This is a genomic window from Salinicola sp. CR57 (assembly GCF_003206585.1).
In the GTDB taxonomy this organism is placed as follows: domain Bacteria; phylum Pseudomonadota; class Gammaproteobacteria; order Pseudomonadales; family Halomonadaceae; genus Salinicola; species Salinicola lusitanus.
The window spans coordinates 415,839-473,509 of record NZ_PZJL01000005.1 but is presented as its reverse complement, the minus strand read 5'-3'; the positions used below and the strand labels follow the sequence as shown (position 1 = coordinate 473,509).

Genomic DNA, 57,671 nt, shown 5'->3' with positions numbered 1-57,671 from the left:
TTGATGTAGTGGGCGGTGGCACCGACCAGCTTCACGCCCTTCTCGTAGGCCTGATGGTAGGGCTTGGCCCCCTTGAAGCCGGGCAGCAGCGAGTGGTGGATATTGATCGCGCGACCGGCGAAGTGGTGGCACAGTTCGGGCGACAACACCTGCATGTAGCGCGCCAGGATCACCAGTTCCGCCCCGCTCTCCTCCACTACCCGGCGCACCTCGGCCTCCTGCTCCGCCTTGGTCTCCGGGGTGATCGGCAGATGGTGATAGGGCAACCCGTGCCACGCCGCCAGCGGCTCCAGATCCGGATGGTTGGAGACGATGGCGCGCACGTCGATCGCCAGTTGCCCGGTCCGATAGCGATAGAGCAGATCGTTGAGGCAATGGTCGGTCTTGGAGACCATGATCACCACCGGCAGACGGTAGCCCGGCGGAGTCAGCTCGAACTGCATGTCGAAGGCCGATGCCCGCGCGGTGAACTGCTCGCGGAAGTCGTCGCCATCGAAATCGGCCTGCTCCGGCAGGAAGGCCGCGCGGATGAAGAACTGCCCGCCACGGTAGTCGTCGAAGGAGTGCAGCTCGGTGATATAGCAGCCCTGCTCCTTGAGGAAGCGGGTCACCACGTCCACCGTACCCAGACGACTGGGGCACTGGGCGGACAGAATCCAGCTGTTGTTCTCAGAATGCATGTTGGCTCCAGCCAGGCCTGGCCCCCGTCAAGCAGGGGCTCTCGATGATCAGGGCGACGCGGATTCCACGCGCAGCCCATACTCGCGCCCGGCATCCCGCAGCCAGCGCACGCAGTAGTCGGCGAAGCTGCGCCGCACCACCAGCTCGAAGCGTTCTTCGCTGGGACGCCGCAGCACCACGCTGGTCTTGGCGAAGACGGTGCCTACCGCCTTGCCCACCGGCAGCCCATGCTCGTGGACATCGTAGGTGACCGACTTCATCAGCAGCTCACGCGCCTTCTCGCCGGAGAGCTCCAGCAGGGTCTGGCCGCCGCCGACGTTGACGATGGCGAAGTGAGCATCCCCCAGCCGCGCGCGCAGCCGATTCTCCAGCTCGAACTCCTCGCCAGCGGGCACGATCACCAGCCACTCGTCCGGCGAGACCCACTGCACCGAACGGCTGCCCTCGGCGTCGAGCACCAGCCCCAGCGGCTTACCCGGCAGGCTCACGCCGAGCTCGGCACGCACCGCCTCGTCGAGAGTGATGGCACCGCCACGCAGCACCAGATGGCCGAGGAATGGCCGTTCGACCACTCGGATCTGCTCGGCGGCGCCACCTTCCTCGGTGACGCGGCCCTGTACCCGGCTCCACTGCAGCGGCGACTCGGGGGTGACACCCGCGTCGGTGCCCGGATGCGTGTCGAAAGTGGCAGCGTTGCCGACACTGGCTTCGGAATGGGCTTCAGACATTCTGGCGCTCTCCCTTGGGATCGATGAAGACGGTACTCACGACTTCGGCCTGGTGGACAGTGCCGTCGGACATCGGCAGATAGACGGTCTCGCCCATCCGGTTGCGTCCGCCCTTGAGCACCGCCAGCGCGAAGCCGCTCTCCAGTACCGGGCTGTAGTAGCTCGAGGTGACGTGACCCATCATGGTCATGGGGATCTTCTGCTCGGGGTCGAGCACGATCTGCGCCCCCTCCTCAAGGACCACCTTGGGGTCCTTGGGCTTGAGCCCCACCAGTTGCTTGCGATCCTCGCGGGCGGTGTCCGGACGCGTCAGCGCACGCTGGCCGATCCACGAGAACGGCTTGTCGTAACCCACCGCCCAGTGCATGCCCAGATCCTCCGGGGTCACCGAGCCGTCGGTGTCCTGACCGGCGATGATCAGTCCCTTCTCGGCACGCAGCACGTGCATGGTCTCGGTGCCGTAGGGGGTGAGGTCGTACTTCTCGCCGTGGGCGAAGAGCGCCTTCCACACGTGCATGGCGTAGTTGGCCTGGACGTTGATCTCGAACGCCAGCTCACCGGTGAAGGAGATACGGAACACCCGCGCGGGGACGCCGGCGACCTTGCCCTCCTTCCAGTCCATGAACTTGAACTGCTCACGGTCGAGGTCGATATCGGTCACTTCCGACATCAGCTTGCGCGCGTCCGGACCGGTCACGGTCATGGTCGCCCAGTGATCGGTGACCGAGTTGAAGTAGACCTGCAGTTCCGGCCATTCCGTCTGATGCCACAGCTCCAGCCACTCCAGCACGCCGGCGGCGCCGCCAGTGGTGGTGGTCATCAGGAAGTGATTTTCGGCCAGGCAGCTGGTGGTACCGTCGTCCATCAGCATGCCGTCGTCTTTGCACATCAGCCCGTAGCGTACGCGCCCCGGTGCCAGCTTGGCCCATTTGTTGGTGTAGACCCGGCCCAGGAACTCACGCGCATCCGGCCCCTGGATGTCGATCTTGCCCAGGGTCGAGGCGTCGAGGATACCCACACCGCGGCGCACCGCGAGGCACTCGCGCGCCACCGCCTCATGCATCGTCTCCAGACGATCTTGACCGTCGGCGCGACGTTTCTGTGGAAAGTACCAGGGGCGCTTCCACTGGCCGACGTCCTCGAACTCGGCGCCGTTCTCCACGTGCCACTGATGCAGCGCGGTATAGCGCTCGGGATCGAACAGATCGCGGCAGTGGCGACCGACGATGGCACCGAAGCTGACCGGGGTGTAGTTGGGACGGAAGACCGTGGTCCCCACCTCGGGAATCGAACGATTGAGACAGCGCGCCGCGATCGCCATGCCGTTGATGTTGCCAAGCTTGCCCTGGTCGGTACCGAAACCCAGCGCGGTGTAGCGCTTGACGTGTTCGATCGACTCGAAGCCCTCGCGGGTCGCCAGCTCCACTGCTGCCGCGGTGACATCGTTCTGCAGATCGACGAACTGCTTGGGCGCGCGCAGCGGCGGCTTCTCGTGGGGCACCTGATAGAACGCGCTGGTCGGCGACTCGTGGCGCACCTCGACGTCGGGGACGGCGATCGCCGCCGCCGCTTCGAAGCCCGCCCTGCGGGCCGCCTCGGCACCGGCACCGGCACCGTCGGCCAGGGCCTCGCCGAGGGCGTAGATACCGTGGGCGCCGCCGGCGACATGCATCCCCTTGACCTCACCGGGCACGAAGCCGAGCAGGTCGTCGCGCCATTGCGGGCGCTTGCCGGTGTGCGATGCCAGGTGAACCACCGGGCTGTAACCGCCGGAGCTGGCGATGGTATCGCACTCGAGCGTCTCGACCTTGCCGGTCACCACGAAGCGTTCGGTGTCGATCGCCACCACCTTGGCACCGCTGACGCGCTGGTTGCCGGTGGCTTCCATCACGGCGCTGCCGGTGATGATACGGATACCGGCGTCGCGGGCCTGCTTGACCAGATCGCCGTCCGGCTTGGCGCGCGAATCGACCACCGCGGCGACCTCGCGGCCGGCCTCCTGCCAGTCCAGCGCCGCGCGGTAGGCGTGATCGTTGTTGGTGGAGAGGACCAGTCGCTGCCCCGGCACCACGCCAAAGCGACGGATATAGACGGAGACAGCCCCGGCCACCAGGTTGCCGGGCACGTCGTTGTTGGCATAGACCAGCGGGCGTTCGTGGCTGCCGCTGGCCAGCACTACGCGGCCGGCACGCACCCGGTGCAACCGCGCGCGCACTTCGCCCTCGCGCCCGGCAGCGGCGGCGGTATCGGCGAGGTGCTCGGTACGCCGCTCGTGCAGGGTGACGAAGTTGTGATCGTGATAGCCGTTGGCGGTGGTCCGCGGCAGCAGTGTGACGTTATCCAGGCCGGCGAGCTCGGCCACCACCTGTTCGGCCCAGGCGCTGGCAGGAGCGCCGTCGATCGATTCGCGGCTATCGAGCAGCGAACCGCCCATCTCTTCCTGTTCGTCGCACAGGATCACCCGCGCACCGGCTCGGGCGGCGGAGAGCGCGGCGGCAAGCCCCGCAGGGCCGGAACCGATCACCAGCACGTCGCAGTGCTGATTGAAGTGGTCGTAGATGTCCGGGTCGGCTTCGGCGGGCGCGCGGCCGAGGCCGGCCCCCTTGCGGATGAACTTCTCGTAGGTCATCCACATCGAGGCCGGGGCCATGAACGTCTTGTAGTAGAAGCCCGGCGGCATGAAGCCGCCACCCAGTTTGCCGACCCAGCCCATCACGTCGCGCTGCACGCTGGGCCAACCGTTGGTGCCCCGCGCCACCAGGCCGTCATACAGCGCCTGCTGGGTGGCACGCACGTTGGGCACCTGGGCGGCCTCGCTGGCGCCGAGCTGAACGATGGCGTTGGGCTCTTCCGGCCCGGCGGCGGTGATCCCGCGCGGACGCGAGTACTTGAAGCTGCGGTTGACGATATCCACCCCATTGGCCAGCAGCGCGGAAGCCAGGGTGTCCCCGGCGAAGCCCATGTATTGCTGGCCGTTGAAGGTGAACGACAGCCGCCGCGAGCGGTCGATGCGCCCGCCCTGATTGAGACGATTGGACTGGGTCATGACGGCGTCTCCTCGTTGAGCCGGCTATTCTCGGGACGCGCGCCCACGGTCTGCCAGCCGCCGTCGGCGGTCTGCACGCCCTGCTCGCGGCGGACCTCGGCGTTGGCGGCGGTGATGCTCGGCTGCTCGCCCATGCGATAGGTCTCGAGAATCTCGTAGCTCGCGGTGTCGCGAGTGATATTGAAGAACTTGCGACAGCCCAGCCGGTGCACCCACATCTCGTGGTGGATGCCGCGCGGGTTGTCACGGAAGAACAGGTAGTCCCCCCACTCGTCGTCGCTCACGCTGGCGGGGTCGGCCGGACGAACGAGGTGTGCCTGACCGCTGGGATGGAACTCCTCTTCCTCGCGGTACTCCTGGCAGTAGGGACAGAAGATATGAAACATGGTGTGCTCTCCTCAGTGCGCCACGCCAGCGGCGCCGTGTTCATCGATCAAGGCGCCGGTATTGAACCGGTCGATGGAGAACGGCGCCGCGATGGGGTGCATTTCCCCTTTTGCCAGACTGGCTGCGAAAACGTGTCCGGAGCCGGGGGTGGCCTTGAAGCCGCCGGTGCCCCAGCCGCAGTTGAAATAGAGTCCCTTGACCTGGGTCTTGGACAGGATCGGGCAGGCGTCGGGGCAGGTATCGACGATGCCGCCCCACTGCCGGTTCATGCGTACCCGCGAGAACATCGGGAACATCTCGACGATCGCCTGCAGGGTATGCTCGATGGTGGGGAAGCTGCCGCGCTGCCCGTAGCCGAGATAGCCGTCGATCCCCGCGCCGATCACCAGATCGCCCTTGTCGGACTGGCTGACATAGCCGTGCACGTGGTTGGACATGGTGACGGTGTTGAGAATCGGCTTGAGCGGCTCGGAGACCAGCGCCTGCAGTGGATGCGACTCCAGCGGCAGCTTGAGCCCGGCCATCTTGGCCAGCACGCCGGAGTTGCCCGCGGCCACGCAACCCACGGTATGCGCTTCGATATCGCCGCGGTTGGTATGCACGCCGTAGACCTGGCCGTCACGGATCTTGAAGCCGGTTACCTCGGTGTTCTGCAGCAGATCGACGCCCAGGGCATCGGCGCCGCGGGCGAAGCCCCAGGCCACGGCGTCGTGACGCGCGACCCCGGCACTTTTCTGCCACGACGCGCCCATGATCGGGTAACGCGCGCTCCTGGAGATGTCCAGCGCCGGCTCGATCTCCTTGATCTGTTCGGGCGTCACCACCTCGCTGTCGATGCCGTTGAGGCGGTTGGCGTTGACCCGGCGCTGCACGTCACGCATGTCCTGCAGGGTGTGCGCCAGGTTGAGCACGCCGCGCTGCGAGAACATCACGTTGTAGTTGAGATCCTGCGACAGCCCCTTCCACAGATCGAGGGAGTGGTTGTAGAGCTGCGCCGCCTCGTCCCACAGATAGTTGGAGCGCACGATGGTGGTGTTGCGCGCGGTATTGCCGCCGCCCAGCCAGCCCTTCTCGATCACCGCCACATTGGTGACGCCGAACTCCTTGGCGAGGTAGTAGGCCGTCGCCAGACCATGGCCGCCCCCGCCGACGATGATCACGTCGTAGCGCTTCTTGGGGGTGGGGTTACGCCAGTGGCGCTCCCAGTTCTCGTGATGACTGAGCGCGTGCTTGACCAGGCTGAAACCGGAATAACGTTGCATGGGGACCCTCTCTACGTCGCTCGTCGCCTTGGCGACACGCGGTCGGCGTGCGGTGATTTTCCGCGATGGTATCGTCCACCTAGAGGGGCATGATGCGCTGCGACGTCACGATTGGGCGTGTTTGCGACATGACATTGCGATTCGCGACAGAGCCCACCCCTCTCGCTCGGGAGGACGGCCGAACGACGTGACGTAGAGAGAGGAGATAGGGACTATCCGGCGACCCGGGCTTGCGCAGGGTCACCGACGATCTCCGGCATGACCTCCAGGCGGCTCGCCGGATCCTCGGGCGGGACGTCGATCCAGTCGAAGAGACGCGCGATCATCGTGGGAACGTCCTGGCGCATCATGATCAGGCGCGGGTGGAAGGCAGCCGCCAGCGGGTCCCAGTCGAAGCAGCCCATGATGATGTCGTTCACGTCATGCCCCCCCAGGCGCAACCAGCGGACGATACCTTCCAGCGAGATCGTGGAATTGACGAACATCGCGGCGGGCAACCGGCCCTCACGACCGACGTAAGCCTCGAGTGCTGCCTGGGCCTTCTCGGCGGCATAATCACAGGTGACGATATCCGTGGGCGCCGTGGCCAGACCGCGCCTCTCACGGGCCTGGCGGAAGCCTTCGATACGTTCCCGGGTGTTGTGATCCTCGGCTCGCCCCCCGATGAACAGCACGCGCGCCGCGTCGGCTCGCCGCGCTTCGAGCCGGTCGAGCAGCGCATCCGTCAGCCGGCACGCACCCTCGCGATTGGCGGAGATGACCGACGGCGCGGCCGTGCCGGGCAGGTCGAGGTTGAGGCTGGCGATCCCCGCAGCACCGCACATTTCGGCGATGGCGTCCGGGTCCGTTGCCCCGGTACAGATCAGATGTTCGACGCGGTAGGCCAGCATCATCCTGGCCGCCTCGCGCTCCTGCGCCGGATCGCGATTGGTGCAGGAAACGATGGTGAAAATGCCTCGCCGGCGCGCCTCCGCTTCGAATACCTGGGCAATCGAACTGAAATAGCGGTTGTCGTAGAGCGGCAGGATCATGCCGAGAATGCCGGAACGATCGCGGCGCAGCGCCCGCGCCTGCATGTTGGTCGAGTATCCCTCGCGCTCGGCCAACTCGAGGATTCGCTTGGCCAGCTTGCGGCTGATCCGACGCCGCTGCCACGTACCGTTCAAGACGGCGCTGACGGTACTCGGCGAGGAGTTCGCCAGTTTGGCGAGATCATAGATCGTCAACTTTCTGGATTGCTCGCTCGACACTTGGGCCCTCCCCTTCGGTAGATCAAAAGTCGCATTGACCCGGACGGTGCAGAAACGAATAGTTGCACAACCGATTGCGCATTCATAACCGACTTTGGTCAAGACCCCTCGACCGGGCTGCGCTATCGGACCACCAACGACGGGGAACCGATCATGAAACGCAACTTCTATCTCGCCGCGACCGTTATCGCGGGCGTCATCGGCAGTGCCAGCGTGGCGCAGGCTCAAGACAAACCCACCATTGCGGTCGTGGCCAAGGTCGGCGGGATTCCCTGGTTCAACGCCATGGAGCAAGGCATCGAGGAGATGGGCGACGAGCTCGGCGTCGATGCCTACATGATCGGCCCCACCAGCGCCGACCCCGCGCTGCAGGTGCGCGCGGTGGAGGATCTCATCGCTCGCGGCGTGGATGTCATCGGTGTGGTCCCCAATGATCGCGAAGTGCTGGAGCCGGTGCTCAAGAAGGCCCGCGACCAGGGCATCATCGTCCTAACGCATGAAAGTCCAGACTCCGAGAACATCGACTACGACTTCGAGATGATCTCCGCCCAGCAGTTGGGTGAAGAGCACGCCAAGCTGCTCGCCGACACCACCGGCTGCGAAGGTTCCTATGCCGTCTACGTCGGCGGACTCAACGTGCCGGCCCACAACGCCTGGGCCGATGCCGCCATTCAATGGCTCGATCAGAACTGTCCGGACATGAAGCAGGCCGCCGATCGCTTCGGTGTCGCCGAGAGCGTCGACGACAGCCGCAATACCACCCTGGATCTGATTCGCGCCCATCCGGACCTGGCCGGCATCATGTCCTTCGGCAGCCAGGGCACCATCGGTGCGGCACGAGCCGTCAAGGAGCGCGGCCTGGCCGGGGACATCAAGGTCATGGGCCTGTTCTCCCCCGGACAGGGGCGCCGCCTGGTCCACGAGGGCGTCATTACCGGCGGCTTCCAGTGGAGCCCGCTGGAAGCCGGCAAAGCCTTCGTCGCGCTCGGCGACAGACTCTACGAAGGTGGCGAGATCGCCGATGGCGACGACCTGCCGGTACTGGGCAAGGTGCGCCTCGACGGTCATACCCTGTTCGCCTCCAAGCCGCTGGAGCTGAACGAGGAGACGGTCGATCAACTGGCCGAACTCGGCCTTTGAAGCGCTTCGACCGCCATCGCCGCGCGATACCCGCGCGGCCTTTATTCATCTTGCCTTCCGGGAGAGACAGCGATGGATGACATCGCACTGCGGGCGGAGCGTGTCAGCAAGGTATTCGGCCAGAGTCGGGTACTCGATGACGTCTCCTTCGAGCTTCGTCGTGGCGAGGTGCTCTGCCTCGCCGGCGAGAACGGTTGCGGCAAGAGCACGCTGATCAAGATACTCAACGGCGTCTACACACCGGAAGCGGGGGCGACCTTCTCGTTCGGCAATGCCACCGCCGTGAGCCGTATCACCCCTCACGACGCCCGCGCGCTCGGGATCCATGTCATCTGGCAGGATCTGGCCCTGTTCCCGCACCTGAGCGTTGCCGAGAACATCGTCTTCGACGATTACGTGGCCAGCCCTTTTCGACCGCTCTCCCGCCGAGCCGCCCGCAGCGAGGCGCGTGAGGTGATCGAACGACTCGGGGTCCCCCTCGACCCCGATGCCCGGGTCGAGGATCTCTCCATCGCGCGACGTCAGTTGGTGGCGATCTGCCGGGTCCTGCGCGCCGGTGCTCGAATCGTGTTCATGGACGAGCCCACGGCTTCGCTGACCCGCAACGAAGTGCAGACCCTGCTGGAAATCACCCGCTCGCTCTCGGCGCAGGGAATCTCCATCGTCTTCGTCAGTCACCGGCTGTCGGAGGTGCTGGCGGTCTGCCAGCGAGTGACCGTGCTGCGCAACGGTGCCCTGGTCGGGACCTATTCCACCGAGGGCATGACCCAGACCCGGCTGTCGCAATTGATGACCGGCCGCGAGCTGACACTCACTCCGCGCCAAGCCGCCGGCGCGGGCGAGCCGGTACTCGAAGTGCGCAATCTGAGCCGCACCGGCGAGTTCGAGGAGGTTTCGCTGACGCTGCATCGCGGCGAGATACTGGGTCTCACCGGGCTGCTGGGTGCGGGACGGACGGAGCTGGCCCAAGTTCTGTTCGGTATGAATCGCCCCACCGGCGGCGAGCTGCTCAAGAACGGCAAGCCGCTGACGCTGCGCTCCAATCGGGACGCGATCCGCAACGGCATCGCCTACGTCTCCGAGGACCGCCTGCATCTGGGGCTGGTCCAGAACCAGTCGATCAACATGAATACTGCCGTGACGGTACTGGACGAACTGGAGAAGCCAAGGGGCTTCCTCTCCCCGCGACGTCTTCGCGAGCTGACCGCCGAGTGGATCCAGCGTCTCGGCACCAAGGTCAGCGACGCCGAACTCGCGGTCTCTTCCCTCTCCGGGGGCAACCAGCAGCGGATCGTGCTGGCCAAGTGGCTGGCGACCAAGCCCGATGTGCTGATTCTCGACTGCCCCACGGTGGGCGTCGATGTCGGCGCCAAGGCGGGCATCTTCGAGATCATTCGCCAACTGGCCGACGAGGGCATGTCGATCATCCTCATCTCGGACGAGGCCGGCGAAATCTGGATGAATTCGGACCGCGTCGTGGTCCTCAAGGCGGGCCGAATCAGCCGCGAGCTCACGCCGAACGCCACCACCGAGGCATCCCTCGAGGAGATCATCAATGCGTAGACTGCACCTCGGCACCGAGGGCGTGCTGGCCGCGATCATCGTCGCGCTCTGTCTCGTCCTGGGTGTGACCACGGATACCTTTCTGACGACGCAGAATCTGTTCGACCTGCTCAACAACCAATCCGTGAACATGATCTTCGCCGTCGGGCTGGTGGTGGTACTCATCGCCGGAGGCATCGACATCTCGTTCGCGGTGGCGGCCTCGGTGGTGCAGTACGTGGTCATGACGCTACTGCTGGATCACCTGGGCGGCGGCAACTGGCTGCTTGGCATCCTCCTGTCGATGGCCGTGGGGAGCCTGCTCGGGTTGGTGAATGCCTTCCTGATTCACCGTTTCCGTATCGTCTCGATCATCGTCACCATCGGCACCTTCAACCTCTACTTCGGCCTGCTGATGGTCTTCACCGGCGGCGTGTCGATCTACGACATCCCCGACTGGCTCTACTATTCGGTCCCGCTGGTCGACCTGCCCGCCTCGCGAGGCAGCGCGACGCTCTATCTCCCCGTGGCGGTGATGGTGGTGATGAGCCTCGCCACCGGATTCATCCTCACCCGGACCGGGTTCGGCCGTGCCATCTACGGCTTCGGCTCCAGCCCGGAAGCGGCCAGGCGCTCAGGGGTGCGGGTGGGAATGATCCACGCCTTCGCCTACGGTTGGCTGGGTCTCTGCGCCGGTGTCGCCGGGCTGATGCAGGCCCACATCGTGCAGGAAGTGGTCCCCAACGCGCTGATCGGCCAGGAGCTGCCGATTCTCGCGGCCGTGGTCCTCGGCGGTGCGACGCTCGGTGGCGGACGCGGCTCGGTGACCGGGGCGCTGCTCGGCGTGCTGCTGCTGGCCGTGGTGCAGAACGGGCTCAATCTCCTTGGCGTGACACCTTATGCATTCCGCATGATCGTCGGCTTCATCATTCTTGCCGCGATCACCTGCAGCAATCTCGACAAGCTGCTGCCCCGTCGCCCGATTTCCCAGGAGGCACGCTCATGAGTTCCGTATCCGCCCCTCGTCACGCCTTCCGTTTCGGCGCCGACACGCTCGAGATCGGGATCATGGCGCTGCTGCTCGTGGCGAGCTTCTCATTCTTCGCCCTGATGGCGCCGGGCTTTCTGAGCGCGGTCAATGTGCGCTCGATGGCCGTACAGCTTCCGGAGCTCGGTCTGCTCTCCCTGGCAATGCTCGTGCCGATCATCTCCGGCGGTCTCAACCTCGCGGTGACCTTCACCGCCAATATCGCGGGGCTGACCACCGCCTGGCTGGTGCAGAATGCCCTCGGCGACGCTGGCGTGCTCGGCATCGTCGCGGGTATCGGCGCCGGTCTCGCCGTCGGCAGTGCAGCCGGCTTGCTGATCGGCGTCATCGTCGCGCGCGTTGGCGCCCATCCGATTCTGGTCTCGCTGGGAGCGATGATCTTCCTCCAGGGGCTGGGTGAGTTCCTGACCCGTGGCGGCGGCATCTCCGGCATGCCGGCCGGTTTTCAATGGCTCGGCAGCGGCACCCTGATCGGTATCCCCATCCCGATGCTGATCTTCCTGCTGACCGCCGGCGGGCTCGCCTACTTCATGCAGTTCACGCGCACCGGGTTCTCGATCCATATGATCGGTTCCAACCTGCGTGCCACCGAGTACTCGGGTATCGATGTGCGCCGCGTGCTGATCGTGCTCTACACACTCTCCGGGTTGCTGGCCGCGATCGCCGGCATGGTGATGCTGGCACGGTTCAACTCTGTCCGCGTGGGCCATGGCGAGAGCTACCTGCTGATCACGGTACTGGCCTGTTTCCTCGCCGGTGCCAATCCGTTCGGCGGCTTCGGGCGCGTGCTGCCACTGGTGCTCGGGTTGATGAGCCTTCAGGTGATCGCCTCGGGCATGAACCTGATGGGCGCCAGCCAGCATCTCGCCACCGCCGTCTGGGGCGCGTTCCTGATCGTCGTGATGACGCTGCGCATGCCCTTTCTCAAACGCTCATGAACAGGTCAACCATGTCCCATACCGTTTATTCACTGGGCGTCGACATCGGCACCGGCAGCGCCCGCGTCGGGGTCTTCGATGATCGCGGCGAACTGCTGGGCGAGGCGAAGGCACCGATCGCCATTCATCGTCCTCTCGAACACCATGTCGAGCAGAGCACCACCGATATCTGGCGAGCCGTCTGCGACGCCACCCGCCGCGCGGTCCAGCAGGCGGACATCGAGCCGGCCCAGGTCAAGGGCATGTCGGTCAGCGCGACCTGTTCGCTGGCGCTGCTCGACCGTCAGCATGAGCCGTTGGCGCTATCGCCGGGCGACGAGTCCTGGAACATCATCGTCTGGATGGATCATCGGGCGACGGCCGAGGCGTCGATCTGTACCGCGACCCAGGCTGCACCACTGGCCAATCTCGGCGGAGTGATGTCGCCGGAGATGCAGATGCCCAAGCTGATGTGGCTCAAGCGCAACCGACCGGAACTCTACGACAGCATCGGTTACGCCGGTGACCTCGGCGACTGGCTGGGCTATCACTGCACCGGCATCGATCGCCGTTCGGTCTGCACACTGGCCTGCAAATGGACCTTCGATCCGCGCCCGAACCGCGGCTGGGATCGGGAATTCCTCGCCCAGATCGACATGACGGACGTCCTCGAACGCGCGTCGCTGCCTGATCGCGCCGCCGCCGTGGGCGAGCCGCTGGGGCAATTGAGCGAAAAGGCTGCGGCCGAGCTCGGACTCACCACCGACTGTCTTTTTGCCGTGGGCATGATCGACGCCTATGCCGGCGCCATGGGTACGCTGGGGCGCAGCCTCGACGCGCACTCGGCGCATCGGCTGGCGGTGATTGCCGGCACCTCGACCTGTCATATCGGTGCCCAGCCGGAACGTCGCGAAGTTCCCGGCGTATGGGGCCCCTATCCGGGCGCCCTGTGCGACGGATTCGTCGCCAACGAGGGCGGCCAGAGCCTGACCGGTGCCCTGCTGGACCATATCGTCGACCTGTTCCGCGCGGGTAGCGAGTTTGGCGACGATCCCCACGGCGCCCTCTCGGAACTGCTGCTGGCGCGGCTTGCCGAAGGCGATCCGGCACCGGACCTTCACGTTCGCCCGGATTTCATCGGCAATCGTTCACCGCTGGCTGACCCCGACATTCGTGGCGCCATCGTCGGCCTCACGCTGGAATCCCCCACGGAGACCTTCATCAAGGTGTACTGGGCCGCCGCGACGGCGCTGGTCTACGGAACGCGGGCGATCATCGAGCGCATGAACGCCAATGGTTACGCCATCGACACGCTCCACCTCAGCGGCGGCCACAACCGTTCCCCCCTGCTGCGCAAGCTCTACGCCGATGGCACCGGCTGCCGCGTGGTGCTGTCGGAGGCACCGGAGCCCGTGCTGCTGGGGGCCGCCGTGGCCGCCATGGCGCCGTGGCGTGATGGCGATCTGCTGGCCGTGGCCCGTGCACTCGCGCCTGGCGAGGGCGTACTCGAGCCCGATACGGCAGCGCGTGACATGCACGAGAAGCGCTATGCCGCGTTTCGCGAGCTGTTCGATGGACGCCTGGATTGAGCGTACCGCGAGGCAGTCCGGTCCGGTGGCGGCGATCAGCCCATCGCCGCCACCGGCTTGCGGCGATGGCAATCGTCGGCGTGGTCGTTGACCATGCCGACGGCCTGCATCCAGGCATAGACGATGACCGGACCGACGAACTTGAACCCACGCTTCTTGAGCGCCTTGGAAATCTCCAGGGATAGCGGCGTCTGAGTGGGGACCGGGCCATCGCGTTCGAAGTCCCGCTGGACCGGCCGGCCGCCGACCATGCCCCACAGGAACTCGGAGAAATCCTCGCCGTTGTCCTGCATGGCGAGGTAGGCCCGGGCGTTGCCGAGGGTCGCCTCGATCTTGGATCGGGAACGGATGATGCCGGCGTTGCCCATCAGACGCTCGATGTCATGCTCGTCATAGTCGGCGATCCTGACGGGATCGAAGCCCTCGAAGGCCTCACGGAAGGCGTCACGCTTCTTGAGGATGGTCAGCCAGGAGAGCCCCGCCTGGAAGCCATCGAGGATCAACTTTTCCCACAGCGCGCGACTGTCGTACTCCGGTACGCCCCACTCCTCGTCGTGGTATTCGGCATTCAGTGGATGCGTCTGCGCCCAGGCGCAGCGCGGCAGATTCGGGGTCGGCTCTGTCATCATCGGTCTCGGTCGGGTTCCTGTCGGATGATCGTCATGACTCGATTCTGCTGCCTTTCGCTGGCCCAGCCAAACGAAAAAGAGCCGGCGATGCCCCATGGCATCGCCGGCTCTTCTGACAGCGCCCCGGAACCGGCGCTACTCGTGGCTCGTGGCTCGTGGCTCGTGGCTCGTGGCTCGTGGCTCGTGGCTATTTGAGCGTTCCATGCGGATCGATGACGAATTTCTTCGCCGCGCCGCCGTCGAAGTCGGCGTACCCCTGGGGCGCCTCGTCGAGCGAGATGGTCTGCACGTTCACCGCCTTGCCGATCTGTACCCTGTCGTGAAGGATCGCCTGCATCAGCTGGCGCTGATAGCGCATGGCCGGCGTCTGGCCGGTGTGGAACGACATCGCCTTGGCCCAGCCGAGACCGAACTTCATCGAGATATTGCCGTGCTTGGCGTCTTCGCTCTCGGCGCCCGGGTCTTCGGTGACGTAGAGTCCTGGAATGCCGACCCGGCCACCGGCCTGGGTGATCTCCATGGTGGCGTTGAGCACGGTGGCCGGCTGCTCATGAGAATGGTTGTGGCCATGGCAGTTGGCCTCGAATCCCACCGCATCGACCGCCGCATCGACCTCCGGCACGCCGAGGACCGATTCGATCAGCTCCGACATGCTGGCATCCTGCTTCAGGTCGAGCCCGACGCAACCGAAGCTGCGCGCCTGATCGAGGCGCTTGTCGTTCATGTCGCCGACGATGACGCAGGCCGCACCCAGCAGTTGGGCGGAGACGGCGGCGGCCAGCCCTACCGGACCCGCACCGGCGATATAGACCGTCGACCCGGGCTGGACACCGGCGGTCACGCAGCCATGGAAGCCGGTGGGAAAGATGTCCGAGAGCATGGTGAGATCGAGGATCTTCTCCATCGCCTGCTCCTTGTCGGGAAAGACGAGCAGTTGGAAGTCGGCATAGGGCACCATCACGTACTCGGCCTGACCGCCGACCCAACCGCCCATATCGACATAGCCGTAGGCGCCACCGGCGCGATCACCGTTGACGTGCAGGCAGATATGGGTATCGCCGCGCTTGCAGTTGCGGCAGCGGCCGCAGGCCACGTTGAACGGTACCGAGACGATGTCGCCCTTCTTGATGAACTCGACATCGCGGCCGCACTCGATCACCTCGCCGGTGATCTCGTGGCCAAGCACCAGCCCTTCCGGCGCGGTGGTACGGCCACGCACCATGTGCTGGTCGCTGCCGCAGATGTTGGTGGTCAATATCTTGAGAATGACGCCGTGGTGACACTGGCGACTGCCGAGCGCCAGTTCGGGGAAGGGAATACTCTCGACGGCGACCTTGCCGGCACCGCGAAAGACGACGCCTCGGTTGGCGGATGAAGACATGGCGTGGACTCCTGGGTCTGATCTCGGAATGCCTTGTGTCGTGCCGCTCTGGCGACGACATCGCATGAAGGCGCGAGACCAGACTAGGAGTTACATCGACGTCGAAACGGTCTCTTCACGCCATCGAATGACGCCGCGACGACAGTCGTCAGGTCCAAAGGTCTAACACTTGCAGCGCTTTGCTCGTGGCTCGTGGCTCGTGGCTCGTGGCTCGTGGCTCAGAAATCGATGACGACTTTTCCTCGCGGCTTCGAACAGCACGACAGGATGAAACCTTCCGCTTCGTCCTCCTCGGTAATGCCGCCGTTATGCTCCATCTCGACCTCGCCCTCCAGCTTCATGACCCGGCAAGTGCCGCAGATGCCCATCCCGCAGGCCTTGGGAATATGCAGCCCAAGCTTGGCGGCAGCCGAGTGGATGGTATCGTTTTCACTGACACGGATACTCTTGCCACTGCCGGTGAATTCGACCGGTATCAGCGTCGCCGTATCGACTTCCTCGGCATCGGCCTCGGCCTGCTCGGCGAGTTCCAGCACATCCTCCTGAACGCTCAACGGCGTCGCGCCGAAGGACTCCTGGTGGTAGCTCGACATGTCGAAGCCATCTTCCTGCAGCACTTGGCGCACCGCCTGCATGAAGGGTGCCGGCCCGCAGCAGAACACTTCCCTTTCGAGATAGTCCGGTGCCATCAGCGTCAGCATCTGCCTCGTCAGATAGCCCCGAAAGCCGGACCAGGCCTGGCTGAGCTCGTCGCTGCGCTCGCAGACGATATGCAGGCGGAACTCCGGCAGCCGCGAGAACATGTGGACCAGTTCACGGTGGTAGATGATGTCGTTGGGCGCCTGGGCACAGTGGATGAATTCGAGATCCACGGCAGCATTGGTATCGAAGAACCAGCGCGTCATCGACATCAGCGGCGTGATGCCGACACCGCCGGAGAGCATCAGCACTTTCTCCGCCGGATGATCGATGACGTTGAAATCGCCGACCGGCCCGTGAACCACCATCGGGTCACCGATCTTGAGATTGTCGTGCAACCAGTTGGAGACCTGCCCCCCCGGCAGCCGCTTGACGGTGATCGAGAAGCTATAGGGGATCGAGGGGGAACTGGAAATCGTGTAGGAACGCATCACCGGCTGACCGGCGATCTCTAGCTCCAGCGTGACGAACTGTCCCGGCTTGAAGAAGAACATCACCGGCTGGTCGGCCATAAAACAGAACGTTCGTACGTTCCAGGTTTCCTGAATCACCTTGACGCAACGTACCTGATGTCGGCCGTTGGTCCAGGTTTGGGTATTGACCGGATTGAAGAATTCCATCGTCACCGCACTCGATCGGGGAAATGGCCAGGGCGAGAATGCCAATCCGCTCAGCCGCTTCCGGTGAATTACCGTCCTCAGCGGATTCTGCGCACGCCGACGCGGACCGACTTGCCTATCAACGACACGGGCATGTCAACCACCCCCAGCCACCGTCAAAACGGCGCTACCGGCACGAAAAATGACGCACGGTGACAGCCGCGCGACGTCATCGCCGACCCAGTATCAACGTGTGACGCCCCGGTGATCATTTGTTCTTGGCGGTCGGCCTGGCATCGACGAGTGTCGCGGCTGGATAATTTCATCGCCAGCACCTGAGCGACACTCGCCGAAAGTCAGACCGACAGCTTAAAATCGGCACCGCCACAGCCATTCCACCCGGTCGTTCCCGCGGTCATGTTCGGGAAGACCCACACCTGTTATCGATGAGGATGCGACCATGTCACCACTTCCACGCGACAGTCTGGAGGGTTCACTTGCCGAGACTCGCGCCGCCGTAGCGGAAATGCTGGACCAGCGTGACCCGACGTTCTCGCTGCCCCAGCCGTTCTACAACGACTCGCGACTGTTCGCGCTGGACATGGAGGAAGTGTTCGAGAAGCAGTGGCTCTTCGCCGGCATGAGCTGCGAGATCCCCGCCAAGGGCAACTTCTTCAAGATCGAGATCGGCAGCAACTCGATCATCGTGGTGCGTGGTGCCGAGAATCGAATCCAGGCGTTCCATAATGTCTGCCGCCATCGTGGCTCGCGACTATGTCTGAAGGACAAGGGCAAGGTCGCCAAGCTGGTCTGCCCCTATCACCAGTGGACCTACGAGCTCGACGGCCGGCTGCTGTTCGCAGGCAGCGACATGGGTGCCGATTTCGACATGAGCGCCTACGGTCTCAAGCCCGTGGCAGTGAAGAGCGCCGGCGGCTTCGTGTTCGTCAACCTGAGCGAGAACCCGGAGCCGATCGACGACTTCCTGGTATCGCTGGAACACTACCTGTCGCCCTACGACATGGACAACGTCAAGGTCGCGGTGGAGTCGAACATCGTCGAACGCGCCAACTGGAAGCTGGTGCTCGAGAACAATCGCGAGTGCTATCACTGCAACGGCGCCCATCCCGAACTGCTCAACTCGCTGATCGAGTTCGACGATACCGACGACCCCCGTTCCACCGGCGAGTACCGTGACCTGGTCGCCCGCAAGCAGGCCGACTGGACCGCCTGCGAGGTACCGTGGCAGCTCGCCCGGTTCGGCAAGCGCAATCGCCTCACCCGCACGCCACTGATCGACGGCATCGTCTCGATGACCATGGATGGCAAGCCAGGCTGCAACAAACTGATGGGCCATATACCCAATGCGGATATGGGCTCGCTGCGTATCCTGCACCTGCCCAATTCGTGGAACCACTTCATGGGCGATCACGCGGTGGTGTTCCGGGTGCTGCCACTCGGCCCTCAGGAGACCCTGGTCACCACCAAGTGGCTGGTGCACAAGGATGCCGTGGAAGGCGTCGACTACGACCCCGAACGTCTCCGCCAGGTCTGGGACGCCACCAATGATCAGGACCGCCGCCTGGCCGAGGAGAACCAGCTCGGCATCAATTCACGCGCCTATCAGCCAGGACCCTACTCCAAGACCTACGAGTTCGGCGTGATCGATTTCGTCAACTGGTACAGCGAGACGCTGCGGGCCAATCTCGGCGTCGAGACATCGCCTCAGTTGCAGGTCGCCTCGCAGTAGTCGCGGCACCACTGGACAGCGCGCAATCCACGCTTTCCCGGTCACCCCCCATGAAAAAGGCGCCTCCCCAGGGAGGCGCCTTTTTGCTGATGGCGATGATATCCGCGAACTAGAACTCCACCGTTGCCGACAGCTTGAACGTCCGCGGTTCGCCCTGGATCAGATAGCCGGCAAAGGCCGTGGAAGCGCCGGCCCAGTAATCCTCGTCGGTGACGTTGTCGATACCGGCACGCCATACCCAGTCCGCGCCACCGATCGGCATGGTGTAGCGCATGCCAAGGTCAAGTCGCGTCCACGGGTCCAATTCGAGATTATTGGCGGTATCGGCATACTGCGAACCGGTATGAATGACGCGGCCAGTCGCAGTGAGGCGATCGACATGTGGCACATCCCACTCGCTGCCCAGCACGAAGCGATACTCGGGCACGCCTGTCGCATCATTACCCTCGGTGCCGTCCTGGGTCTTGGTCAGTTCGGCATCGATCCAAGTCGCGCTGCTGAACAGGCGCAGACCATCGAGGGGTTCGCCGTAGAGGCTGAGCTCCAGGCCCCGGTTGCGCTGCTCGTTATCGAGGTTGCCGACACCATCGACCACGGCTGCCGTCGGAAGCTTGATCTGAAACAGACTGATGCCGCCGCCTACGTTGCCATAATCGAACTTGGTCCCCACTTCATACTGCTTGGCGTGGGCGATGCCCAGATACTCGCCATAGTTCGAGGCCGTGGTATCGGTGACAGTGCCACCATCCTGCAGCGCTTCGACATAGTTGGCGTAGAGCGAAATATTGGGATTCGCCTTGAAGACAATGCCCACCGCCGGAGTCACTCGGCGGTCGGCATAACGATTATTACCGCCATCATTGGGACGCTCGTCGACTTCCAGCTCCTGATAGCGGGCACCAAGGGTCAACAACACCCGATCATTCAGGAAACCGAGCGTATCACTCAGGGTGACACCCTGAGACCGGGTTCGCGTCACGCTGCCTCCCACAAAAGGATCGCCTTCTGGTCGCGACAAATCCTGGGGATCGTAGATATTGGTCGTGCCCGCCGCCAAGAAGCTCCAGTCTGAATCGAATTTGCGGTAAGCGCTGGAGTAGCCAAGCGTCACATCGTGGCTCACAGGCCCGGTGACGACATAACCGCGGATCCCGGCCTGACTGGCAAAGTTATCGATGTGATTGCCGGTCTCGAAATCGTTGACGGTCGCGTTTCCACTGTCATCGGTCAGGCTTGGGTTCGCCGAGACGATATTCTCGATCGTCCGGTTACCGCCAACCGCGGCAAAAGCGGTCCAATCATTGTTCAGGTCGTACTCCCCTCGCACCATACCGAAATTGGTCTCGAGCTCGGAGCCCCCGAAGGCGGGCGTGTAGTTCGAGGAGGCGTCCGGCACGGAGGGCACTTCCGTCGCCGCCCCGGTGTAGATACTCGAGCGGCCACCCTCCAGCGTCGATTTCTGATGACCAAAATCGAACAGCACGCGTCCACGCTCGCCACGGTAGTCGAGGCCGACGACGACCGATGTGTCGCGCTGGCTCTCATCATCGATGGCGGTATCGCCTCGGCCACGGACCGCACTGACGCGCGCGCCCCACTGCTGCTGGTCACCGAAGCGCCGGCTGGCGTCGACACCCACGTCACCGTAGCTGTCGGAACGATAGCCGCTGGAGAGCTTGAGCATCGGCTCGTTGCCGGCGTGCTTGGGCTCGATATTGACGGTGCCGCCGATGCCACCGTTGCCACCGATGGGGATACCGGAGGTGAAGGCACTGGCACCCTTGAACACCTCGATCCGTTCGGCAATGTCGCTGTTGATGAGCTGGCGGGGCAGCACGCCGTAAAGGCCACCGTAGGCCACGTCGTCGCCGGTCAGGTTGAAGCCGCGAATCTTGAAGGCTTCACCGTAGATGCCGTACCCCTGGCCCACGCTGACAGAAGCGTCGTTCTGTAGCGTATCGCCCAGGGTTTGCGACTGCTGATTCTCGATCAATTCGCTGGTGTAGCTGGTCACGCTGAAGGGGATGTCCATCGCATCCTTTTCACCCAGCAGGCCGACACGCCCACCTGCGGCGATCTGGCCACCGGCAAAAGCCGGCGGGGGCGTATCGCCATAGGTCGGCGCAGTGCTCGTCACCGTTACCGTGTTCAACGCCTGCGTGTCGCCGTTGCTCTGAGCCCAGGCCGTTGACGCCAGTGGTACAGCGCTGATGGTTACGAGCGTCACCAGGCGACAGGCCTGGCGACAATTTCCCGAAGAAGAGTTCCCTGATGTCATGTTGTTGAACCTGTTTTGGCCTGACGACAGAAGCAGTGGACCGAGAGCCGGTGGAACGCGCGTCGGTCTGAGGAAAAGAGATATTCCGCGGCATTCTATACGCACATCGGCAAAATGAAAATGAGAACGCTTCTTATGTGTACAAGAATCTCGAATCGCAAGCCCCGTTCTTTATTGATAACGATTGTCATTCGATCTACCATCACCGCCCGTAGCCGCATCCTCCGGCGCCGCGTTGCTGTCCGGATGAGCGCCGTGCCACTTTTCCCGTCGCCAGGAAACCGTCACTTTGCCGCGTGTTCGCTCTTTTCCCGCTCTCCTCGCACTTGCGGTTGCCGTGCTGCTGGGGATGAGCACCGCGCCGGCGGACGCCGATTCGAAGCCGCCGCGAATCGCGGCCGCCAACTGGACCGTCGTCGAGACCCTCGTCGCCCTGGGGGTCGAACCCTACGCGGTGTCGGACATCCCCAACTACAACGCCTGGGTCAAGGCACCGGCGATCCCCGATTCGACGCTGGACATGGGTCTGCGCAACGAGCCCAACCTCGAACTGCTGGCCCAGGATCCCCCCGACCTGCTGCTGACGAGCGCCCTGTTCTCTCGCGACAACGCCCGTCTGGAGCGTCTGATGCCGGTGAGGATGATCGACAACTTCTACACCGACCGGCCCTATTACGAGGCGACGCTGGCGATGACTCGCGAGATCGCGAGACTGACCGGCCGGCAGCCGCAGGCCGAGGCCCTGATCGCCGAAACCGACGCCGTTCTCGCACACGCCGCTCGGGCCCTGCGAGGAGCGAAGACGCCCCTCTATCTAGTGCAGTTCAGCGATGCGCAGCACGTCCGCGTGTTCGGCCAGGGTAATATGGTGGGCACACTGTTCTCCCGCACCGGCCTCACCAATGCCTGGACCGGTCCGACCAACGCCTGGGGCTACGCCAGCATCCCGATCGATCGGCTGGCGGAGAGGCCAGAGGCGCGCATCGTCGTCATCAAGCCTTATCCCAGAGGCGTGGAAGAGGCCCTGGGCGACAATCAGATCTGGCAGCACCTGCCGGCGGTCCGCGCGGGGCGGGTGAGCTTCATCGACCCCGTCTGGCCTTACGGGGGGCTGATTTCACTGCAGCGCTTGGCCCGTTCGCTGGTCGATGTCGCCACCCAGCCCCCCACCGCCGATACGTCTCTCGTCTCTTCCGTCGAGGGTCAGGCGCCATGACGCTTCGCACGCGCTCCCCCGCCTGGTTCGCCCTCGCCCTGCTGCTACTGGCGGTCGGCCTGGCAGCCGCGACCCTGCATACCCGGTTCGGCGATCTTTCCGGGTTCTGGTGGCAATCCATCGTTGCCCCCGACGATGACCAGATCCGTCAGATCGTGATGCACTACACCTTCGTGCCGAGGCTGCTGGTCGCGCTGCTGGGCGGCGCGGCCCTGGCCCTGGCGGGTTGCCTGATGCAGCAGGTGTTACGCAATCCGCTGGCGTCGCCGGCGACGCTTGGCGTCACCAGCGGTGCGCAACTGGCGCTGGTCGTCGCGACGCTGTGGGCGCCGAGCTGGATGCTGGCGGGGAAGGAGTGGATCGCCCTGGCCGGCGGCACCGTGGCGATGCTGCTGGTTTTCGCGCTCTCCTGGAAGCGACGCCTGGCGCCGATGGTGGTGGTACTCTCCGGGATGGTGGTCAGCCTCTATTTCAGCGCGATCAACAGTGCACTGCTGCTGTTTCACCAGGAGAGCCTGTCGGGGCTGTTCATCTGGGGGTCGGGAGCGCTGGCCCAGGATAGCTGGCACGACACCCGTTTCCTGCTGCTGCGCCTGGGTATCGTGGTGGTGGTGGCACTGCTGCTGCTGCTGCGGCCGCTGGCGCTGCTCGATCTCGAGGAGGACGGCGCCAAGAGCCTCGGCATCTCGCTGCGCAAGCTGCGTTTCGCCGGCCTGGGCCTGGGGATATTCATCACCGCCTGCGTGGTCAGCGCCATCGGCCTGATCGGTTTCATCGGCCTCGCATCGCCGGCCATCGCAAGGCTCTCCGGCGCCCGCACGCTGTCCCAACGGCTCGTCTGGTCGATGATTCTGGGGGCTCTTCTGCTCGCGGTGACGGATCTCGCCGTTCAGCAGCTATCTCCGTTCACTGCTTCGTTACTGCCGACCGGCGCCATGACGGCGGCGCTAGGCGCCCCGCTGCTGCTGTGGCTTTTGCCGCGCCTGCGGGTCGGTGGATCACGGCCCGCGCCCAGCACGGGGCTGACCATGCCACGCCTGGCACGGCCACACCTCCGCCTGTGGGCGCTGGCGGGCTTGACGGTCGTTGCCTGCGCGCTGGCGCTGCTTGTCGGCTTCATGCTCGACAGCCACACCCTCTATCCCAGTGTGGCAGGCACGGGTGACCTGTCGCTCATCGTCGACTGGCGGTTGCCGCGAGTGGCCACGGCCGCAGCGGCGGGGCTGATGCTGGCCATCGCCGGCACCCTGCTGCAGCGGATGACCGGCAACCCCATGGCCAGTCCCGAGGTCCTCGGCATCAGTGCCGGCGTCGCGATCGGCGTGATCGCGCTGATGCTGCTGCCGCTCGGCATCGCGCCACTGAGCGGTTCGGTCATGGGCTTCAGCGGGGCCACGGTAGCGCTACTGGTCCTGATCGTCTGCAACCGCCGCAGTGGCTTCGCACCGGAGCGGCTACTGCTGACCGGCATCGCCATCTCGTCGCTGCTGGACGCCATGCGCGCCATCGTGCTGGCCAGCGAGGATCCAAGGGCGCAGCAGTTGCTCTCGTGGCTGGGTGGGTCGACCTACTATGCCAGCCTGACATCGAGCGGCTGGATCGTGGCAATCGCCATCCTCCTGCTGGCGCTGACGCTACCTCTGCAGCGCTGGTTGACACTGCTGCCATTGGGCGCGCCCACCGCCAAGGCGCTCGGCGTCGACGTGGATCGCAGCCGACTGGTGCTGTTGGCATTGGTCGCCCTGCTGACCGTCGCCGCGACCCTGGTGATCGGGCCACTCTCCTTCGTCGGCCTGATGGCCCCGCACATGGCGCGCCTGATGGGATTCCACGGCGCCAGGCATCAGATGCTCGGCGCCGGTCTGCTGGGTATGCTGGTCATGGTGACCGCCGACTGGCTGGGCAGGAATCTGTTTTTCCCCTATCAACTGCCGGCGGGCCTGATCGCCGCGTTGATCGGCGGCGTCTACTTCATGTGGGGATTGCGCCGCCTCTAGCGCTGCTTCGGGAAGCAGCGATCAAGCAGCGCTAAAGGCCGGCAGCAGATGGCGCTCTATCGCCTCCCGCACCGATGGCAACATCACGTCGGTGTGCTGCATCAGATCGCGGATGGCGGGCTCCAGCCCCTCGACGCCCCGCGCGCGATGACATCCCGCCGCCAGCCGCGCGCAGCTCTCCGGGCACGCCTCCTCGGGGATACGCACCCCCAGCGAGACCAGCCGTTGACGAAAGTCCTCGCCATCGATGAGATCGACGATCATCATGATCCACCTCCGTTCGACAATGTTGCCTTGCAAGTCGCTATCAGGGCATGGCCCTCGGGCCGGCCGCATGTTCTATTATCTATCGCATCGTGACAGGCTGCGTCGATACCCGAAACGTCGCCATGTCGGTTTCACGAAGTTCGGTGTCACTCATGGAGACGCATGTCCGCGATCGCTCTTCTCTTCCCTCGTCTTCGGCGCCTGGCCTATCTGCTGCTTGCGGTACTGCCGACGACGGCCCACGCCGCTGCCTTTACCTACTGGGACGATCCCAGCGCCACGGCCGTGACACTCACCCGGGAGGAGTTCGTGGCCCAGGCCAGCCAACGTCGGGGCGAAGACCGGCTGGCTTTCGTCAATCGCGTGATCAATAACGCCGCCCGCCAGCAATTCGAGAAGGTGGATACCTGGAAGGGCTTCGATCGCCTGGTCCGCGATGGCTACGGCGACTGCGAGGACTTCGCCATCGCCAAGTACCAGATCCTGATCCAGGCGGGCACCCCGGTGTCACGCCTGGATTTTCTCGCCGCCGACGACACCCTCACCCCGACCTATCATGCGGTACTGCGCTACCGCCAGGACGACGGCAGCCACCTGATTCTCGACAACCTGACGCTGATGATGCTGCCCGAGTCGAAGCGTACCGACCTGAAACCGCTGGTCGCGTTCGACGCCCACCACGCCGAGCACTTTCGCGACGGTCGCTTTCACGCCGTCGATCCGGCGCGCATCGTGCTCGGCGGCCAGCGGCTATCGGAGCGGATGCCTCGGCTGATGGACTACTGATCGTCCTGCGCGAGGATCTTCTCCGCCCGCAGATAATCGATCAGCTTCTCGGCGGCCTCCTCCGGCGAGAGGTCGGTCAGCACCTGACCACCGGACGCGGAGGACTTGGCCGCGGCCGCCTTGAAACGATCCCGCGCATTGGTCGATTTCACCACCTTGAGGCGCTTGGGTCGCGCGCGGGCCGGCTGCCAGTGCCAGTCCGCGCTGTCGGCGTCGAGGGGCGACTCGTCCGGTGGCAGCAGATCGTCGACGATATCGATGCGTCCGCGTCGCGCCGGACCGAAGGCGCTCTGACGTGGCGCCTCGGCGACAGCGTCCACCGCAATCAGACACGGCAGGCGGACTTCGAGTCGCCGACGCTGGCCCTGGGGTAGCGCCTGCAGTACCGTCACGCGCTCCCCGTCGCAATGTTCGATGGCGGCGACGCCGGTGGCGATTGCCCAGCCCAGCCGCTCGGCAAGCAGATAGCCGACCATGCCCGAGCCTTCGCCGCACTCGGCGCGCTGGCCGGTCAACGCCAGTCTCACGCCACTGCGCTCGAGCCACGCCGCCAGCAGCGGTACCGCATCCCCGCCCTCACCCAGCGGCAAGAGCGACAGCTGACCATCCCGGTCATCGTCGAGGCCGTGATACATCCCCAGATATCCCTGCAGGGACTCCCGCAGCGAAGCCTGTTCCGGGTCGCCGGCGTGGGCCAGCGACAGGTCGGCGCCGACCAGAGACAGCCCCATCTCGACGGCGCGAGCGTCCTCGCGGGCGCGCCCGGCGCGCCCTGAGACCGGGTGGCGGCCGCTGGACACCAGCGCCGCCGTCTTCACCCGCTGAGGCATTTTCGCGGTGTCTCGGGGTTCAGGCTGCGGCATGTCGAGACTCCTCATCCGTCCACGACCCGTCCGGACCGGTTTGCTCTCGCGGCTGGCCGAGCCGCCTGCAGACCGCCGCCAGTACCGCATCGCCGTCGGCGATCAGCGCCAGGTCGGCACGCTTGACCATGTCGCAGCTCGGGTCGTTGTTGATCGCGATCACCCGCTGGCATTTGGCGATGCCCTGCAGGTGCTGGACCGCCCCGGAGATGCCCACGGCGACGTAGCAGCTCGCGGTGACGAAGGTGCCGGTGGCACCGACCTGGCGCGGGCGCGGCATGTAGCCGTCGTCCACCGCCACCCGGGAGGCGCCCTCGCTGGCGCCCAGCACGCGGGCGGCGTGGTGATAGCCTTCCCAGTCCGACACCCCGCGCCCAGCGGAGAGAATGAACGGTGCCTGGGCGAGCGGGATCTCCTGGGGGTCGACGGCGACACGGCCGCGGTCGACCATACCGGCGGTCGCCGTGATCATCTCGGCTTGGCGAGGCGTCTCAGGCAGTGCTTCGAGATCGATCGGCCGCGCCTCGTGGCGCGTCTCGCTGACCGGCTCGGCGCACTCCGGCAGCGCCAGCAACACACGGGCAACGTCGCGCAGGATGTCCTGGCGGTCCCCCGCCCGGGAGAGCGTCTTGCCCTCACTGAGCTGCCAGACCCGGGTCGCCGGACGGGCACCACCCGCGCCATCGCTCGCGCCCTGATTCGAGAGACGCGCCGCCAGCCGCCTTCCCAGGTCGCCGCCATCCGGTAGCGAATCGGCGAAGATCCAGTGCCGGGGAGACAGTCCCGCTTCGACATCGACGAGCGCCGCCAGCCGCGATACCGGATCGTAACCGCTACCGACTCTCGCGGAGAGATCGACGACGCGGTCCGCGCCGGCCTCCTCGAAGCCGGCGACACTGCCGAGAAAGGTCACAGCCGTCACCGCCAGGTCATGGCCGTCGGCGAGTTGACGGGCGAGGCCGAACAGGTCTCGGTCATGATCGTTGAGCCGCCCTTCCGGCAGCTCCGGCACGACCACGATATGGCCCAGCGGCTGATCGATGACGATCTGACGCCGCGCCGGTTCCGCGCTCGTCGAAGCCGCCGCCGGGTTCGCCTCCACCGAGGCGCCGCTGCGGTCGATGCGCTTGACGCCGTTGGGGCCGATGGCGCCGAGGGCATGGGGATTGACGCGCGTCACCCCGTCGGCGCTGGTCCATCGCCAGGCCGGACGCGCGAATTCGTGATGGCGCGGGTGCAGCCGATTGCGCCGGGCGCGTTCGGCGTGCGGGTCGATTCGTCTGACACTCATGCCGGAACCTCCTCAGGCGCTTCAGTGCTGGTACGCGTGGTCGATGCCGCGGCCGGCTCCACCAGCGCGGCGGCGACCATCTCGGCGATATCGAGAATGCGCGGGCGCGGCTCGACCACACCCTCGAGCATCGCCGTGCACTGGGGGCAGGCCACGGCAACGGTTGTCGCCCCGGTCTCACGCACATCCTCCATGCGCATGTCGGGGATGCGCGCCTTGCCGGGCACGTCGGAGAGTGCCGCGCCGCCGCCACCGCCGCAGCAGCGCGAGCGATAGCCGGAGCGCTCCATCTCGGCGACTTCCAGCCCGAGGGCGGCGAGCACCTGACGTGGCGCGGCGAACTCCCCGTTGTAGCGGCCCAGATAGCAGGGATCGTGGTAGGTGACGGTCTCGGCCTGGGCCGGAGCTTCCACGCTGATGCGACCGCCATCGAACAGCTCGGCGATGAAGGTCGAGTGGTGGAGCACCCGGTAGTCCCCGCCAAAGGCGCGGTATTCACGGCCCAGCACGTGGAAGCTGTGCGGGTCGGCGGTGACGATGCGCTGGAAGCGATAGCGCGACAGCGTGGCGATATTGCGCTCGGCGAGGCGCTGGAAGGTCGCCTCGTCGCCCAGGCGCCGGGCGACGTCGCCGCTGTCGCGCTCTTCGTCACCCAGCACGGCGAAGTCCACACCACCGGCGCGGAGGATCTTGACCAGGGCGCGCAGGGTGCGCTGGTTGCGCATGTCGAAGGCGCCGTCGCCCAGCCACAGCAGCACGTCGACCCCTTCGGGGCAATCCTGGATGCGCGGCATCTCCAGATCCGCCGCCCAGTCCAGGCGCGAGGCGTTGTCGAGCCCGCCGGGGTTGTCGGTGGCGATCAGGTTGTCGATCGCCGCCGCGCCCTTCTCCGGGGTCTCGCCCTTCTCCAGGGTGATGAAGCGGCGCATGTCGACGATGGCGTCGACGTGCTCGATCATCATCGGGCACTCCTCGACGCAGGCGCGACACGTCGTGCACGCCCATAGCGTCTGGGCCTCGACCAGTTGCGGCACGATCGGCGCATTCGGCCCGCCATGGTGCTTGCCGACCTCGATCCCGGGATAGCCGGAGCCGGCGTAGCGAGCATCGCTGCCGCCGGCCATGCCCACGACCATGTCCTGGATCAGCTTCTTGGGGTTGAGCGGCTGCCCGGCGGCGTAGGCCGGGCAGACGTTCTGGCAGCGGCCGCACTGGACGCAGGCGTCGAACCCGAGCAGCTGCTCCCACTGGAAGTCGGCGGGCTTCTCCACGCCGAGCGTCTTCGCCGTGAGATCCAGCGGGAAGAGTGCGGTGGAGCGACTGCCACGATGAACGTCATGGCCGGCATCCGGGTGATTGTCGTCGAACCGCTCGGGGCGCCGATGGAAGGCCAGATGGAAGGAGCCGGCGAAGGCGTGCTTCATCGGCCCGCCCCAGCCCATGCCGACCACCATCTCCAGCAGGCCCCAGACCAGCACGGCCGACAGGACGATGGCCAGCACGCCGCCGCCGAGGGTGGTCGGCGCCACGCCCACCAGCGGCAGGCTGACCAGGAACATGCCCACCGAGTAGGCGAGCAGACTCTTCGACAGTCGCTGCCAGGGGCCCTTGGAGAGCTTGGGCGGCGGATTCACCCGGCGCAGATTCACCGCGATGGTGCCGACGAACATTACCAGGCTCGCCGCCAGCAGCAGCCCGCCGAGGATCGGATTGCGCCAGCCGAAGCCGTGAACCACCAGCGCCAGCGCCATGGCGGCCACGTAGCCGCCGGCGGTGGCCACGTGGGTATGGGCGATCGCCTTGTCGCGGGCGACGACGTGGTGCAGGTCATTGAGATAGCGCTTGGGCATACGCACCAGACGGTGCCAGCCCATCGGGGATCGCCGCCCCTGGCGCCACAGCCGGATGCGGCGTACCGCGCCCGCCGCACCCACCGCCAGCGCGGCAAAGATCAGAATGGGGAGTAGCGTCTGCAACATGGTGCTTCTCCAAAAAAGTCGCTGACGCCGGTCGTTTCAACACGTGCCGCCAGCGATGCCCTACCTCTCCTTCGACATGGAACGGCTACGAGCGAGGACGAGACCAGGCGAATTGTGAGGAGCCAGCGGAGTGGACGCGGTTGTCCATGAGCATGGCGACGAGCAATTCAACGCCGTATCGTCGAGCGCAGTCCGTTCCCCTCACAGATCCTTGCAGAGGCGGAGCGCATCATAGATCGCCGCATGCGTATTGCGCTGCGCCACGCAGTCCCCCAGCCGGAACAGTGCGAACTCGCCGCTCTCGGCCAGGGTCGGCTGCGCCGTCGCCGCGTAGAGCGCCTCGAGATCGATCTGCCCCTTGTTGCGTGAGCGCTCCTTGAGCGCGTAGTAGAGCGACTCGTCCGGACGCACGCCGTTCTCGATCACCACCTGGTCGACCACTCGCTCCTCGTGCTCGCCGGTGTACTCGTTCTCGAGCAGCGCCACCAGCTTGTCACCTTCGCGATAGACCTTGTGCAACCCCAGGTCGCCGGTCATCACCACCGACTGCTGATAGAGGCTGCGGTAGTAGGTCGGGAAGGTGGTGCCGCCGATCGCCACGCCGGGCTTGGTGTCATCGGTGACGATCTCCACCGTGGCGCCCTTGCTGGCGAGATAGTCGGCGGTGGACATGCCGCTGAACTCGCACATGGTGTCGTAGACCAGCACGTTCTTGCCCGGCTCGACCTTGCCGCCGAGGATGTCCCAGCTGCTGACCACCAGGCTCTCGTCGGGGTTGTCCGAGTAGCCCCATTCGGGCACCTGCTCGAGGAACGGATGGCCGCCGTTGGCCAGCACCACCACGTCCGGCTGCAGGTCGCGAATCATTGCGTCGTCGGCACGGCTCTCGAGCTTGATCTCCACGCCAAGGCGCGCCAGCTCCATCTCGTACCAGCGGGTGATACCAGCGATCTGGTCGCGCTGTGGCGCCTTGGCCGCCAGCGTGATCTGGCCGCCGAGCTGCGGTTCGGCCTCGAACAGGGTCACGTCGTGGCCGCGCTCCGCCGCCACCCGCGCCGCTTCCATGCCGCCGGGCCCGCCGCCGACCACCACCACCTTGCGCGTGGGGCCGGTACTCTTCTCGATGATATGCGGCAGCCCCATGTACTCCCGCGAGGTCGCCGCGTTCTGGATGCAGAGCACGTCGAGCCCCTGGTACTGACGGTCGATGCAGTAGTTGGCGCCAACGCACTGGCGGATCTGGTCGGTCTGCCCCGCCTTGATCTTGGCGATGATGTGGGGGTCGGCGATGTGCGCCCGGGTCATCCCCACCAGGTCGACATAGCCGCCCTCGAGGATACGCTCGGCCTGGGTCGGATCCTTGATGTTCTGGGCGTGGATGACCGGAACCGAGACCACCTCCTTGATGCCCGCCGCCAGGTGCAGAAACGGCTCCGGCGGGTAGGACATGTTGGGGATGACGTTGGCGAGGGTGTCGTGAGTGTCGCAGCCCGAGCCGATGACGCCGAAGAAGTCGACCATGCCGGTGGCATCGTAGTAGGCGGCGATCTGCTTCATGTCGTCATGGGACAGACCATCCGGATGGAACTCGTCGCCACAGATGCGCATGCCGACGCAGAAGTCGTCGCCGACCTCGGCACGCACCGCCTTGAGCACCTCCATGCCGAAGCGCATGCGATTCTCGAAGCTGCCGCCCCATTGGTCGGTGCGCTTGTTGACGCGCGGGCTCCAGAACTGGTCGATCAGATGCTGGTGGACCGCGGAGAGCTCGCAGCCGTCCAACCCACCCTCCTTGACCCGTCGCGCGCCCTGGGCGAAATCACCGATGATGCGCCAGATCTCCTCCTCCTCGATGGTCTTGCAGGTGGCGCGGTGGACCGGCTCACGAATGCCGGAAGGCGACAGCAGGGTCGACCAGTTGTGGCCGTCCCAGCGCGAGCGTCGTCCCATGTGGGTGATCTGGATCATGATCTTGCCGCCATGCTTGTGAACGGCATCGGCAAGATTCTGGAAGTGGGGGATGATGCGATCGGTGGAGACGTTGACCGAGCTCCACCACTGCTGCGGGCTGTCGATAGAGACCGGCGAAGAGCCGCCGCAGATGCAGAGCCCACAGCCGCCTTTCGACTTCTCTTCATAATACTTGACGTAGCGATCCGTGGTCATGCCGCCGTCGGTGGCGTGGACCTCGGCGTGGGCGGTGCTCACCACGCGATTGCGGATGGTCAACTTGCCGATCTGGATCGGCTTGAATAGTGCTTCATGGGCCATGGCCGGTCATCTCCTCGAACTCGCACTGCCCTGGGGTCAGGCGCGGCCGCCACGAGTTCTTCAGTACACGGAATTGCTTGAATTATTGCTATCTATCGCGAGGCGTATCGGCGCCGCCCTCAGCGCGGCGCCACTTCGAAGTAGCCGACCTCGCAGCCCGCCTCGGCACCGCTCTGGGTCTGCTCGGCACGGGTGCGCAGGCTGCTGCCACGGGCCTCGAGAATCTGGTCCATGGCGCCGGCGAACCAGCCGGTGAACATGTACTCTTCCTTCTTGCCGGTCTTGCCCAACTGGTAGACGAAGCAGGAGTGCTCCAGACGCACCTTGGCGGTGCCGGCGTCGAGATCGATCGCTTCGGTGATGAACAGCCCCCAACCACGCTGGGACAGCCGCTTCATGTAGTGCTCGAAGACCGCCACGCCCTCGAGACCGTGCAGCTCGGCTTCCTTCTCGCACCAGTGCCAGGCGGACTTGTAGCCGGCGTCGTAGAGGAGCCTGGCGTAGGTCTCGGCGCCCAGCGCCTCCTCGATGGCGACGTGATTGTTGATGAAGAAGTGGCGCGGCACGTAGAGCATCGGTAGCGCATCGGTGGTCCAGACACCGGTGTCGCTATCGACGTTGATCGGCAGTTCGGGAGCCATCTGGGTCATATCGGTTACCTCAAAAATTGTTCTCTGGCTACGAGCTACGAGCTACGAGCTACGAGCTACGAGCTACGAGCTACGAGCTACGAGCTACGAGCAGGATTGTGCGGATTTCCGTTAATCGAGCGCCAAACGCCGCGAGATTCGAGAACCTGCTCATCGCCCGGGACTCGAAGCTCGTAGCCGATCATTCCCCCCAGACATCCTTTAGCGTTCGCACCCAGTTCTCGCCCATGATCTTGCGCACCACCGGCTCGGACAGGCCGTGGTCGAGCAGCGCCTGGGTCAGGTTGGGGAACTCACCGATGGTGCGGATGCCCTTGGGATTGATGATCTCGCCGAAGCGGGTCAGACGGCGGGCGTAGCCCTTGTCGTGGGTCAGCCACTCGAAGAAGGCTTCGTCCTGGCCCTGGGTGAAGTCGGTACCGATGCCGATGGCATCCTCGCCGACGATGTTCATGATGTAGACGATCGCTTCGACGTAATCCTCGACGGTGGCGTTGACGCCGGCCTTGAGGAAGGGCGTGAACATGGTCACCCCGACGAAACCGCCGTGGTCGGCAATGAACTTGAGCTCGTCGTCGGACTTGTTGCGCGGGTGCTCCTTGAGACCGCTGGGCAGGCAGTGGGAGTAACAGACCGGCTTGCTCGACTCGAGGATGATCTCCTCCGAGGTCTTCGAGCCGACGTGGGAGAGATCGCACATCATGCCGACCCGGTTCATCTCCGCGATCACCTCGCGACCGTAGCCGGAGAGGCCGCCGTCGCGCTCGTAGCAGCCGGTACCGACCAGGTTCTGGGTGTTGTAGCAGAGCTGGGTGATGCCCACGCCGAGCTTCTTGAAGATCTCGATGTAGCCCAGCTTGTCCTCGAAGGCGTAGGCGTTCTGGAAGCCGAGGATGATGCCGGTCTTGCCCTCCTCCTTGGCCCGGGCGATGTCGCGGGTGGTATGCACCGGGCGCACCAGCTCGGCGTTGTCTCGCATCAGCTGGTTGACGGCGACGATGTTGTCGACGGTGGACTCGAAATCCTCCCATACCGACACCGTGCAGTTGGCCGCGGTCAGGCCGCCCTTGCGCATGTCCTCGAACAGGGCGCGGTCCCATTTGGCAATGATCAGGCCGTCGATGATGATGGCATCGTCGTGCACGGATGAGGTCGACATGCGGAAATCCTCCTGGGTTTTGTGCGCCTTCGGCAGCCGTCGCGGCAGTTGACCGGAAGCCCGAAAACGATTGTTCCGCGCAGCATATCCCCGGCCCCCCTCGCCTCGGCGACCGAAAGCGAATCCCAGTGTTCCGATTGCGCCACGCCCGCTTGTCTGCCTGCGACAGCCTCAGGGCTACGAAAGCCACCGAGCGACAGCATGATTGACGCCGACGTGTTCTTTATATAGAACGTTCCATATAAAGAACGATCGGACCCATTCGCCCATGGACGAGACTGCGCTGGAAACTCTGGGACGGCATCTTCAGGCGCTGCGTCAGGCGCAGGGCCTGTCACTGACGCAGTTGGCGGCTCGGGCAGGGATCGCCAAGTCGAACCTGTCCCGCCTTGAGCAGGGGAGCGGCAACCCGACCATCGACACACTGTGGCGCCTGGCGAAGCCGCTGGGGGTACCGTTCGGCACTCTGGTAGCCCCCGTCGCGACACCGGTGGAAGAGAATGGCGTCAGCGTGCGCCTAGTCGAGCAGAGTCATCATCAGCGTCACGACGAGCCGGCCGTCGATGTCTACCTGATGCGCTGCGCCCCCGGAACGACTCGACATGCAGAACCTCACCCACCAGGCACCCGGGAAACCTTGCAGGTCGTCGAGGGCCGTATATCGGTAGGGCCGTCGGGGGCGCCGCACCAGCTTGCCGCCGGGGAGGTCTTTACATTCGCTGCCGATCGAGCTCACGACTATCGCGCCAGCGACATGGGGGCGACGCTACTGGTCACCATCGTCTACGCCAGGGGAGAAACATCGAATGGCTGATACCGACATGCCGCCATCCCCGAACGCGTGGTTGATCGGCGTCCGTGAAGCGATACCCCTGCTGGGCGGATACATCCCGGTGGCCGTCTCGTTCGGATTGATCTCCACTCAGGCGGGGTTCAGCACGGTAGAGACCCTGGCGATCTCGACACTGATCTATGCCGGGGCGTCGCAGTTCCTGTTCGTCGGCATGATCGCCAGCGGCTCACCCTTGTGGCTGACCGTGGCGCTGACACTGCTGATCAACGTGCGCCATGTCGTCTACGCCCCCAATCTTGCGCCCTGGCTGCCGAAGAGTCGCTGGTGGCCATGGTTGATGCACGGTATGACCGACCAGATCTTCGCCCTGGCCCACAGCCGCTTGCCACAACTGCCGGCAGCAAGCCGGGTGGGCTGGTTTTTCGGCGCCGCCCTGCTGGCCTGGCTCAGTTGGATCGCCGGCTCGTTGCTGGGCGCGGTCGCCGGCGAGTGGCTGACCCGCCGCTGGCCCCTGCTGAGTGAGGTGATGCCGTTTGCGCTGCCGGCACTATTTCTGGTGTTGCTCGTGCCGCGCATCACTTCCAGGCGCTGGGCGCTCGCGCTCGGTATCAGTATCGTCGCTGCCCTGCTCTGCACCCTGACCGGGCTGACCAATATCGGGATCCCGCTGGCTGCCGCCTGCGGGGCGCTCTGCTTCTATCTGGTTCGACTGCCGGAGACAGCCGTGGCGGGAAGAGCGGGGGGAGGGAAACGCCGATGAGCCTTGAACTCTGGCTGGGCATGACCGTGGCCGCGCTGGGCACCTACCTGATCCGACTGCTGCCACTGCTCTGGATGCAGCGGCGCCTGAAACATCGCGATGGGGATGCCGCCGTCGACTCCCTGCCAAAGTGGCTGGTAGTGCTGGGGCCAATGATGATCGCTGCCGTCCTGGGGGTCTCGCTGATGCCGCGCACGCCCGACCCTGCGGGCTGGCTGGCGACGGTCGTCGGACTGGGCGTCACCCTCGTCGTCTGGCGTAAAACCCGTTCTCTGGGTTGGCCGGTGATAGGCGGGGTGCTGACGTTCGGGATCGTGGTGATCTTGGCCAGGGTCGTCATCTAGCCTCTGTCCGGGTGCCGGGACCAGAGGCGTCGCGGCAGTTGACCGCGCAACGACAACGGGCGGCACAAGGGCCGCCCGATCCGGAAGCGAGAGCCGCCTCGCTCAGCCCAGCGCGATACTGGCGTAGGTCGGTTCTCCCCTGGCGTGGCTCAGCGCCACCGTTGCACTGCTGGACTGCATCAGCGAATCGTTGCCCGCCAGCGGGATCGCCGCAGGCTCCAGTCGACGAATCTTCAGGGTCTCGCCCCGATCCTCGCGCGGCGGCGTGCCAAAGTACTCGCGATAGCACTTGGAGAAGTGAGGGGTGGAGACGAAGCCGCAGGCGGAAGCGATCTCGATGATCGGCAGCGGTGTCTGCTTGAGCAGCTGCCTGGCCCGCGTCAGCCGCAACTTGAGATAGTAGCGCGACGGCGAGCAGTGCAGATGGCGCTGGAACAGCCGCTCGAGCTGGCGCCGGGAGACATCCACGTAGCTGGCCAGCTCGTCGAGCTCGATCGGCTCCTCGATATTGGCTTCCATCAACGCCACGATCTCGAGCAGCTTCGGCTGGGTGGTGCCGAGCACATGCTTGAGCGGCACCCGCTGCTGGTCCTCCTCGCCGCGAACCCGCTCGTAGATGAACATCTCGGAGATGGCCGCCGACAGCTCGCGACCATGGTCGCGCCCGATCAGGTTGAGCATCATGTCCAGCGGTGCCGTGCCGCCCGAGGCGGTGAAGCGGTCGCGGTCGATCGAGAATAGCCGCGTGCTCCACGCGGTACGCGGATACGCTTCCTGGATCGCGGCCAGACACTCCCAGTGGATACTGGCGTCGTAACCGTTGAGCAGCCCCGCCTGGGCCAGCGCCCAACTGCCGGTACAGACCGACCCCACCCGCCGCAGCTGGCGCTGACGACTCTGCAGCCAGGTCAGCAGGGCCGGCGTCACCGAGCGCTGTGGCGCAACTCCGCCGCACACCACCAGCCAGTCCAGCCGCAGCGGCGAATAGGCGCTGGCATCCGGCGTCACCTGCATGCCATCACTCGCTCGAACGGGAGCGCCATCCATGGTCATCACGTACCAGCGATAGAGCTCGCGTCCGGCGAGTTGATTGGCCATGCGCAACGGCTCGATGGCCGATGCCAAGGAAATCAGGGTGAAATCTTCCAGCAGCAGGAAGCCAAGCGTCTGCGGTTCGGGCACGGCGCCGGCGGGGGTGGGGGCGCTACCACGAGCGGGGGTGATTGCCATGTCATGTCTCCTCCAAGGATGGTTCGGCGGTTATTGTTATTGCAGTTCCCTGGCGTCTGTCGCTCTCTTTCCACGGCGACTTCGTCGATGTCGAACGGCGCTCGACAGTGACCGTCACGTGGCTTGTCGGCGGCTCTACCGGCCTGTCTCGACTGTAATCCCTGTGACTATGCGACGCATGCGTTTTTATCTCTGCGCGACACCGTCATCGCCATTAGGCACCCTGATGTCGTTTTTAGAACAGATCGGCCTCCTCCAGCTACGTCGATGTCGCAATTCGAACGGAACGTGAAAAAGTGTTACCGAACGAAGGTGATAACAAGTATCATTCACACCGTTTCACCCGTTATCGTCTGATCATCGTTCACCGCGACTCGTCACGGGATCTCCGTCATGTTGGTACCCTTTCTGATCATGTTGAGAGAAGGGCTGGAAGCGGCCCTGGTCGTCGGCATCATCGCCAGTTATCTCCGCCAGACCGGCCGTGGCGCCTGGATGCCCGCCGTGTGGATCGGCATCTTCCTGGCCGCCGCGCTGGCCCTGTTCGTCGGTGCGGGACTGCAGTTCGCCAGTGCCGAGTTCCCGCAGCGTCAACAGGAGCTGTTCGAAGCACTGGTCGGTTTCCTCGCTGTCGGCGTGCTGACCTGGATGGTGATGTGGATGCGACGCGCCGCCAGCGGCATGCGGCGAGAGCTCACCCGGTCGCTGGACCGGGCGTTCGGCAGCGATAGACGCCACACCTACGCACTGATCGGCATGGTCTTTCTCGCCGTGGCGCGCGAGGGACTGGAATCGATCTTCTTTCTGCTGGCGGTGTTCCAGCAGAGCAGCAGCTCGGCGGCGCCCATGGGCGCGCTACTGGGGCTGGCCGTCGCGGCTGTCGCCGGCCTGGCCCTCTACCGTGGCAGCTTGAAGCTACCGCTGGCGCACTTCTTCCGTCTTACCGGCCTGTTCATCCTACTGGTCGCGGCAGGCCTGTTCGCCGGCTCGGTGCGCGCGCTGCACGAGGCGGGTCTCTGGAATCACGCCCAGGGTGTGGTTTTCGACCTGAGCGATCGTCTGCCGCTGGACACGCCACTGGGGTCGCTGTTCTCGGGCATTTTCGGCTACCAGCCGGCCCCCACGACGAGTGAAGTCGTGGCTTATATCGGCTATCTGGCCGTCGCGTCGTGGCTGCTGTGGCTTGGTCCGTCATCGCCCCGAGCCTCGACGGCGACCCAGCCCCGGCACGGGAGAGCCTGAGCCATGTCACAGGCCACGTCCGTCGCGCCGCCCTCCTCTCGCGCCCTGCGCCTGGGGATGGCGTTGTCGTTTCTACTGATGCTGGTTGCCCTGGGCGTTTTCACGCTCTCGCTGCGGGCCGTCAATCCGGCCGGCGACGACGGCCAGGTCGTCGAGGTGACCGCCAGCGGTTGCGAGCCCAACCGACTGGAAGTCCCCGCCGGACAGCGCACGTTCACCGTGGTCAACCGGTCGAACCGGGCCATTGAGTGGGAGATCATCGACGGCGTGATGGTGCTTGCGGAGCGGGAGAACATCGCGCCCGGCCTGCGCCAACCGCTGACCGCGACGCTGAAGGCGGGTGATTACGTGATGACGTGCGGCCTGCTCAGCAATCCACGCGGCACCCTGCATGTCTTCGCCGGCGATTCGAGCGCTCCGGCGTCCACCCTTCCGGCAACCGCTTTCGTGGGCGCGCTGGCCGAGTACCGCGTCTATACCACGCTGCAGTTGCGCAAGCTCCGCGCCAGTGCCGTCGAGCTGCGCGATGCGATCGGTGCCGGCAACCTCGATGCCGCCCACCGTGCCTATCGGGAAGCGCGTCGCGCCGATCTGCATCTGGCCATGCCCATCAGCCTCTACAGCGATATCGATCAGCGCCTCAATGCGCGCGCCGACGACTTCGAACGGCGCGAGGCCGACCCTGCCTTTGTCGGCTTCCATCGGCTCGCTTACGGCCTGTTCGAACGGCAGGATACCGCCGGCCTGGCGCCGGTTGCTGCGCAACTGCTGGCCGATGTGGACACGCTCAGCGAACGGCTGAAGCACGCCTCGATCCCGCCGGCCCAACTGGCGGACGGAACTTCGCGCGTGCTGGAGGCGTGGCTCGACCACCATCGTGGCGAGAACGCCATCGCGGGCCCAGACCTTGCCGATCTCGTCGCCCTGACCGAAGGGGCCAACAAGATCGTCTCGCTGCTGGCACCGCTTCTGGCGCGTCAGTCTCCTGCCACCCTGCAGACGCTGGAGGCCAACCTGAGCACGCTACAGCGGGATCTTCCGGCGGCCGACTCGTCGACGCCAGACGGCGTCGCCGCCGGGGGCCTGCTGCAGGCGGCCAGTGCCCTGGCCGACTCGCTAGCCGGTATCAACCAAACCCTCACCCTGAAAGGTTAATCGACCTCGGTCATCGCTCATGAGTCAGTTCGATCGTCATTCAGGCTGTCCCTTTCATCGCCGGACAGACCGTTCCCAGCCAGCACTCTCCCAGTCCGACACGTCCACGCCCACCCACCGTGAACGCCGCCGCTTCCTCAAGGGCGCCGGCTTGACCGGCCTGGGCCTGGGGCTGGGCGGAATCGGGCTCGGTGGCGCCTGCCCGGCCCGGGCCTTGGCTGCCACCGGACACGGCCAGGATGTCACCAGCGCGCCGCAGGAGCAGGACTCGCAACTGCGCTATCCCTTCTACGGCCATCATCAGCAGGGCATCGTCACCCCCCGCCCGGCCACCGGCATGCTGGTCGCGTTCGACGTGCTGGCGCGGGATCGAGACGATCTGGAAAGGCTGCTGAAGATACTGACCGAGCGGATGGCCTTTCTGACCCAGGGCGGCAGCATTCCCGAGCGGAACCCGCTGTTCCCACCGCCGGACTCCGGCATCCTGGGCCCGGTGGTCGCCCCTGACGGCTTGACCATGACCCTCGCGGTGGGCGACTCCCTATTCGATCAGCGCTTCGGCCTGGCGGGCGCCCGGCCGAAGCGCCTGCAGCGCATGGAGGGCTTCCCCAACGACGCGCTGGATGCCGCGCGCTGCCATGGCGACCTGGCGCTCCAGATCTGCGCCAACACCCTGGACACCGGCTATCACGCGTTGCGCGACATCATCAAGAATACGCCGGGGTTGCTGATGGTGCGCTGGAAGCAGGAGGGCACCGTGCCGCTGCTGCCGCCCGCTCCAGGCGACAGCGACGGCAGCGCCCGCAATTTCCTCGGTTTCCGCGACGGCTCCGCCAATCCCGATGGCAGCGACGACGCGCTGATGGACGAGCTGGTGTGGGTCGGCGGGGATCATGACGAACCGGCCTGGGCTCGCGGTGGCAGCTATCTCGCGGCGCGCATCATCCGCAACTTCGTCGAGCGCTGGGACCGCACGCCACTGCAGGAGCAGGAAATGATCTTCGGTCGTCGCAAGATGAGCGGTGCGCCGCTCTCCGGGGATGGCACGGAGGGCAAGGAGCAGGACGTCCCCGACTACACGCGGGACCCGGAGGGCGAGATCACCCCGCTCGACGCCCATATCCGGCTGGCCAATCCGCGTACGTCCGCCACCGAGAAAAATCGCATCCTGCGGCGGCCGTTCAACTACTCCAATGGCGTCGAGGCCAACGGACAGCTCGATATGGGGCTGCTGTTCCTCTGCTTCCAGGCGGATCTGGAGGCGGGATTCATTACCGTCCAGCATCGCCTCGACGGCGAGCCGCTGGAGGAGTACATCAAGCCGGTGGGCGGCGGCTACTTCTTCGTGCTGCCCGGGGCACGGGACGCCAACGATTTCCTGGGCAGCGGCCTGCTGGCCGCCTCGGCCTGAGCCGGTTCGGCACGGGCAGCAGGCGTCGGACAAGGCGAATGGACAGCAAGAACAATTGCGCTCGCGACGACGAGCCGACGAGGCACGACCGCCGACTGGCACTCGGATCATTCAACGGAGGCAGACAATGAAGACAACTCGACAGTGGATCGCGACCGGCGCTTTCGCGCTACTCCCGCTCGCGCCTATCACCGCCCTGCTCACGGCTCCGGCAGCCCAGGCCGCGGTCGCTCCCGAAGCGCTGGTCGGCCCGGTCGCCGACTACAAGCTCTACGTGCTCGACAATCTGGAGCAGTTGGTCAGCCACACCCGGGATTTCACCGCCGCCATCGAGGCCGGTGACGTCGAGAAGGCGCAGGCGCTCTATGCCCCGACCCGGGTCTACTACGAGCGTATCGAGCCGATCGCCGAACTGTTCGCCGATCTCGACGCCAGCATCGACGCGCGGGAGGACGACTACGAGAAAGGCGTCGAGGATCCCGACTTCACCGGTTTCCACCGTCTCGAATACGCCCTGTTTCACGACCACAGCACCGACGGCATGGACAAATACGCCCAGGGCCTGATGGATGACGTCAACGATCTGGACAGTCGCGTCCAGGGCCTGACCTTCCCGCCAGAGACGGTCGTCGGCGGCGCTGCCGCATTGATGGAGGAGGTCGCGGCGACCAAGGTCTCCGGCGAGGAGGATCGCTACAGCCGTACCGACCTCTGGGATTTCCAGGGCAACGTCGACGGCGCGCGGGAGATCTTCGAGCTGTTCAAGCCGTTGGCCGCGCAGGAGGATGCCGGCTTCGTCGAACGCGTCCAGGCCAATTTCGACGACGTCGAAGAGACCTTGGCCGACTATCGCCTGGACGCCGACGACCCCAGCGCAGGCTTCGAATCCTACGACGAGGTCAGCGATGCCGATCGCCGGGCCCTGACCGGGCCGGTGACCGTGCTCGCCGAGGACCTGTCGACGCTTCGCGGTCTGCTCGGCCTGAACTGAGCGGATCCACGGGTCAGTCGCTCGCCGCGCGCCTGACCCGCTGAAGATCGTCTTCCAGCGTCAGCCCTTGTTCGAAGCGCTTGAGCAGCAGTTCGCGGTGGTCGTTGACGAGACGCTTGGAGCGCTCGTCACCGATCTCCGACAGCGCGCTCAATGCCTTCTGCAGCCGGATCCCGATCTCCACCGTGGAGGCACCGTCCCGGGCAATCGGGGTGAAGAAATCGTCGAACACATCGGCCGTCGAGAGTGGCTCGACGAAGACATGGGCCGCCGGCTGTTCGGCTTCATCGATACCGTCGGCCGCATGCCTTACCCACGGTGCCAGTACGCGAACGCCACAGCCAATCACGTCGATGGCGGTGCCCGGGTCGTTGATACCCGGCGAGAGCGCCTTGGAGGCAACTTCGGCCAGTACGATGATGCCGAAGCGCGGATCCTGCTCGAAGCGCCGTGACGGGCCAATGGTGAATGCGTCGCGGATTTTCCCCGCCCGCTCATCGCTGGTCTCGCCACTTGTCGCCAGTACGACCCCACTATCGACGAACTTGCCCGGCAGCACCTGCACGTAGATCGCTTCTCGCTCGTTGGTCGCCAACGAATCGAGTAGCGGCATGTCGATGTGCTGAACGTAGCCGACCTCGCCGGCCCGAACGGGATGCAGCTCCGGCCGGCTGTGCGCCGGCATTGCCTGACCACCGAGATAAGGGTTCTCGATGCGAGACTGGAGCGCGTCGCTCGCCGCGCGCTCGACCTTGGCGATGGTGTCTCGCACACGGCCCAACCGCGTCAGGTAACCGGCCCACTTGATCAGTTGATAGACCACCAGCACGATGACCACGATCGTCGCGGCGAACAGCAGCGTACGGCCGTCTTCATCGTAGACCCCGGCGGCCAGGGCGATGATGCCGACCAGGCTGAAGAGAAACGCACCGATGAACGTGGCCAGGGTATTCTGCGTGATGCGGTCCTCGATCAGCAGCAGTGTCGCCCGCGGACTGACGTTGCTGGTCGCCGAGCCATACGCCGTTACCATCGCGCTCAGCGAGAAAGTGGTTACCGCCAGCATGCTGGAGGCGATGATATTGAGGATGCTGTCCACCGATCGTGCACCGATGCTGACAGCCGAGGGAACGTCCAACCAGGGCGACGCCAACCAGGCGACGAGGGCCGTGAGCACCCCGCCCAACGAGAACAGCGTGGCGCGATACCACAAGGATCGGTGCAGCCGGCGCCACACCCACCGAAAACGTCCTACCATCTCGCCACTCCCGTCCCTGAACCAGAATCCGCTCAGTCTAGGTCAAACCGGCATGCACCGAGTGTTTTGACGGCGCTGGTCTATCCTGATCTCGAATCTGTCACGCCAATGACGGCGGGCAGCACCGATGATCGGTTTCGGCAAAAGGAGTTTGCCATGACTGCCAGAACCCCGAAGCGAGTCACTCGCCACCGTTGCGGCAAGGGCTTCACCTACCGCCTGGACGACGGCAAGACACTCAAGGACAAGGCGTGGCGCGACTGGATCGCATCGCTGGCCATTCCGCCGGCCTGGCAGGAGGTGGAGATCGTGCTCGACAAGCGTCACCACATCCACGCCACGGGACGCGACAGCGCCGGCCGAAAGCAGTACATCTACAACGCCAAGTGGCGACAGAAGCGCGAGATACTGAAGTTCGATCGAATCGTCGAGTTCGCCCGGCGCCTGACGCCGATGCGACGCGTGACCGGCCAGCACCTGCTACTCGACGGCATGCCACGGGAAAAGGTCCTCGCCTGCATGGTCAGGTTGATCGATAGCGCCTACTTCCGGCCCGGCAGCGAGCGCTACCGTGAAGAGAACGACTCCTATGGCCTGACGACCATGCGCTCGAAGCATCTGACCATCGATGGTGACGAGCTGATCTTCGATTACCGAGGCAAGAGCGGGCAGGAACAGCATCGTGTCGTCGAAGATGAGCGCCTGGCGACGATCGTCAGCGAGCTCGATGACATCCCCGGCTACGAAATTTTCAAATACTTCGATGACGAAGGCCGCAAGGTCAAGGTCGATAGCCACGACCTCAACGACTATATCCACGAGGTGATGGGCGAGCGCTTCAGCGCCAAGGATTTTCGGACCTGGGCTGGGACCTCGATCGCGGCACTGGCACTGGAGGAGCTGGGGCCCGGCGACAACGACAAGACAAGCCAGGGCAACGTGCGCCAGGCCGTCGAACGGGTTGCCAAGACGCTGGGCAACACGCCGAGCATCGCCAAGGCGAGCTATATCGACCCGCGTGTCGTCGAGAGCTACCTCGACGGCCGGACGCTGGAACATTTCCGCAAGCTGGTGGAAACCGAACTGGCAAAGGACGATGAACTGATCGGCCCCGACGAGCGTGCCATTCTCAAGCTGCTGCAGAGCCGACTGGACGCCAAGCGCTGAGGGCAGCGGCTCGACCTATCGGCAATCGACGCCACCGGGCGGCCGATGCTAAAACGGAACCTTGTCTTTCTGCCATTCGTCGTCACCGGGCCGCCGGTCAACACGCGCCGGGACGACGTGACTTTCGCACGACCTCTTTCAACCGTTCAGGAACACCGCATGCCCCCCACCGCCCCCGCGCTCGATACCGTCGTCTACGTCGCCAATGCCGGCGATGGAACCATTGGCAGTTACCGGCTGGATCGGAGCGCCGACCAACTGATTCCGCTCGCCACCACGGAGGCAGCCGACAATGTGATGCCGCTGGCCATCAGTCCCGATCGGCAGTATCTCTACGCGGCGGTCCGCAGTGACCCATTGCGGGTGCTGAGTTATCGCATCGAAGCCAGCACCGGGGAGCTGACGCCGCTGGGCAGTGGCGCGCTCTACGGCAGCATGGCCTACATCGCCACCGACCGCGCCGGCCGTTACCTGCTGGCCGCCTCCTACGGCGGTGATCTGGTTAGCGTCAGCCCCATCGATGCCAACGGTGTCGCCGGAGATGCCACCCAGACGCTTGGCACCGGCAGCCGCGCGCATGCCATCCAGACGACGCCCGACAATCATCACGTTCTTGCCACCAACCTGGGCGATGACCAACTGGCCCAGTTCTACTTCGCCGACGGTGCGCTCGCTCCCAACGAGCCGGCCGTCGCCAAGACGGCGACCGGCTCCGGCCCGCGCCATTTCGTCTTCTCGCCGAACGGGCGATTCGTCTACGTACTGGGAGAGTTCGACGCCACGGTAACGACCTTCGCGCTGGATGCCGACAGCGGCACGCTGAGCCGGGTGGGCGTCTGCCAGGGGTTGCCCGCGAACCACGGCCTCGCGCCCGGCATGCCCCGGGAGGAGATTCCCGACGGGGACGACACGCCTCGTATCTGGGCCGCCGATCTGCACGTCACGCCCGACGGGCGCTATCTCTACCTCTCCGAGCGCACCGGCAGCACCCTGAGCACGCTACGCGCCAACCCGGATTCCGGCGAGCTCCACTTCGTCGGCACCCGGCCTACCGTGACACAGCCCCGGGGGTTCGGGATCGATCCCGTCGGGCGTTACCTGGTAGCCGCCGGCGAACTGAGCGATCACCTGTCGCTCTATCGCATCGAAGCGGCCAGCGGCGAGCTGAGCCATGTCAACGATGTCGCCACCGGCCGCAAGACCAACTGGGTGGAGATCGTATCTTTCGAACAGCCGTGATCGCCGGTCCGCTACCGGGTCACGTGAATGCGCTGGTCACCTACCGCTGGTATACTCGGTCGCGACCGCGGGTTGTCGACAACTTTCACGCACCGTCGCCGCGACCGATTTCAGTCCGAGTGCCGGGCATCCAGGACGCCAGAAGCCGAGGTTCGGGCGGATATCACGTCCAGGACTCGAGAACGCGTCGGGTGACCGACAGAGGACGGCGTCGAGCGCAGACGTTTCGAACCGAAACGGCGCGCCGCGCATTCGAGTTTCCGCACGCACTCGACACTTCGTGTCATTGCCAAAGAGAGGTTAACGAACAGACATGTCCAATACGCCGAAGATCATCTATACCCTGACCGACGAAGCCCCGGCTCTGGCCACCTACTCTCTGCTGCCGATCATCGAGGCCTTCACCGGTACCGCCGGCATCACGGTCGAAACCCGCGACATCTCTCTCGCCGCTCGCGTCCTGGCCCAGTTCCCCGATCTGCTGAGCGACAAGCAGCGCGTCAGCGACGATCTGGCCGAACTCGGACAACTCGCGACGACGCCGGAAGCCAACATCATCAAGCTGCCCAACATCAGCGCCTCGGGGCCGCAGCTCAAGGCAACCATCAAGGAACTGCAGGGCCAGGGCTATCCGCTGCCGGACTATCCGGAAGAGCCCAAGAACGATGACGAAAAAGCGATCAAAGCAGCTTACGACAAGGCCAAGGGTAGCGCGGTCAACCCGGTGCTGCGCGAAGGCAACTCCGATCGTCGCGCGCCCAAGTCGGTCAAGAACTATGCCCGCAAGTACCCGCATCGCATGGGTGAGTGGAGCAGCGACTCTCAGTCTCACGTCGCCCACATGAGCGAAGGCGACTTCTACGGCAGCGAGCAGTCCGCCGTGATCGCCAATGCCGGCAAGCTGAAGATCGAACTGCAGCAGAAAGACGGTACCCATATCACCCTGAAAGAAGGCCTCGCCGTCAAGGAGAGCGAAGTCGTCGACGCCGCGAGCATGAGCAGCCGTCGCCTGCGCAACTTCATCGACAGCGAGATCAAGGATGCCAAGAAGCGCGGCGTGCTGTTCTCGCTGCACCTGAAAGCGACCATGATGAAGGTTTCCGACCCGATCATGTTCGGCATCGTGGTCGAGGAGTTCTACAAGGAGGCGCTCGAGAAGCACGCCGAGGCGCTGAAACTGGCCGGTTTCAACTCCAGCAGCGGTATCGGCGATCTCTACAGTGCGATCGAGAAACTGCCGAGCGAACAGCGGGACGCGATCAAGGCCGACATCGATGCGCTCTACCAAGAGCGCCCGTCACTGGCGATGGTCAACTCCCACAAGGGCATCACCAACCTGCACGTGCCGAGTGACGTGATCATCGACGCCTCCATGCCGGCGATGATCCGCGATTCCGGCAAGATGTGGGGCACCGACGACGCCCTGCACGATGCCAAGGCGGTGATTCCGGACCGCTGCTACGCGACCATCTACCAGACCGTGATCGAGGACTGCAAGACGCATGGCGCCTTCGACCCGACCACCATGGGAAGCGTGCCCAACGTCGGCCTGATGGCACAGAAGGCCGAGGAGTACGGCTCTCACGACAAGACCTTCCACATCCCAGCCGATGGCACCGTCGTCGTCACCGACGAGAACGGCCAGACGCTGTTCCGCCATGACGTCGAGGCCGGCGACATCTGGCGGATGTGCCAGACCAAGGATGCGCCGATCAAGGATTGGGTCAAGCTGGCCGTCAATCGCGCCCGTGAAAGCGGTTCGCCGGCGATCTTCTGGCTCGACGCCAACCGCGCCCACGACGCCAAACTGATCGAGAAGGTCGAGACCTACCTCAGGGATCACGATACCGACGGCCTGGACATCCGTATCCTCGCGCCGGTGGAAGCGATGAAGGTGTCGCTGGAGCGCATCCGCAAAGGCGAAGACACCATCTCCGTCACCGGTAACGTGCTGCGCGACTATCTGACCGACCTGTTCCCGATCATGGAACTCGGCACCAGCGCCAAGATGCTCTCCATCGTGCCGCTGATGAACGGCGGCGGCCTGTTCGAGACCGGTGCCGGCGGCTCCGCGCCGAAGCACGTCCAGCAGTTCCTGGAGGAGAACCACCTGCGCTGGGATTCACTGGGTGAGTTCCTGGCCCTCGCAGCTTCCCTCGAGCATCTCGGCAGCACCTTCGACAACGCCCGTGCCAGCATCCTGTCGGCGACGCTGGACAAGGCCAACGGCGAGTTTCTCGACAGCGACAAGTCGCCCAAGCGCAAGGTCGGCGAGCTCGACAACCGCGGCAGCCACTTCTATCTGGCGCTCTACTGGGCAAAAGAGCTGGCCGCCCAGACCGAAGACGGCGAGCTGAAATCACTGTTCGAGGAGATCGCCAAGACGCTCAGCGACAACGAGAAGGCGATCGTCGACGAGCTGAACGCCGTTCAGGGCAAGCCGGTGGACATCAAGGGCTACTTCCACCCCGATGGCAAGCTGGTGAGCGAAGCGATGCGGCCCAGCAAGACGCTGAACGCGGCATTGAGCAAGCTCTACCAGGCTTCCTGATCGGCGCACCGGCTCGAAGTTATCGAGCCGGTTTCACCGCTGCCACAACACCCAAAGAAACGGGCCCGTTTGCTTTGCAGGTCTACCACGAGCGAAACGTTGGCGCTCAGCTCGTCGCCAGCGCTTCTCCCCCCTTGCCGTTCAGGTGGGCCGGCACTTCCGGCTCGTCGACGGCAAACAGGCCGCCGCTTAGGCGACGTACCCGCTTCATGAACAACGCGATGCAGATCAGCGTACCGATCGCCGCCACCACGTAGCTCATCTGCAGCGAGAGACCGAAGCCGATCGGCGCGTAGGCGAGATAGGTGAAGGTCGCCATGGTCATGAACGTCGCCGGGATCGAGGTGATCAGGTGCGGCTTGCGTGCCAGCACCAGATACATGGTCGCGACCCACAGCGCGATGACGGCCGTGGTCTGGTTGGCCCAGGAGAAGTAGCGCCACAGCAGCGTGAAGTCCATATGGGTCAGCGCGTATGAGACCACGAACAGCGGCGCGGCGATCAGCAGGCGCTTGACGATGGGGCGCTGGTCGACCTTCAGGTAGTCGGCGATGATCATGCGCGCGCTGCGGAAAGCCGTGTCGCCGGAGGTGATCGGCAACACGATCACGCCGAGAATGGCCAGCGTACCGCCGATGGCGCCCAGCATGGTGGTGGAGACCTCGCTGACCACGGCGGCCGGGCCGCCGGCGGCCAGGACGTCGGACAGCGTGTGGTCGCCGTGGAACAGGCTCATCGCCGCCGCTGCCCAGATCATCGCGATGACGCCTTCGGTGATCATCATGCCGTAGAAGATCTTGCGACCGTTGCTCTCGTTCTCCGTGGTGCGAGAGATGATCGGCGTCTGGGTCGCATGAAAACCGGACAGCGCGCCGCAGGAGATGGTCAGGAACAGCAGCGGGAAGATCGGTGCGCCCTGGGGATGCATGTTCTGGAACGAGAGCTCGGGAATCGGCGCGCCGGTAAAGATCATGCCCAGGCCGATACCCAATGCGCTGAACAGCAGCAGCGCGCCGAAATAAGGATAGATGCGCCCAATCACCTTATCGATCGGCAGCAGCGTCGCCAGCAGGTAGTAGGCGAAGATCACCAGCGTGATCAGCGTGATCGACAACGGCGTCATGTTGGCGAGCAGCGCCGCCGGCGAGGTCACGAAGACGGTACCCACCAGCAGCAGCAGCAGAATGGCGAAGCCGTTGACGACGTGCTTCATCACCCTGCCCAGGAACTTGCCCGCCAGCTGCGGCAGATGAGCGCCATGATTGCGGATCGAAATCATGCCGGTGAGATAGTCGTGCACCGCACCCGCGAAGATACAGCCGACAACGATCCAAACGAACGCCACCGGACCGTAGAGCGCGCCGAGAATCGGCCCGAAGATGGGCCCGACCCCCGCGATATTGAGCAGTTGAATCAGCGAATTCCGCGTGGTGTTCATCGGCACGTAGTCGATGTTGTCGCGCATGGTGAACGCCGGCGTGCGTCGCTTGCGGTCGGTGACGAACACCCGCTCCACGAATTTCCCATATGTGAAGTAGCCCACTATCAATAGCAGGATCGATCCAATGAATGTAATCATCTAGGGCCCCTGGTGCTGGAAAGACGCCTTGTGGGCATCCGGCAGGTACGACACGGACCCGCAGGATCCGCAATTTGATAGAGCGCGCCAATTTACGAATAAGGCCCGCACATTACATCTAGACTTTAGTGGTGGTGACGACGCTTGTCTCGATGGGACTTCTCAAGCATGCTGGCGCCTTTCCAGCCACCTCGCCCACACCGTCAATGTTCAAGACTCTCGTGGCACTCCTTCTCATCGCCTCGCCGGGCCTGCTGGCATCGATCTCCCCCGCGATGGCGGCAACGCCATCGACCGCTCCCGACCTGCTGGCACGCGCCGATGTGAGATATCAGCCGACGGCGGCCTCACTCGATCGACTGGCCCCGGACGCCGATCCCGACGTCGTCGCCCTCGGCCTGGGGATCATGCAGTGCGCGCAGCAGCACGGCGTGGGAGAGAACGCCCGACGCCTGGCGATCATCGACTACAGCCGCTCTTCACTGACGCCACGTCTCTGGGTCTTCGATCTGGCCCGCAATACGCTCCTCTATCGAGAGGTGGTGGCGCATGGACAGGGCTCGGGCGGGGACATCCCGGATCACTTCTCCAACCGAGAAGGCTCTCACGCCTCCAGCCTGGGCCTGTTTCTGACCGGCCAGACCTATGAAGGCAAAAACGGCTACTCCCTGCGCATGGAGGGACTGGAACCCGGCTTCAACGATGCGGCGATGAGCCGCGCGATCGTCATCCATGGCGCTGACTACGTGAACCCGGCAGCCGGCGAGGCGCAGGGCCGGCTGGGTCGCAGTTGGGGGTGCCCCGCCCTGCGCCCCGGCATCGCCGATGGCGTGATCGACGTGCTGAAGGATGGCCAGTTCGTGTTCTCCTACTATCCCGAGCGCGAGTGGCTGATGCGTTCCGCGCTGGCCCGGTGCGGGCAGGCCCGGGTCGCGCAAAACGTTCACGAGCATCGCTGGCTCGGCGCGCGCTGAACGATCTCCACGGAACGCCTGTTTCCGGACCTTGCCAGGTTCCCCCGCAGGGGCGACATTGATAGGGTGCCGGGCGTCGATGACGAGAAGAGAACCGGCAGTCGTCAGGGAGCTCCCCAATGCTGCGGTTGGGATTCACGCTACTGTTGAGCCTTGCCCTGCTGGCCTCACCGGCCAGTTTTGCCGTGCCTTTCTGGGGCGACAAGCAATCGAACCCTATTGATTCCCCACTCGACCGACTGCCTCCCGGCGCCTGGATCTGGGGCGGTGATGACAAGCGGGCCGGGCCGATGGCCGTCGTCGTCAGCCTGGCCGAGCAGCGGGCCTACGTCTATCGCAACGGCATCCTGATCGGCGTGAGCACGATCAGCAGCGGTCGCCCCGGCTACGAGACGCCTACGGGTGTCTTCACCGTGCTGCAGAAGGACAAGGATCACCGCTCCAATCTCTATGGCAACGCCCCGATGCCCTACCAGCAGCGATTGACCTGGGACGGCGTGGCACTGCATGCCGGCGGCTTGCCGGGCTACCCGGAGTCCCACGGCTGCGTCCACCTGCCCACCGAGTTCGCCCGCCTGCTGTTCGACGCCTCGAACCTCGGGATGACCGTGGTCGTGGCCCAGGAAGGTCAGGCGCCGGTTTCCCTCGTTCACCCCGGCCCGTTGAGTCCGATCGATGCGCATACCGGCGCCGATGCCGGCATGCCCCAATTGGCCAGTGGCAGTAGCTGGCGCTGGGCCATGGATCCCCCCGCCGCGGGGCCGATTTCGATGGTGCTGAGCCGCAGCGACCGCATGATCGTGGTCTATCGCAACGGTGTCGAGATCGGCCGCTCCCGTGTCGAGCTAGCTCGTTCGGATACCGTGACGGGGACTCGCGCCTATATCGTCGAGGGGCATTTCCATCCCCCGACCTCGCAACAGAGCGCTCACACGAATCCCGGAAGAGACAACCGGGCATTGCCGATGCCCACCTGGATCGCGATCGGTGTACCGGGTTACGAGAGTGCGGCCGGCCAGCGGGTACCCGCCGATCTGGTCAATCAGGTCGTCGTGCCGGACGGTTTCAAGCAGAAGGTGTTGCCTCTGCTCACCCCCGGCACCGTGCTGGTCGCCACCGATGCGCACCTGGCTCCCGAAAACAGCGGCGAACGTCTGCGCGTGATCGACAGCGTCGGCCCCCACGACTGGCTCGATGATGTCGCCACTGAATCTGATGCCGGCGCCAACCACTGAAGTCGCCACCGACGGGCACGACGAGGCATGCGACATTCAGCCACTATGACCCATCCCGGAACTGGCCTATGTTGATGGTCGACGAGCGATTCGACGAGTCGTGACACGTCAACGGCCGCAGACGACCGGAGACGGTGCGGCCCCTGGAGCGCTTCCGCTGGTTCCCTTCACCTTTGGGAGGTTGCCATGTTCAAGTCTCTGCTGGTCCCCATCGATGGTTCCGAGGACTCCCATGTCGCGCTCAATGTCGCCTGCCAACTGGCGGCACCGGTTCAGGGCAAGCTGTATCTCCTGAATGTCCGCGATCCCTATCCACAACTGCACCGCGGCGAGTTGCTGAGCGTCGAAGCGGCGATCAAGGCGGCTTCGGCGGACACCGCGCTCCGCGAAGGTCACGCCATTCTGGACGTGGCGCTGGATACGCTCCCCTCTTTTCCCGGTTACAACGGCGAGTTCGACAAGCTGGTCAAGCAGGGCTCGCCGGCCCGCACGATCGTTGCCGAAGCCGAGCGACTGGACGTGGACGCGATCGTGATGGGCAGCCGTGGCGTCGGTCAGTTCAAGGGTCTGATGATCGGTAGCGTTTCCCACAAGGTGACCCACGTTGCCAAGTGCCGGGTAATCTGCGTGCATGAGACCCCGCACCAGCACGCGACGCAGGCACCCCACGAATTCGTCGACTTCGACTGATCCTCGGCCTGAGCCGACAATTCGTGCGCAGGACTTGCGAGACACCAGGGTCACCACCATGCTGTGAGATCACGGCGGGAGAGGTTCCCGGAGGAGAGAGCCAATGGCCAGCGGCTGGGCAAAAGACGGCGCGGTTCAGGAGCAGATCGACAGCACCGTAGAAGACGGTATCCAGGAAGCGCGGCTGCGACTGCAGAGAGCCGGGCCCAGCCTGGCAGTGTGCGAGGAGTGCGAGGCGCCGATCCCGGAAGCGCGCCGCCAGGCCGTCCCCGGCGTTCGGTTGTGTATCGCCTGCCAGGCCGAAGCGGATCGCCACCAGACGCACCGCGCCGGCTACAATCGCCGTGGCAGCAAGGACAGTCAACTGCGCTGAGCGGGTGGTCGAGCCGTCAGGCCGGCGACCTCGCCCCCTCCGGCATCGACTGCAGCAGTTCGAGCAGGTCCCGGATCACATGCCTCTGCAGTTGCTCGGCCCGGTCCCGGGATAGGCGCACCCGCGCGGCTGGGTCCGGCTCCCCTGCATCGCGATCACCGAAGACGGCCTCGAACGGCACGTGCGGGAAGAACTGCTGCTGAAGCCGAGCATTCTCCTCGCGATGATGCGTCATGATGCGTCGAGCCATCTCCGGGTCCATGAAATCCCTCTCACGCTGGAACAGCTCGTTGCCGGCGCCCAGCGTCCTGATCAGCCGTTGCTTCAGCCTGTCATCATGGATATCGCGGAAGAGCCCTTGATAGCCAGCGAGAATCTCGCAGAAAAAGGGATTCAGGCTGAGATTGCTTCGATCCTGGTTGAAAGAGAGCGTCGACGGATCCTCCACCAAATGAGCGAAGAAGTCCGTCAGCAGCTCTCCCCCTCGTAGCGCCTCCGCCTGCAGCGGTCTCACCGTCACATGAGCCGCCCCATAGAGTCTGCCGAAAGCCTGCCCGACCGCCAGATAGTGGGGGTTGGCCCGGCGTAACGCTTCCTGGCTATATTCCGCGAATGACTTGCCCTCCTTGAACCCCCACTGCTGCCAGGCGGAGAGCAGATAATCGTCCTGCCGGCGAATGTAATAGATCACTTTGACGTCATCGAAGTATTCGGCGAGCACCCGATGGATGCCCTCTCCGATCGGCCCCAGCAGATGGTTGATGAGGTTCTCCGCGGAGATCACGAAGGTCGCGTCCCGCCACAGTGGCGACTCCTGCCAGGACGCCAGGCGCGAGCGCAGAGACGTCGTGTCTCCACCATTCTCCATGACCTGTCGAAAGAACTCGCGTGGGGTTTCACCATAGGGATCGAACCCGGCATCGCCGGGCAGGCGAAGGTGCGGATCGGGCACGACGACCCGATTGTCGGCCAGTCCCGGTCGATTGCGGATGATCGCCCGCTGGATGCTGGTCGAACCGCACTTCGCATGACCGGGGTGAAGTAGTAATCTCATGGCATCCCCTCGCATGTAGCAAGCCGTAACGGCCCAGATTTAGGCCATTACAAACGGCAGGGCAACCGGCGGCGGGTGCCCGGAGGCCAAAATCCCAAAATAGACTTGGATGCGTCGTCGAATCGACTTAGTGACATCCCGCCCGCCACGGGAATGCAAACCTAACTCCTCACTGTCATGCGTCGCACCGAAGGAACCGATCCCAATGCATTTCGATCTGGCGGACCTGCGTATCTTCGTCCATGTGGCGGAAGCCAGGAGCCTGACGGCAGGCGCACAGCGCGCGCATCTGTCGACGGCGGCGGTCAGCGGCCGCGTCAAGTCGCTGGAGGCACAACTGGAAAGCCGTCTGTTCTACCGGAGCAGCCAGGGTGTCGAGCTGACCCCGGCCGGGGAGCGGCTGCTGCAGCACGCCCATCTCATCCTGCGCCAGGTCGAGCGTGTGAAGAGCGAGTTCTCCGGCTATGCCAGCGACGCTGCCGGACACCTGCGGATCTTCGCCAACACCACCGCGGTGATCGAATTCATGCCCGAGGTGCTGGCCGATTTTCTCGCCGCACGCCCCGGTATCACCGTGGACCTCCAGGAACGAATGACCAGCGATATCGTCCGCGGTGTGCTCGACGGCACCGCCGACATGGGCATTCTTGGCATCATGGTAGGCGTCGAGGTGCCCTCGCGACTGAAGACGCTGCCTTTCAGCCAGGACAGGCTGGTGCTGGCGACACCACTCGATCACCCGCTGGCCGAACGCGAGGAGGTCACCTACGAGGATGCGCTGGATTACCCCCATGTCACGCTGCACGAAGGCAGCACGCTGTTTCATTATCTGGAGATGAAGGCGCTGGAGCTGGGTAAGCCACTGCCGGTCAGAATTCAGGTTTTCGGTTTCGAATCGGCGTGCCGCATGATCGAGGCCGGGGTCGGGGTGGGTATCATTCCGGAGTCCTGCGCACTTCGTTATCGAGGCCACATGCGCTTGAGCGTGCGTCACCTGAGCGACGCCTGGGCATACCGTGAACGCAGCATCCTGATTCGCGACGACCATGCCCTGCCCGGGTTTGGACAGGAGCTGCTGGATATCATCACCCAATACCAGTCAGCGCCACCTTTCTCTCAGGCGCAGCGCACACCCAGCCGACCATGAAAAATGCCCCGCGGCGCGGGGCATTGTCACCAGGGCCGACATCTGGCCCATCAACTCAAGCGCTGCATGTAGTCCACGTAGCCGAAGGTCTTGACGGTTCGCACCTCGCGGCTTGTCTCGTCGATCCGGCAGATCGCCGGCAGACGAATGCCGTTGAAGGTGGTGGTCTTGACCATGGTGTAGTGTGCCATGTCGGTGAACACCAGCCGGTCGCCGATCTCGAGCGGCCGGTCGAAGGCATAGTCACCGATCACGTCGCCGGCCAGGCAGGTCGTTCCGCCGAGGCGGTAGGTATGGGCTTTCTCGCCGGGCTTGGCACCGCCGATGATCTCGGGCCGATAAGGCATCTCCAGCACGTCCGGCATGTGCGCCGTCGCCGAGGTGTCCAGGATCGCGATGGGACCATCGTTTTCGACGATATCCAGCACGCTGCAGACGAGATAGCCGGTGTTCAGCGCGATCGCTTCGCCCGGCTCGAGATAGACCTCGAGATGGGGATGACGCGCCTTGAAGTCACGGATCACCCGCACCAGGCGTTCGACATCGTAATCGGCGCGAGTAATGTGGTGTCCACCGCCGAAGTTGACCCAGCGCAGGCCGGCCAGGTACTGACCGAACCCGGCCTCGAACGCCGTCAGCGTCGCTTCCAGCGCATCGCTGTTCTGCTCGCAGAGCGCGTGGAAATGCAGGCCTTCCAGCCCCTCGACGTCTCCCGGCGACAGATCGACCGCCCGGGTGCCAAGGCGTGAACCCGGCGCGCAGGGATCGTAGAGCGCCACTTCACCGGTGGAGTGCTCGGGATTGACCCGCAGCCCGCAGGAGACGCGGCGCGGCGCCGCCCTGACCGTCTCGCGGAAATGCCGCCACTGGCTCGGCGAATTGAAACTCAGGTGATCGGCGTAGCGCAGGACCACATCCATCTCCGGCGCGGTGAACGCCGGAGAATAGACATGGACTTCACCGCCGAACGTCTCGGCGCCCAGGCGCGCCTCGTCCTGCCCACTGGCGGTCGTCCCCACCAGGTACTGACTCACCAGCGGGAAGGTGTTCCACATGGCGAAGCCTTTCAGCGCCAGCAGAATCTTGGCACCGCTCTCGGCTTGTACCCGCCCCAGCAGCTCCAGATTCCGCCGCAACAGCGCGTCATCCACCACGTACGCTGGCGACGGACAGGCGCCGACATCGAACGGCGCCGCGTCGAGCGAGTGGCCGGTGTCGTGCGTCGCCATCAGGCCAGTGGATCCTGGTCAGGATCGAGCTCGACCATCTGCCACGGCAACCCCATCTCGCCGATGCGCGCCATGAACGGGTCGGGATCGAGCTGCTCGACGTTGAACACGCCCTCGCCCTTCCAGATGCCTTCCAGCATCAGCATCGCACCGGTCACCGCCGGCACGCCGGTGGTGTAGGAGATCGCCTGGGACTGGACTTCGGCGTAGCACTTCTCGTGGTCGCAGATGTTGTAGATGTGCACCTTACGACGCTTGCCATCCTTGATGCCGTCGAGAATGACGCCGATGTTGGTCTTGCCCTTGGTGCGCGGGCCGAGCGACGCCGGATCCGGCAGGACCTGCTTCAGGAACTGCAGCGGGGAAATCTCGACTCCCTCGACCTGGATCGGCTCGATGCGGGTCATGCCGACGTTCTCGAGCACCTTGAGGTGTGTGATGTACTTCTCCGAGAAGGTCATCCAGAAGCGAATGCGCTCCAGGCCCTTGATGTTCTGGGACAACGACTCGAGCTCTTCGTGATAGAGCAGATACATGTCCTTCTCACCGATGCCGTCGAAGTCGAACTTGCGCTTCTCGGCCAGCGGCGGTGTCTCGACCCACTCGCCCTTCTCCCAGTAACGGCCGTTCGCGGTGATCTCGCGAATGTTGATTTCCGGGTTGAAGTTGGTGGCGAACGGATAGCCGTGGTCGCCGCCGTTGGCATCCAGGATATCGATCCGGTGGATCTCGTCGAACAGGTTCTTCTGGCCGTAGGCACAGTAGATATTGGTCATGCCCGGATCGAAGCCACAGCCCAGCGTGGCCATCGCACCCGCCTTGGCATAACGATCCTGAAACGCCCACTGCTCCTTGTATTCGAACTTGGCCTCGTCCGGATGCTCGTAGTTGGCGGTATCCAGATAGGGCACGCCGGTCTGAAGGCAGGCTTCCATGATGGTGAGATCCTGATAAGGCAGTGCCACGTGAATCAGGATATCCGGCTTGAACGACTCGATCAGCGCGACCAGCGCTTCGACGCTGTCAGCGTCGACCTGAGCGGTCTGGATCGAACGCGGCAGTTGCTCGGCGATGGCCTTGCACTTGGCTTCGTTGCGGCTGGCGAGACAGATCTCGCTGAATACTTCGGGATGCTGTGCGCACTTGTGGGTAACGACGCCACCGACGCCACCGGCACCAACAATCAGGACTTTGCTCATGAATTCGCTTCCAGATCGGGAAAAGTCAACAGTGATAAGGTCTTATCGGTAGTGGGCAACTAACGTCTCATAAGATTCAGCGCACCCCGACCCGATGCCACCCCGGTCTTGGTCTCTCGTACCGTCCCTGGGAACCGGCGAGAGGTCGCAGATGATGACCTCGTCAGAGACTGGCCTCAAGACTTTTTCGCGTCAAATCCCGGTCGATTTTAGGAGGGATTCGTTACCGTCAGACGAAACAGCGCCCTCCGCCATCCCGCCCTCGTGTGACACCTTCAACCGCGGGGCCCGAACAGTATGACGCCGGCGCCGACCAGGCAGATCGCCGCCCCCGTCAAATCCCAGCGATCCGGCAGGCGGTGCTCGACGAGCCATAACCACAATACCGAGGTGACGATGTAGACACCGCCGTAAGCGGCGTAGGCACGTCCGGCATAATCGCTGTCCACCAGCGTCAGCAGCCACGCGAACAGCCCTAGGCTGATGGCGCCCGGGACCAACCACAATGGGGAACTGCCCGATCGCCACCACGCCCAGAACGCGAAACAACCCGCGATTTCCGCCAACGCCGCAGCGAGATAGATGAGAGGAGTCGACAAAACGATAGTCCATGAATGAATGTCGGACAGACTGTCGCGTCTCGAG

48 protein-coding genes (1 of these 48 only partly in view) are annotated in these 57,671 nt (G+C 64.7%); 24 read left to right on the top strand and 24 right to left on the bottom strand.

What is annotated here, in order from left to right; translation table 11 throughout:
- From purU to DOM56_RS08785, 6 genes are all read right to left on the bottom strand, one after another.
- Nucleotides 1–680, bottom strand: partial view of a formyltetrahydrofolate deformylase gene (gene purU, locus DOM56_RS08810; RefSeq protein WP_110708414.1) — the 5' portion only. 187 nt of this gene lie to the left of the window's left edge; only the first 680 of its 867 coding nucleotides appear in the window; the start codon lies at nt 678–680; its stop codon lies off the left edge, out of view.
- A gap of 48 nt (nt 681–728) precedes the next feature.
- Complete coding sequence (locus DOM56_RS08805; protein WP_110708413.1) at nt 729–1,409, bottom strand: sarcosine oxidase subunit gamma family protein; 681 nt, start codon at nt 1,407–1,409, stop codon at nt 729–731.
- A complete protein-coding gene (locus DOM56_RS08800; protein WP_110708412.1) occupies nt 1,402–4,455 on the bottom strand; it encodes a sarcosine oxidase subunit alpha family protein in 3,054 nt (1,017 codons plus the stop codon). The genes DOM56_RS08805 and DOM56_RS08800 overlap by 8 nt, the downstream gene beginning before the upstream one ends.
- Complete coding sequence (locus tag DOM56_RS08795) at nt 4,452–4,841, bottom strand: sarcosine oxidase subunit delta (RefSeq protein WP_110708411.1); 390 nt, start codon at nt 4,839–4,841, stop codon at nt 4,452–4,454. The genes DOM56_RS08800 and DOM56_RS08795 overlap by 4 nt, the downstream gene beginning before the upstream one ends.
- 12 nt (nt 4,842–4,853) lie before the next feature.
- Nucleotides 4,854–6,104: a sarcosine oxidase subunit beta family protein gene (locus tag DOM56_RS08790; protein ID WP_110708410.1), complete on the bottom strand. Its 1,251-nt coding sequence runs from the start codon at nt 6,102–6,104 to the stop codon at nt 4,854–4,856.
- Between the two features lie 212 nt (nt 6,105–6,316).
- On the bottom strand, nt 6,317–7,354 hold the full coding sequence (locus tag DOM56_RS08785; protein WP_110708409.1) for a substrate-binding domain-containing protein: 1,038 nt from the start codon (nt 7,352–7,354) through the stop codon (nt 6,317–6,319).
- A gap of 153 nt (nt 7,355–7,507) precedes the next feature.
- Between DOM56_RS08785 and DOM56_RS08780 the strand changes: the two genes are divergently transcribed.
- The 5 genes from DOM56_RS08780 (at nt 7,508) to DOM56_RS08760 (ending at nt 13,590) form a co-directional block, all read left to right on the top strand.
- A complete protein-coding gene (locus DOM56_RS08780; RefSeq protein ID WP_110708408.1) occupies nt 7,508–8,494 on the top strand; it encodes a substrate-binding domain-containing protein in 987 nt (328 codons plus the stop codon).
- A 72-nt stretch (nt 8,495–8,566) separates the two neighbouring features.
- Nucleotides 8,567–10,057 (top strand): sugar ABC transporter ATP-binding protein, encoded by a 1,491-nt coding sequence (locus DOM56_RS08775; protein ID WP_110708407.1) that lies wholly within the window; start codon nt 8,567–8,569, stop codon nt 10,055–10,057.
- Complete coding sequence (locus tag DOM56_RS08770; protein ID WP_110708406.1) at nt 10,050–11,042, top strand: ABC transporter permease; 993 nt, start codon at nt 10,050–10,052, stop codon at nt 11,040–11,042. The genes DOM56_RS08775 and DOM56_RS08770 overlap by 8 nt, the downstream gene beginning before the upstream one ends.
- On the top strand, nt 11,039–12,022 hold the full coding sequence (locus DOM56_RS08765) for an ABC transporter permease (protein WP_110708405.1): 984 nt from the start codon (nt 11,039–11,041) through the stop codon (nt 12,020–12,022). Before DOM56_RS08770 ends, DOM56_RS08765 begins: the two co-directional genes overlap by 4 nt.
- A gap of 11 nt (nt 12,023–12,033) precedes the next feature.
- Nucleotides 12,034–13,590, top strand: coding sequence for an FGGY family pentulose kinase (locus DOM56_RS08760; RefSeq protein WP_110708404.1), 1,557 nt, complete (start codon nt 12,034–12,036; stop codon nt 13,588–13,590).
- Between the two features lie 35 nt (nt 13,591–13,625).
- Here DOM56_RS08760 and DOM56_RS08755 read toward each other — a convergent pair whose 3' ends face one another.
- From DOM56_RS08755 to DOM56_RS08745, 3 genes are all read right to left on the bottom strand, one after another.
- Nucleotides 13,626–14,216, bottom strand: a complete 591-nt coding sequence (locus DOM56_RS08755; protein ID WP_110708652.1) for a DNA-3-methyladenine glycosylase I — start codon at nt 14,214–14,216, stop codon at nt 13,626–13,628.
- Between the two features lie 190 nt (nt 14,217–14,406).
- A complete protein-coding gene (fdhA, locus tag DOM56_RS08750; RefSeq protein ID WP_110598401.1) occupies nt 14,407–15,600 on the bottom strand; it encodes a formaldehyde dehydrogenase, glutathione-independent in 1,194 nt (397 codons plus the stop codon).
- A gap of 218 nt (nt 15,601–15,818) precedes the next feature.
- Complete coding sequence (locus tag DOM56_RS08745; RefSeq protein ID WP_110598402.1) at nt 15,819–16,925, bottom strand: hybrid-cluster NAD(P)-dependent oxidoreductase; 1,107 nt, start codon at nt 16,923–16,925, stop codon at nt 15,819–15,821.
- A 433-nt stretch (nt 16,926–17,358) separates the two neighbouring features.
- Here DOM56_RS08745 and DOM56_RS08740 point away from each other — a divergent pair, with 433 nt between their 5' ends.
- Nucleotides 17,359–18,648, top strand: coding sequence for an aromatic ring-hydroxylating dioxygenase subunit alpha (locus DOM56_RS08740; protein WP_110708403.1), 1,290 nt, complete (start codon nt 17,359–17,361; stop codon nt 18,646–18,648).
- A gap of 109 nt (nt 18,649–18,757) precedes the next feature.
- On the opposite strand, the gene DOM56_RS08735 is transcribed toward DOM56_RS08740, so the two are convergent.
- Nucleotides 18,758–20,926, bottom strand: a complete 2,169-nt coding sequence (locus DOM56_RS08735) for a TonB-dependent siderophore receptor (RefSeq protein ID WP_110708402.1) — start codon at nt 20,924–20,926, stop codon at nt 18,758–18,760.
- Nucleotides 20,927–21,215: 289 nt separating this feature from the next.
- Between DOM56_RS08735 and DOM56_RS08730 the strand changes: the two genes are divergently transcribed.
- The gene (locus DOM56_RS08730; protein WP_110708401.1) at nt 21,216–22,142 is read left to right on the top strand and encodes an ABC transporter substrate-binding protein; all 927 of its coding nucleotides are present in this window, start codon (nt 21,216–21,218) and stop codon (nt 22,140–22,142) included.
- Nucleotides 22,139–24,139, top strand: coding sequence for a Fe(3+)-hydroxamate ABC transporter permease FhuB (gene fhuB / locus DOM56_RS08725; RefSeq protein WP_110708400.1), 2,001 nt, complete (start codon nt 22,139–22,141; stop codon nt 24,137–24,139). The genes DOM56_RS08730 and fhuB overlap by 4 nt, the downstream gene beginning before the upstream one ends.
- A 21-nt stretch (nt 24,140–24,160) precedes the next feature.
- Here the strand turns inward: fhuB and DOM56_RS08720 are convergent, their stop codons facing one another.
- Nucleotides 24,161–24,406, bottom strand: a complete 246-nt coding sequence (locus tag DOM56_RS08720; protein ID WP_110708399.1) for a hypothetical protein — start codon at nt 24,404–24,406, stop codon at nt 24,161–24,163.
- Between the two features lie 162 nt (nt 24,407–24,568).
- Between DOM56_RS08720 and DOM56_RS08715 the strand changes: the two genes are divergently transcribed.
- A complete protein-coding gene (locus DOM56_RS08715) occupies nt 24,569–25,192 on the top strand; it encodes a transglutaminase-like cysteine peptidase (protein WP_110708398.1) in 624 nt (207 codons plus the stop codon).
- On the opposite strand, the gene DOM56_RS08710 is transcribed toward DOM56_RS08715, so the two are convergent.
- From DOM56_RS08710 to DOM56_RS08685, 6 genes are all read right to left on the bottom strand, one after another.
- Nucleotides 25,186–26,055, bottom strand: coding sequence for an electron transfer flavoprotein subunit beta (locus tag DOM56_RS08710; protein WP_232822233.1), 870 nt, complete (start codon nt 26,053–26,055; stop codon nt 25,186–25,188). The two genes, DOM56_RS08715 and DOM56_RS08710, sit on opposite strands and share 7 nt — an antisense overlap.
- Nucleotides 26,042–27,346, bottom strand: a complete 1,305-nt coding sequence (locus tag DOM56_RS08705) for an electron transfer flavoprotein subunit alpha/FixB family protein (RefSeq protein WP_110708397.1) — start codon at nt 27,344–27,346, stop codon at nt 26,042–26,044. The genes DOM56_RS08710 and DOM56_RS08705 overlap by 14 nt, the downstream gene beginning before the upstream one ends.
- Nucleotides 27,343–29,325, bottom strand: a complete 1,983-nt coding sequence (locus DOM56_RS08700; RefSeq protein WP_110708396.1) for a (Fe-S)-binding protein — start codon at nt 29,323–29,325, stop codon at nt 27,343–27,345. The genes DOM56_RS08705 and DOM56_RS08700 overlap by 4 nt, the downstream gene beginning before the upstream one ends.
- A gap of 201 nt (nt 29,326–29,526) precedes the next feature.
- Nucleotides 29,527–31,596 carry a dimethylglycine demethylation protein DgcA gene (gene dgcA, locus DOM56_RS08695; protein ID WP_110708395.1) on the bottom strand — a complete coding sequence of 690 codons (2,070 nt, stop codon included), beginning with the start codon at nt 31,594–31,596 and terminating at the stop codon, nt 29,527–29,529.
- Nucleotides 31,597–31,715: 119 nt separating this feature from the next.
- The gene (locus tag DOM56_RS08690; RefSeq protein ID WP_110708394.1) at nt 31,716–32,246 is read right to left on the bottom strand and encodes a DUF5943 domain-containing protein; all 531 of its coding nucleotides are present in this window, start codon (nt 32,244–32,246) and stop codon (nt 31,716–31,718) included.
- A gap of 181 nt (nt 32,247–32,427) precedes the next feature.
- Nucleotides 32,428–33,405, bottom strand: coding sequence for a dipeptidase (locus DOM56_RS08685; RefSeq protein WP_110708393.1), 978 nt, complete (start codon nt 33,403–33,405; stop codon nt 32,428–32,430).
- A 268-nt stretch (nt 33,406–33,673) separates the two neighbouring features.
- Between DOM56_RS08685 and DOM56_RS08680 the strand changes: the two genes are divergently transcribed.
- The 3 genes from DOM56_RS08680 to DOM56_RS08670 are packed head-to-tail and all read left to right on the top strand — an operon-like array spanning nt 33,674 to nt 35,302.
- On the top strand, nt 33,674–34,219 hold the full coding sequence (locus tag DOM56_RS08680; RefSeq protein WP_110708392.1) for a helix-turn-helix transcriptional regulator: 546 nt from the start codon (nt 33,674–33,676) through the stop codon (nt 34,217–34,219).
- Complete coding sequence (locus DOM56_RS08675; protein ID WP_110708391.1) at nt 34,212–34,958, top strand: AzlC family ABC transporter permease; 747 nt, start codon at nt 34,212–34,214, stop codon at nt 34,956–34,958. The genes DOM56_RS08680 and DOM56_RS08675 overlap by 8 nt, the downstream gene beginning before the upstream one ends.
- The gene (locus tag DOM56_RS08670) at nt 34,955–35,302 is read left to right on the top strand and encodes an AzlD domain-containing protein (protein WP_110708390.1); all 348 of its coding nucleotides are present in this window, start codon (nt 34,955–34,957) and stop codon (nt 35,300–35,302) included. The genes DOM56_RS08675 and DOM56_RS08670 overlap by 4 nt, the downstream gene beginning before the upstream one ends.
- 102 nt (nt 35,303–35,404) lie before the next feature.
- Here the strand turns inward: DOM56_RS08670 and DOM56_RS08665 are convergent, their stop codons facing one another.
- Nucleotides 35,405–36,532 (bottom strand): GlxA family transcriptional regulator, encoded by a 1,128-nt coding sequence (locus DOM56_RS08665; RefSeq protein ID WP_110708389.1) that lies wholly within the window; start codon nt 36,530–36,532, stop codon nt 35,405–35,407.
- 393 nt (nt 36,533–36,925) lie between these two features.
- Here DOM56_RS08665 and efeU point away from each other — a divergent pair, with 393 nt between their 5' ends.
- The 4 genes from efeU to efeO (DOM56_RS08645) all read left to right on the top strand — a co-directional run bounded on the left by efeU (nt 36,926) and on the right by efeO (DOM56_RS08645) (nt 41,331).
- Entirely contained in the window at nt 36,926–37,774 is an 849-nt protein-coding gene (gene efeU / locus DOM56_RS08660; RefSeq protein ID WP_110708388.1) for an iron uptake transporter permease EfeU, read from the top strand.
- A 3-nt stretch (nt 37,775–37,777) separates the two neighbouring features.
- Nucleotides 37,778–38,929: an iron uptake system protein EfeO gene (efeO, locus tag DOM56_RS08655; RefSeq protein ID WP_110708387.1), complete on the top strand. Its 1,152-nt coding sequence runs from the start codon at nt 37,778–37,780 to the stop codon at nt 38,927–38,929.
- 19 nt (nt 38,930–38,948) lie between these two features.
- The gene (gene efeB, locus DOM56_RS08650) at nt 38,949–40,340 is read left to right on the top strand and encodes an iron uptake transporter deferrochelatase/peroxidase subunit (protein ID WP_110708386.1); all 1,392 of its coding nucleotides are present in this window, start codon (nt 38,949–38,951) and stop codon (nt 40,338–40,340) included.
- A gap of 127 nt (nt 40,341–40,467) precedes the next feature.
- Nucleotides 40,468–41,331 (top strand): iron uptake system protein EfeO, encoded by an 864-nt coding sequence (gene efeO / locus DOM56_RS08645; protein WP_110708385.1) that lies wholly within the window; start codon nt 40,468–40,470, stop codon nt 41,329–41,331.
- A gap of 13 nt (nt 41,332–41,344) precedes the next feature.
- Here efeO (DOM56_RS08645) and DOM56_RS08640 read toward each other — a convergent pair whose 3' ends face one another.
- Nucleotides 41,345–42,589, bottom strand: a complete 1,245-nt coding sequence (locus DOM56_RS08640) for a DUF2254 domain-containing protein (RefSeq protein WP_110708384.1) — start codon at nt 42,587–42,589, stop codon at nt 41,345–41,347.
- 156 nt (nt 42,590–42,745) lie between these two features.
- Between DOM56_RS08640 and DOM56_RS08635 the strand changes: the two genes are divergently transcribed.
- The 3 genes from DOM56_RS08635 to DOM56_RS08625 all read left to right on the top strand — a co-directional run bounded on the left by DOM56_RS08635 (nt 42,746) and on the right by DOM56_RS08625 (nt 47,546).
- Complete coding sequence (locus DOM56_RS08635) at nt 42,746–43,756, top strand: DNA topoisomerase IB (protein ID WP_110708383.1); 1,011 nt, start codon at nt 42,746–42,748, stop codon at nt 43,754–43,756.
- 159 nt (nt 43,757–43,915) lie between these two features.
- On the top strand, nt 43,916–44,995 hold the full coding sequence (locus DOM56_RS08630) for a beta-propeller fold lactonase family protein (RefSeq protein WP_157958189.1): 1,080 nt from the start codon (nt 43,916–43,918) through the stop codon (nt 44,993–44,995).
- Between the two features lie 313 nt (nt 44,996–45,308).
- On the top strand, nt 45,309–47,546 hold the full coding sequence (locus DOM56_RS08625; RefSeq protein WP_110708381.1) for an NADP-dependent isocitrate dehydrogenase: 2,238 nt from the start codon (nt 45,309–45,311) through the stop codon (nt 47,544–47,546).
- Between the two features lie 106 nt (nt 47,547–47,652).
- On the opposite strand, the gene DOM56_RS08620 is transcribed toward DOM56_RS08625, so the two are convergent.
- On the bottom strand, nt 47,653–49,125 hold the full coding sequence (locus DOM56_RS08620; protein ID WP_110598427.1) for a carbon starvation protein A: 1,473 nt from the start codon (nt 49,123–49,125) through the stop codon (nt 47,653–47,655).
- 221 nt (nt 49,126–49,346) lie between these two features.
- Between DOM56_RS08620 and DOM56_RS08615 the strand changes: the two genes are divergently transcribed.
- The 4 genes from DOM56_RS08615 to DOM56_RS08600 all read left to right on the top strand — a co-directional run bounded on the left by DOM56_RS08615 (nt 49,347) and on the right by DOM56_RS08600 (nt 52,397).
- Nucleotides 49,347–50,099, top strand: a complete 753-nt coding sequence (locus DOM56_RS08615; protein ID WP_232822232.1) for a murein L,D-transpeptidase catalytic domain family protein — start codon at nt 49,347–49,349, stop codon at nt 50,097–50,099.
- 119 nt (nt 50,100–50,218) lie between these two features.
- The gene (locus DOM56_RS08610) at nt 50,219–51,334 is read left to right on the top strand and encodes a L,D-transpeptidase (protein WP_110708379.1); all 1,116 of its coding nucleotides are present in this window, start codon (nt 50,219–50,221) and stop codon (nt 51,332–51,334) included.
- A gap of 186 nt (nt 51,335–51,520) precedes the next feature.
- On the top strand, nt 51,521–52,024 hold the full coding sequence (locus tag DOM56_RS08605; protein ID WP_110708378.1) for a universal stress protein: 504 nt from the start codon (nt 51,521–51,523) through the stop codon (nt 52,022–52,024).
- 103 nt (nt 52,025–52,127) lie between these two features.
- Nucleotides 52,128–52,397, top strand: a complete 270-nt coding sequence (locus DOM56_RS08600; RefSeq protein ID WP_110598431.1) for a DksA/TraR family C4-type zinc finger protein — start codon at nt 52,128–52,130, stop codon at nt 52,395–52,397.
- Between the two features lie 16 nt (nt 52,398–52,413).
- Here the strand turns inward: DOM56_RS08600 and DOM56_RS08595 are convergent, their stop codons facing one another.
- Complete coding sequence (locus tag DOM56_RS08595; RefSeq protein ID WP_110708377.1) at nt 52,414–53,451, bottom strand: hypothetical protein; 1,038 nt, start codon at nt 53,449–53,451, stop codon at nt 52,414–52,416.
- A 205-nt stretch (nt 53,452–53,656) separates the two neighbouring features.
- Here DOM56_RS08595 and DOM56_RS08590 point away from each other — a divergent pair, with 205 nt between their 5' ends.
- A complete protein-coding gene (locus DOM56_RS08590; protein ID WP_110708376.1) occupies nt 53,657–54,598 on the top strand; it encodes a LysR family transcriptional regulator in 942 nt (313 codons plus the stop codon).
- A gap of 50 nt (nt 54,599–54,648) precedes the next feature.
- Here DOM56_RS08590 and nspC read toward each other — a convergent pair whose 3' ends face one another.
- The 3 genes from nspC to DOM56_RS08575 form a co-directional block, all read right to left on the bottom strand.
- Nucleotides 54,649–55,827 (bottom strand): carboxynorspermidine decarboxylase, encoded by a 1,179-nt coding sequence (gene nspC / locus DOM56_RS08585; RefSeq protein ID WP_110708375.1) that lies wholly within the window; start codon nt 55,825–55,827, stop codon nt 54,649–54,651.
- Complete coding sequence (locus tag DOM56_RS08580) at nt 55,827–57,026, bottom strand: saccharopine dehydrogenase family protein (RefSeq protein ID WP_110708374.1); 1,200 nt, start codon at nt 57,024–57,026, stop codon at nt 55,827–55,829. The genes nspC and DOM56_RS08580 overlap by 1 nt, the downstream gene beginning before the upstream one ends.
- A gap of 275 nt (nt 57,027–57,301) precedes the next feature.
- Nucleotides 57,302–57,625: a YnfA family protein gene (locus tag DOM56_RS08575; protein WP_110708373.1), complete on the bottom strand. Its 324-nt coding sequence runs from the start codon at nt 57,623–57,625 to the stop codon at nt 57,302–57,304.
- Nucleotides 57,626–57,671: the final 46 nt, after the last annotated feature.

Bases quoted from the DNA above. Each gene is read 5' to 3' on its own strand.
- DOM56_RS08805 (WP_110708413.1), bottom strand. From the start codon at position 1,409: ATGTCTGAAGCCCATTCCGAAGCCAGTGTCGGCAACGCTGCCACTTTC.
- DOM56_RS08800 (WP_110708412.1), bottom strand. From the start codon at position 4,455: ATGACCCAGTCCAATCGTCTCAATCAGGGCGGGCGCATCGACCGCTCG.
- DOM56_RS08795 (WP_110708411.1), bottom strand. From the start codon at position 4,841: ATGTTTCATATCTTCTGTCCCTACTGCCAGGAGTACCGCGAGGAAGAG.
- DOM56_RS08790 (WP_110708410.1), bottom strand. From the start codon at position 6,104: ATGCAACGTTATTCCGGTTTCAGCCTGGTCAAGCACGCGCTCAGTCAT.
- DOM56_RS08780 (WP_110708408.1), top strand. From the start codon at position 7,508: ATGAAACGCAACTTCTATCTCGCCGCGACCGTTATCGCGGGCGTCATC.
- DOM56_RS08775 (WP_110708407.1), top strand. From the start codon at position 8,567: ATGGATGACATCGCACTGCGGGCGGAGCGTGTCAGCAAGGTATTCGGC.
- DOM56_RS08770 (WP_110708406.1), top strand. From the start codon at position 10,050: ATGCGTAGACTGCACCTCGGCACCGAGGGCGTGCTGGCCGCGATCATC.
- DOM56_RS08765 (WP_110708405.1), top strand. From the start codon at position 11,039: ATGAGTTCCGTATCCGCCCCTCGTCACGCCTTCCGTTTCGGCGCCGAC.
- DOM56_RS08760 (WP_110708404.1), top strand. From the start codon at position 12,034: ATGTCCCATACCGTTTATTCACTGGGCGTCGACATCGGCACCGGCAGC.
- DOM56_RS08755 (WP_110708652.1), bottom strand. From the start codon at position 14,216: ATGACAGAGCCGACCCCGAATCTGCCGCGCTGCGCCTGGGCGCAGACG.
- fdhA (WP_110598401.1), bottom strand. From the start codon at position 15,600: ATGTCTTCATCCGCCAACCGAGGCGTCGTCTTTCGCGGTGCCGGCAAG.
- DOM56_RS08740 (WP_110708403.1), top strand. From the start codon at position 17,359: ATGTCACCACTTCCACGCGACAGTCTGGAGGGTTCACTTGCCGAGACT.
- DOM56_RS08735 (WP_110708402.1), bottom strand. From the start codon at position 20,926: ATGACATCAGGGAACTCTTCTTCGGGAAATTGTCGCCAGGCCTGTCGC.
- fhuB (WP_110708400.1), top strand. From the start codon at position 22,139: ATGACGCTTCGCACGCGCTCCCCCGCCTGGTTCGCCCTCGCCCTGCTG.
- DOM56_RS08720 (WP_110708399.1), bottom strand. From the start codon at position 24,406: ATGATGATCGTCGATCTCATCGATGGCGAGGACTTTCGTCAACGGCTG.
- DOM56_RS08715 (WP_110708398.1), top strand. From the start codon at position 24,569: ATGTCCGCGATCGCTCTTCTCTTCCCTCGTCTTCGGCGCCTGGCCTAT.
- DOM56_RS08710 (WP_232822233.1), bottom strand. From the start codon at position 26,055: ATGCCGCAGCCTGAACCCCGAGACACCGCGAAAATGCCTCAGCGGGTG.
- DOM56_RS08705 (WP_110708397.1), bottom strand. From the start codon at position 27,346: ATGAGTGTCAGACGAATCGACCCGCACGCCGAACGCGCCCGGCGCAAT.
- DOM56_RS08700 (WP_110708396.1), bottom strand. From the start codon at position 29,325: ATGTTGCAGACGCTACTCCCCATTCTGATCTTTGCCGCGCTGGCGGTG.
- dgcA (WP_110708395.1), bottom strand. From the start codon at position 31,596: ATGGCCCATGAAGCACTATTCAAGCCGATCCAGATCGGCAAGTTGACC.
- DOM56_RS08690 (WP_110708394.1), bottom strand. From the start codon at position 32,246: ATGACCCAGATGGCTCCCGAACTGCCGATCAACGTCGATAGCGACACC.
- DOM56_RS08685 (WP_110708393.1), bottom strand. From the start codon at position 33,405: ATGTCGACCTCATCCGTGCACGACGATGCCATCATCATCGACGGCCTG.
- DOM56_RS08680 (WP_110708392.1), top strand. From the start codon at position 33,674: ATGGACGAGACTGCGCTGGAAACTCTGGGACGGCATCTTCAGGCGCTG.
- DOM56_RS08675 (WP_110708391.1), top strand. From the start codon at position 34,212: ATGGCTGATACCGACATGCCGCCATCCCCGAACGCGTGGTTGATCGGC.
- DOM56_RS08670 (WP_110708390.1), top strand. From the start codon at position 34,955: ATGAGCCTTGAACTCTGGCTGGGCATGACCGTGGCCGCGCTGGGCACC.
- DOM56_RS08665 (WP_110708389.1), bottom strand. From the start codon at position 36,532: ATGGCAATCACCCCCGCTCGTGGTAGCGCCCCCACCCCCGCCGGCGCC.
- efeU (WP_110708388.1), top strand. From the start codon at position 36,926: ATGTTGGTACCCTTTCTGATCATGTTGAGAGAAGGGCTGGAAGCGGCC.
- efeO (WP_110708387.1), top strand. From the start codon at position 37,778: ATGTCACAGGCCACGTCCGTCGCGCCGCCCTCCTCTCGCGCCCTGCGC.
- efeB (WP_110708386.1), top strand. From the start codon at position 38,949: ATGAGTCAGTTCGATCGTCATTCAGGCTGTCCCTTTCATCGCCGGACA.
- efeO (WP_110708385.1), top strand. From the start codon at position 40,468: ATGAAGACAACTCGACAGTGGATCGCGACCGGCGCTTTCGCGCTACTC.
- DOM56_RS08640 (WP_110708384.1), bottom strand. From the start codon at position 42,589: ATGGTAGGACGTTTTCGGTGGGTGTGGCGCCGGCTGCACCGATCCTTG.
- DOM56_RS08635 (WP_110708383.1), top strand. From the start codon at position 42,746: ATGACTGCCAGAACCCCGAAGCGAGTCACTCGCCACCGTTGCGGCAAG.
- DOM56_RS08630 (WP_157958189.1), top strand. From the start codon at position 43,916: ATGCCCCCCACCGCCCCCGCGCTCGATACCGTCGTCTACGTCGCCAAT.
- DOM56_RS08625 (WP_110708381.1), top strand. From the start codon at position 45,309: ATGTCCAATACGCCGAAGATCATCTATACCCTGACCGACGAAGCCCCG.
- DOM56_RS08620 (WP_110598427.1), bottom strand. From the start codon at position 49,125: ATGATTACATTCATTGGATCGATCCTGCTATTGATAGTGGGCTACTTC.
- DOM56_RS08610 (WP_110708379.1), top strand. From the start codon at position 50,219: ATGCTGCGGTTGGGATTCACGCTACTGTTGAGCCTTGCCCTGCTGGCC.
- DOM56_RS08605 (WP_110708378.1), top strand. From the start codon at position 51,521: ATGTTCAAGTCTCTGCTGGTCCCCATCGATGGTTCCGAGGACTCCCAT.
- DOM56_RS08600 (WP_110598431.1), top strand. From the start codon at position 52,128: ATGGCCAGCGGCTGGGCAAAAGACGGCGCGGTTCAGGAGCAGATCGAC.
- DOM56_RS08595 (WP_110708377.1), bottom strand. From the start codon at position 53,451: ATGAGATTACTACTTCACCCCGGTCATGCGAAGTGCGGTTCGACCAGC.
- DOM56_RS08590 (WP_110708376.1), top strand. From the start codon at position 53,657: ATGCATTTCGATCTGGCGGACCTGCGTATCTTCGTCCATGTGGCGGAA.
- nspC (WP_110708375.1), bottom strand. From the start codon at position 55,827: ATGGCGACGCACGACACCGGCCACTCGCTCGACGCGGCGCCGTTCGAT.
- DOM56_RS08580 (WP_110708374.1), bottom strand. From the start codon at position 57,026: ATGAGCAAAGTCCTGATTGTTGGTGCCGGTGGCGTCGGTGGCGTCGTT.